This window comes from Paraburkholderia lebeckiae (genome assembly GCF_050436225.1).
GTDB lineage: Bacteria > Pseudomonadota > Gammaproteobacteria > Burkholderiales > Burkholderiaceae > Paraburkholderia > Paraburkholderia tuberum.
In genome coordinates, this window is the sequence record NZ_JBNDLU010000001.1 from 404,270 (window position 1) to 460,741 (window position 56,472).

The window sequence follows — 56,472 nt, forward strand, 5'->3', positions numbered from 1 at the left end:
AAGACCCGAAGGCGATGATGGCGGCGATCGCGGAGATCAACCGGCAGCAGAACGCGACGACGACGTTCGTCGAGCATCTGCCTCGCCAGGACCTGAGTCTGTACTGTTTCGCGCTCGCGCTGTTCTGTTCGGCGCTGCTGGTGCTGCTGCACCAGTTGCAGGTCAGGAGCTGGGCATGAAGCGCACGCTGATCCACACGCTGTTCGGCACCGTGGCGATCTGTTGCGCCGCGTGGGCCGCGTATGGCTTCGTTCGTCTGCAGCACGCGGAGCGCGTCGATCAGGCCATTCTCGCGACGAACGCCGCTGCGCGCGACCAGCCTGCCGGCGACGACGCGCGCGAGGTTCAACTGGCCCGCGCGATAGCGCTGTCAAAAGCGGGCGCGTATGACGCGGCGGCGCGGCTCTATAACGGTCTGATCCCCGCAGGCAGCCCGCCTGACGAAGTCGGCCGCGCGGCGCTGTTCGATCTCGGCAACCTGTACCTGCGCGAAGGCAGCGGCGACACGGCGCAGACGGTCAGGTCTCTCGCGATGATCGGTGAGGCCAAGGCGCGCTACCGGCTCGCGCTGCGCGCGGCGCCCGACGATTGGGACGCGCGCTACAACCTCGAGCGCGCGCTGTGGCTCGCGCCGGAAACGCCGTCGGCGCTCGCCGGGCCCGATGTGAAAGAGCAGCACAACGTCAAGCTGCGTGACCCGCAGAGCCAGGACTTGCCATGAGCGGCGTCTCGCGCGAGCGCGGCTTCGCAAGATGGCGTCACGCGTTGACGCCGCTCGCGCTCGTCGCATTGATCGCGGCGGTTGCGATGCCGGACGTCACTTTGCCGCGCAACACGTTTAACTACATCGTGACGTTCGATATCACGCAAAGCATGGACGTCGAGGACGTGGTGCTCGACGGCGCTCCGGTCAGCCGGCTCGGATTCGCGCGGGCCGCGATGCGCGACGCGCTCGGGCGCTTGCCGTGCGGCTCGAAGGTCGGCTGGAGCGTATTCACGGGGCAGCGGGTGTTGCTGCTGATGGCGCCGGTCGAAGTCTGTGGCAACTACGACGCGCTGCTGGGGTCGCTCGACCGCATCGACGGGCGCATGCGCTGGACCGACTGGAGCCGCATTGCCGAGGGCGGTGTGTATTCGGCCGTGCGGGTCGCGCAGGAGGTCGGCGGCGGCGCGGCCATCGCGTTCGTCACCGATGGTCAGGAGGCGCCGCCGGTATCGGCGGCGCGCCCGCTGATGGAGGGCATCAATGCCGCGCTGATCAGGGGCTGGCTGATCGGCGTCGGCGGCGACCAGCCCGCGGCCATTCCGAAGACCGACGCCAACGGTAACCGGATCGGCTACTGGCAGGCCGACGACGTGATCCAGGTGCCGCCGACGCCAGGCTCCGGTGTCGAGGCGCAAACGCACGAGGAGTTGTCCGAATTGCGCGGCGAGTACCTTGCGTCGGTGGCGGGGCAGACTGGCCTCGACTACCGGCGCCTGCTGAACGTGACGTCGTTCGGCGATGCGCTGCTCGATGCGCGCTTCGCTCGCCGCGAACCGGTGCCGACCGATCTGCGCTGGTGTCCAGCGCTGCTCGCGTTGCTGCTGCTCGTCGCGCGCTTCATACCGGATGCCGTTCTCGCATGGCCGCGCGCCTGGCGAAAGCGCATTCGAACGATGGTATTGCTCATCGCGCCGGCATTCAATGGCCGGCCGACACGAGTCGACTGACTCACGCGAGCGCGAACGTTGATGCTGCAACGATTGAAGGCGCAGGTATCCAATCGAGCCGCGTAGTTGCTTGCGAAACCTCGCAAGAGTTGCCGGGATCGACTGACTCACGAGGCTTGCGCCAGAAGCTTTTGCCGGTCTTCGAGGCCGGAGAGCGTTGCCAGGAATCATTCTCAATCGTTCCACTTCGACATCGACTCCAGCGCTGAGTCGCGAAGGCGCATGCGCTCGCCACACACGCGAGATACCTCACACATTGACCTACCGGTACGCCAATGACTGACTACAATGTCTGAATGCAAGCGACGCTGCAAGGCGCTCGGTTCGACGGGAGCGCTGTGTCATGTGACGTTTCAATTCCTTCACTGGAGGCATGTGATGACGTGCCAAAACGAGAGGATTGTCGGAGCGCTGCTCGTCTTGATGAGCGGCTACGCGTTTGCGGGCGGCCCCTTCGGCGATGTGCCGCAACCGATGATGGTCGCCAACATCGTCGCGTCGCCCGTCGAAATCGTGCCGCCGATTCCCGAGCCTCGGCGCTACTTCGAGCAGCAGCGCTATGCGATGGAGTATCGCGGGGATCAGGGCAAGCCGTTCTACGCGCAAATGGAGAATTACTATAGCGTGGACGTGACGCGCGATGTCCAGCTCGGCACTGCGAAGGCATTGATGTCGTCCGGACCGGAGTTTGCACCGGTGTCCGAACCGGGCGGAAAGGCTGTCGCGAAAAATGCTTCGAATCCTCTGCATCTCGGTCCATCTACCGCGCCGCAATTGTCCATCGTTCAGATGAACAGTTCGGTGTTGTCGATTGGCGCGTCACCGCAGCGACGCTTGTCCTTGACGATCGACAACTGGGTGTTCTCCGGCACCGCGCGCGTCGCGATTCTGCATTCTCACGATACGGGCGCGACGCTGATCGTCAAACGTCGCTACTGAGTAATGTCGGACGGCCGCCGCGCATGTCACGTCGACGAGTCACGTCGACGAAAAGCGCTCGCGATACATCTGCGGCGCCACGCGCAGCTGGCGCACGAAGCTGCAGCGCATCGTTTCCTCGCTGCCGAATCCACATCGCGCCGCAATCCGTTTGATCGACCAGGATGTCTCGCTGAGCAAGCGCTGTGCCGCTTCGATGCGTAGCTGCTCGACCGCGCGGGCCGGGGTGCGGCCCGTTTGCGCCTTGTAGTGGCGCATGAAGCTGCGCTCGCTCATATGAAGCCGTCGCGCGAGCGCGGGGACCGACAGGTCGGATGCGAGATGCGACGTCATCCATGCATGCAATTCGCCGAAACGGTCGTCGGCATGTTGCAGCGACAGCATCGCGCTGAACTGCGACTGACCCCCCGGCCGCTTCAGAAACACGACGAGCTCGCGCGCGACATCGAGCGCCAATGCGCGTCCGTGATCTTCTTCGAGCATGGCCAGCGCGAGGTCGATGCCGGCGGTGACGCCCGCCGATGTCCAGATAGCCCCGTCGCGAATAAAGATTGGATCGGCTTCGACGCGCAGTTGCGGATACGCCTGCGCGAGTTCGTCGCAACGCCCCCAATGCGTGGCGACGCGGCGGCCGTCGAGCAGTCCCGCCTCGGCAAGCAGGAACGCGCCCGAGCAGACCGAGGCGACGCGTCTGCAATCCGGCGCATGGCGCTGCGTCCAGCGGATCAGACGCTGATCGGCCGATGCCTGACGAATCCCCCAGCCGCCCGGAACGATCAGCGTATCGACCGGCGCTTTCACCGAGCGTAGCGAACCGGCGAGCACCGCGAGTCCCGACGACGAGGTGACGGGCCCGGCTTCGGCTGCCACGACGCGAGGTGAGTAGAGTTCGTCGAGCCCACGCTGCGCGACGAGTTCATTGGCGGACGCAAATACCTGCAGCGGACCGGTGACGTCGAGCAGTTGCATGTTGGGGAAGGCGAGCAGCACGATGGAGGGGGGAGCGCTGAACATATCGTGTGTAAGAGGGGCTGTAAGAGAGAGCGCACGTGGCAGAAAAACAGGGGTAAATGGCAGTCTTTGCCAAAGACTACGCGCATAGAATCAATCCGTCCACCTGGAAGACGCGGCGGATCGCGCGTTTCGACTTCTCCCTAGATAAGGTATCCCTATGAGCCTGCAAATCGGTTTTCTGGTGTTTCCGAAAGTACAGCAACTCGATCTGACTGGCCCGCACGACGTGCTTGCATCGTTGCCGGGCGCCACGATGCATCTGATCTGGAAGACACGGGAGCCCGTGGTGTCGAGTAACGGGCTCGTGCTGACGCCGGGCACGACCTACGAAACCTGCCCGCCGCTCGATGTGCTCTGTGTGCCAGGCGGAAGCGGCGTGACTGACCTGTTGCAAGACGAGCAAACGATCGACTTCGTTTGCCGACAGGCCGCGAGCGCGCGCTACGTGACGTCGGTCTGCACCGGCGCGTTGCTGCTTGGCGCGGCCGGCTTGCTGCGCGGGCGGCGCGCGACGACTCACTGGGCGTTTCACTCGCTGCTTGAACCGCTCGGCGCGATACCCACGCATGCGCGTGTGGTCCGCGATGGCAATCTGATTACCGGCGGTGGCGTGACGGCGGGCATCGATTTCGGGTTGACCGTCGCGGCCGAACTGGCGGGCGTAGAAGAGGCGCAGGCGATCCAGCTCGAACTCGAATACGCGCCAGCCCCGCCGTTCGATGCGGGCGATCCGGCGTTGGCGCCGCAAGCGGTGGTGGAGCTGGTCCGGCGACGGTCGGCCGCAGGCCTGGCCACGCGGCGCCGGGTGGTGATGGAGATCGCGGAGAGAAGCTAAGTCTTGCATCCGGGTACGGCCATTCCATTAAACTGTGTGGCTCTACCCGTTTCCGCCAGTCGGATTGATGCGATGAAGTACGGCGAATTTTCCCTGGGGCACTCCCCATGCGCGTAGGCAAGCCCGTCAAGGCACTGCCGCAGCCGTCATGCGACTACTGCGGCAACCGTGCGTTGCTCGCGCGTTACGGCGACGAGTCCTACCCATATCGCAGCGATCAAGGGCCGCTGTGGATCTGCACCGCATGTCAGGCGTGGATCGGCGTTTATTCGCGCAGCAAGCACAACCTGCCGCTGGGCCGCCTTGCCGACGCGACCTTGCGCGAGTCGAAGAGCAAGCTGCACGATGCGCTCGAACCGCTCGTTGCCGGGAAGGTGCGCCGCGATGGCGTCAACGCGTTCGAAGCCCGCGCGAAAGCGATCCGGTGGGTCGCGACCGAGCTTGGCTTCGATCCGGTTCCGGCGAGCATTCACGCGTTCACGCCCGAGCAGTGCGAACAGGCGCTGCGTTATGTCGAGGCCTTTGTCGAGGCTCGGCGTGCGAGATAGCGTGATATCCCCAAGCGATTAGCAGCCTTTCATTCCACCAATACCAACCCGCCATACCGCCTTCCCCGCGCCTCTTCACCCCCACCAAATTGGCAGTTCTCGTGCGATGCGGCTCGGCGGTCGGATCGCACCTGCGTCGGGGTGCAAATCTCCGGTTGCGTCCGTCGCTATCGTGAACTACAAATCTAAGGTTACGCGCTGGCTCGATTTTTGGCGGGCCGGGCTTCCGTTCAGAACCGTTCGAACGACAGGGAGAGTGCCGTCATGGGAATGCGCCCCGATCCTACCTTTCATGCATCGCCGAAGCTCGCGATGGATGCGCCGGCGGAAGAATACGCGTACACGGTACTGCTAAGTCCGGACTCCTCGCAGCCCGACGCGCTGGCCGTGATCGACGTGAAGCCCGGTTCGCCGACTTATAGCCAGGTGGTCCACACGGTGCCCGTACCGAACAAGGGCGACGAATTCCATCACTTCGGCTGGAACGCGTGTTCGTCCGCGTTGTCGCCGTTGACGGGCCACGCGTTTCTGGAACGTCGCTATCTGATCATTCCGGGCATGCGCTCGTCGCGCATCTATATCGTCGATACGAAGCCGCATCCGACCCAGGCGAAGATTCACAAGATCATCGAGCCGGAGGAAATTTTCCGCAAGACCGGCTATTCGCGTCCGCACACCGTGCATTGCGGACCGGAGGGCATCTACGTGAGCACGCTCGGCGGTGGTGGCAAGGACGGCACCGACGGGCCGCCCGGAATCTTCATCATGGACTGCCAAACATTCGAGGTGCTGGGCCGCTGGGAAATCGAGCGCGGCGCGCAGGAAAAGCATTACGACTTCTGGTGGAATCTGCCGCGCGACTACATGGTGTCGACCGAATGGGCGCTGCCGCCGCAATTCGAAAACGGCATCGTGCCCGAAGACCTGCTCGCGAACAAATACGGCCACTGCGTTCACTTCTGGGATCTCCGCGCGAGGCGCAACGTGCAGACGCTCGATCTCGGCGCGAATCATCAGATGGCGCTCGAAGTGCGGCCCGCGCACGATCCGAGCCGCGAGTACGGCTTTATCGGCGTCGTGGTCGATACGACGAATCTGGAAGGGTCGATCTGGACCTGGTGGCGCGAAGGCGGCCACTTCCACATCGAAAAGACCGCGACCATTCCACCGGAGCCCGCGCATGCCGACGAATTGCCTCCGCTGCTGCAAGGTTTCGGCGCGGTGCCGCCGCTCGTCACCGACATCGATCTTTCGATCGACGATAAATTCCTCTATGTCTCCTGCTGGGGCACCGGCGAGATGCGCCAGTACGACGTCAGCGAACCGCGCAAGCCGAAATTGACGGGCTCGGTGCGCATCGGTGGAATCGAACATTGCACGCCGCATCCGAACGGCAAGACTTTCGCCGGCGGTCCGCAGATGGTCGAGATCAGTCGCGACGGCAAGCGCATCTACTGGACCAACTCGCTCTATTCGACGTGGGACGACCAGTTCTACCCGGATGGTGTGCCCGGCGTGCAAGTGATGGCGCATGCCGAGCCCAATGGCGGTCTCGAGCTCGCCGAAGATTACTTCGTCGAGTTTCCCGCCGGCTACCGCGCGCACCAAATTCGCCTCGAGGGCGGCGACTGCTCGACCGATTCATTCTGCTATCCCTCGGTGGGCGTTTGAGCGGCGCGATGTCGCCGCAAGCGGCACTGTGGCTGGCCGTCCTCGCGAGCGGTGTGTATCACGGACTCAATCCGGCGATGGGTTGGCCGCTCGCGGTGTCGAACGCGCTGATGCAGCGGCGCTCGCAAGCGCTGGTCATAGCGCTTCTTTATCTCGCAGCGGGGCACGCGCTCGCCATATTGCTGATGATGCTGCCGTTCGCGATGCTGGCCAGCGTGCTCGCGTGGCAGCGTCAGATGCAGATCGGCGCGAGCGTGCTGGTGATCGGCTTCGGTCTGGTGTTGCTGATGCGCCGGCGCCATCCGCGCGTACTGGCGAGAATTCCGCCGTCGCGGCTCGCGCTCTGGTCGTTCGCGGTGGCGATCGCGCACGGCGCCGGCTTGATGCTGGTGCCGATCTACCTCGGTCTGTGCCGCGCCGACGCTGTGGACAGCGCGCACAAAGCCGCCCAAACGCTGATCGAAACGAGTCTGCGCATGGCGCTGTCGGTCTCCGCCGTGCATGCGGCGGCGATGACGATGGCCGGCGGCGTGCTCGCATGGCTCGTTTATCGCTACCTCGGGCTCAGGTTCGTGTCGCGCAGCTGGTTCAATCTCGATGCGGTATGGGCGTCGAGTCTGATTCTGGTGGGGGGCGTGTCGCTGGCGTTGAATGCGGCGGCAGTGGGTGTTTCCAGTTGATTTCGACGAGGCCGATGAGGCCTATGAAGCCCCCGGGCACAGCATATGCTGCGTAGCTTCGGGCAGGGACGCCATTCCGTGCGGGTCCTGATTTTTCCTCTCGTCATCTACACCCGGAGAAGATCATGCCGCTGAAGAAAGGGACATCGAAAGAGACCGTATCGCACAACATCAAGACCGAGTCGAAGCATGGCAAGCCGCACAAGCAGGCTGTTGCAATCGCGTTGAATCAGGCGGGCAAGTCAGGCGCGAAGATTCCGAAGAAGAGTGAAAAATAAGCTGCTTCAGCACGCGCGGTCGTACCCATGACCGACAGGCCGCAGAAAAAGCGCGCGCATGGCGAGTCGCAATCGGAGCCAGCGGATGTTGAACCCGATCAGCATCCGGCGAAGCTCGGCGATTGCCGCCGTTGCGCGCTCTGGCGCAACGCGACTCAGGCCGTGGCAGGCGAAGGGGAGCGGCACGCGTCGATCGTGCTGGTCGGCGAGCAACCCGGCGACATGGAAGATCTGCAGGGCAAGCCCTTCGTCGGGCCGGCCGGCGCATTGCTCGACAGAGCGCTCGAAGAAGCGGGCGTCAAGCGTAACGACGTCTACGTGACGAACGCCGTCAAGCATTTCAAGTGGATCGCGCGCGGCAAGCGTCGCTTGCACAAAACGCCCGCTCAGCGTGAAGTGGATGCTTGCGGCTACTGGCTGGAGCAGGAACTCGACATGCCGCATGTGCGCGTGGTCGTGGCACTGGGCGCGACCGCGTTGAAAGCGGTTGTTCACGACTCGCACGCGCGTTTGCAGGACGCGTTCGACAAAACGTTCGAGCGCGGCGAGCAACGCGTGGTCGCGACGTACCATCCGTCGTTTGCGCTGCGCGCGCCGGACCCTGAAACGCGTCGCGAGGTGTACGAGCGAATCGTCGCAGCGTTGCGCACCGCACAGAAGCTGGCCCACGGCGGCAAGCGCTCAGGATGACGCGGGCGCGTGCGTCGCTCGTCATACGAGGCCTTTCATCAATCGTTGTGCGTCGAACGGCGCCCGAGCTTTTACATCGTTGTCGAAGTAGCAGTAGACGTCTCGCGCGGCTCTGCGAGGCGGCCTGAGTTGCGGCGCGATCAATCGCGCGTCGGCCGGTTGCGAGCCGCCGCGCCATGCATCGATTCGCTCGGCCCATCGTTGCAGAGCGTCGTCCCCATACGAACCCGAGTATTTGGCTTCGCTGCCGTGCAGGCGAATATAGACAAAGTCCGCCGTCAGATCTTCGGCGACGGGCCACGGTTCGGTGGAATCTGAAACGACGAGCGCGACGCCGTAATACCGAAGCAAGGTCACGAACGCCGGATCGACAAAGCTCGCGTGGCGCACTTCGACCGCGTGACGCAACTTCCGCTTGCGATCGATGTCGACGTAAGGCGTCTTGACACGCGCGTCATGTTGCTTCGCCAGCGCCGATGCGCTCGTGATGTCGGACGGCAACACGCGCAGAAAGCGCTCCATTGCGTCGGGCTCGAATCGGAACGACGGCGGAAATTGCCATAGGATCGGACCAAGCTTTTCGTTCAACGCGAGTAGCCCCTGCGCGAAGAAGTTCGCGATGCCGACACGTGCGCTTTCATCGCGAAACCGCAGCATATGAGTCAGATAGCGCGCGCCTTTGATGCCAAACACGAAGCCGTCAGGCGTTTGCGCGTACCAACGCTGCCAGCTATCGAGCGATTGAAGGCTGTAATGCGTGCCGTTGATTTCGATCGTGCCGAACAGCGCCGACGCGTACTGTAATTCCGCGGCATGCTTGAGATCCTCTGGGTAAAAGCTGCCGCGCCAACCTTGGTAGCGCCAGCCGGAAATGCCGATACGCACATCGCCGGTCTTCTTCATTCGCGCGTCGGGTCCGGCGGAATGGGATTCTTGTCCTGCGCCGACTGCCCGCCAGAGCCAGGCGAATGTTTTGAAGTGCTTTCCATAATGCTCTCCTGTGGAGTCCGGTTCCGACTCGACGGATCGCAGCGTCATTGAATACGCGCGATTTCCTTCGCGACCGCGGCCGGGCTGTCGAAATTGTGATCGGGCAGACGGTCGACCAGATCGACGATGTCGGTATTCGCGTGATTTTTGCGCGCCTGCGCGACCAGCTTTTCGCGTGTGGTCGGGTAATTCACACCACTGAGTGCTTTTTCGACGTCAGCGGGATTCGGCTGACCTGGGTGGCGGTGATCCTGGGAATGGGCGGGGTGCTGTGACATGGTTCCTCCTTCAATGAGTACATCACGACTGTGCGCCTACCGGTAGGTGTCGCATATGTCGTGCCTCGGCGCGCGGGCTCGTGTTGCGTTTCCAGCGGCGCACGCCGCGCGAATGAAAAAGAACCCTGCGATGAGGAACGCGGCTTGCGCGCAGCCGGCAAAGTAGCGCCGCTGACACAGGACCTTTCGAGGAGCAGGCCATCATGAGCACGATGCTCGCATATCGCATTCACCGCTTCGGCGGTCCCGAGGTGTTGAAGGCTGAAAAGATCGAGATCCCCGAGCCTGGCGCGGGCCAGGTGCTGGTGCGCGTGCGCGCGGCCAGCGTCAATCCGGTGGACCTGAAGACGCGCTCGGGCCAGTACCCGTTGATTCGCGAAGAGAAGCTGCCCTATACGCTGGGGCGCGATTTTTCCGGAGTGGTCGAACGGGTCGGCGAGGGCGTCGGGCAATGGCGCGCGGGCGAGCAGGTGTATGGCTTCGTTGGCCAGGGACAGGGTGCGTACGCGGAATTCGTCGTCGTGCCCGCGAACGCGCTAGCGCATGCGCCGGAAAAACTGGACGTGGGGTCCGCGGGCGCCGTGCCGCTCGCCGCGTTGACCGCATGGCAGGGCCTGTTCGATCACGGCTGCCTCGAAGCCGGCGGCCGCGTGTTGATCCATGCGGGCGCGGGTGGCGTTGGACATTTCGCCGTGCAGTTCGCCAAGCAGAAGGGCGCGCAAGTGTACGCTACGGCGTCCGGCGATGGCATCGAGTTCGTGCGCTCGCTCGGTGCGGATCGCGTGATCGACTATCACGCGCAGCGCTTCGAAGACGTCGCGCGGGACATCGACCTCGTGTTCGATCTGATCGGCGGCGATACGCAGCGCCGCTCGTGGTCGGCCGTCGCGACCGGTGGCGCGCTGGTCTCGACGCTCAATGAGCCTTCGCAGACCGAGGCGTCGAACCATGGCGCACGGGCCACGCGTTATACCGCGCGACCCGACGGCCGGCAATTGACGGAGATCGCGTCGTTGCTCGACAAGGGCAGCGTGCGCGTCGTGGTCGCCGAACGGTTTGCGTTCGATGCGACGGCCAAGGCGTTGGAACGGCTCGCGAAAGGCCACGTGCGCGGCAAGATCGTGGTGGAGGTGGCGACCGCCAAATAGCAAACCGCGCCATTCCACACTAATCCGCTCGCCCCTATATAAATCAAGGGGTCTAGCCCAATTTCATGCCGCACAGTCTACAATATTCCGGCGCTATCCGGCTTTCGCCGATAGGCTGAAATGGCACTCACTGACAGGCAGGCAAGAGCACTGCAACCCGGCGACAAACCGGTTTTTGAAGGCAAGATAACGGGGTTGATGCTCACGCCCGGCAAGACGGGCAGCAAGTGGACGCTACGCTTTACGAGTCCGATAACGGGCAAGCGCCGCGACGCGGGCCTCGGCGTCTATCCCGAAACGTCACGATTGCCGACGCGAGAGAGAAGGCGCTCGCCATGCGCAAACTGATTGACGCGGGCAAAGACCCCATTGCGGAACGCGACCGCGACCAGCAGGCCGCCAGCATCACGGCGGTGGCACTGACTTTCGAAAAGGCCGCGCGCAAGGTTTACGAAGAACTCAAACCCGGCTGGCGAAACGCGAAGCATGCGGACGATTGGATCAGATCGCTTGAGGCTTACGTGTTTCCGCTGCTTGGCCAGAAGAAGCTCGACGCCGTGACGGCCGCCGACTGTGCCGACGTGCTACGCCCGATCTGGCTAGGGAAGGCAGAGACCGTCAGCCGTACCCGCCACGCATGCACGCCGTCATGTAATGGGCCTGGGCGCACGGCCATATCGCGTCGAACCCGGTTGCAGTGGTCGATCACATTCTCACTCCCGAAGCAGAACGCAAAAAAGGAACACCAGCCCCGCGATGCCGTGGCGCGACGTGCCCGCCTTCGTGAAAACGCATGTTGCCAGATTCAAGCAGGGCGAAGCCACCCGCGCCGCCCTGCTTTTCCTGATATTGACGGCGGCGCGCAACGGCGAAGTGCGCGGCGCGGTGTGGGATGAATTCGACCTCGAAGCGGGTATCTGGACCGTTCCCGCCGTACGGATGAAAGCGAAGGAAACGCACCGCGTCGCGCTGTCGGTTCCAGCGCGACAACTCGTCAAGACGCTGAAGGAACAGAAACTACACGAGACGCTTGTATTTCCGTCGCCGCGTGGAAAGGTTCTCAGTGATATGGTGCTCACGTCATTTCTGCGCCGCGTTGAAGCCAGGAGCGACACGCCGGGACGCGTGGCGACCGCGCACGATTTCCGCAGCAGCTTCCGCGATTGGGCCAACGAACAGGACTATGCGCGCGATCTCGCAGAGCGGGCGCTGGCGCATACCGTGTCGAACAAGGTTGAAGCAGCCTATCACCGCACCGACCTGTTAGAACAGCGCCGCGCGATGATGGAAGCGTGGGCGAAGCATGTCTGCGGTAGGTCAGATTGATTACGAATGCATGACTCGTATTCGCCCCAAAGAAATTACTGTCAACAGGCGTGCGACTTTTACCAATTCTTTTTCTTATTTGAAATGACCTTGCAATGAGAGTCGGCTATTCCCGCCGACTCTTCCGCGCTTAGGTACGTCCAAGTCGTCATTTCCGGATTGAATGCAACTGTCAATTTCCCGTCATCGGTTTGATAGAAATAACTACCACCTTTGGCGGGATAGCGAATTCCATGAACAGTTATTGACGCTCCGGGGTCGCGAGTATCTATTGTGACCACGCCATATCTCCCAAAATGGCAAATATAAGAATGATTTAATATTGCTCTGATATGATTGCTGGAATCAGCAAACAACGGATATGTCGCAAAGAGAAGCGACGCAAGCAAAATAGATTTCAGTAATTTTTTCATCATATTAAATACAATATATCCCGGCTAAAATAATGTTCACTGAAGGCGGCGTGATAAACGTCACTCATTACCAACACTCAGTCTAATCGAATATGGGTCGGGGCGATATTTTTCCAGCCCTGGCGTTGTCCCGTGATAATGCACCGCACTTCCGCTTCCATAATGAGGTCCTGTTAATGCGTTTATCCATGCCAGATTACTTGGTGATGAGTAAAGTGGGTTTGCATAATTTAGATTTGTCCCCACAGAAGAGCCTCCTCCGTTGGCTCGATCACGCAAGTAAGAATCAACAAAATCATTAACTCTCTGACTTATGTCACTATCAGGGATTTGCTCAACTGAGGATCGACCATGTTGATTTCTCGCGATAGGTCCATTGACATCGGAAAATTGATTGTACTGATTGACAATCTGCGAAACAGTACTTCCAAAGTGATGATATGGCCCGAAGCGACCTGACGCCACACGATTCAAGATCGTGTCAATGATCCCCTTAGCTTGCATTTCGCCAGCCCACTGTACCCATTCAGTCTGTAGCGTTTTTTTCAAATCAAGTACATCTTTCGGTGTCAAGGTCAGAGTTTGGGAATTAGTCTGAGAATTAGCAAAATTCCCCACCAGCCCAATCGGGTGGATGTGCCAAACGTCGGGGCTGGGGGGAAAACTCTTGACGGCCTTCACCTTGTCCCACCATTGCAGCTTCTTGATCCGCTCCATCTCGGTGGTCCAGGTGGGCTTTCCGAGTTCCCCCATCAGCGGCATCAATTTTTCCCACTTGCCCATGTCGCCGCCCCATTCGCTTTCGTAGCGAAAGATCACATGCGAGACGGCCTCGGCCAGCCACGGCACGGTTAGCGCCTTCCTCAGGTCAGCCGGAACCACGTTCCCCTTGCCGCTACCCTGTCGCTTTGCCGCCTTCTCCAGCTTGGCGATGAGCTGCCCCGCGTTCACCGTCGCGGCAACGGTACTGAATTCCTTCTCATCGTCGCCTTCGATCAGCCGCTTCACTTCAAACAGGGTGCGCCGGTACATGTCGAGCAGCGGCACGCTGGTCGTATCGACCGTATCGAATCCCGGCCATGCCCACGGGCTTTCCCAGAGCGTATCCGGGTGGCTCTTCTCGCACACCCATCGCGTCATCGTTCTGCCCTCGTCGTCACCCGCCGTAATTGACCACCATTGCGTACCTTGATCGTCAGTCGCCCGGTCGATTTCGCGCCCCTGGTCAAGCTGGGCGCGCGAAAGTACCTGCTGGTAGCCGACAGCCGGACCCTGGGCATCGGCAAGCTGCAACGGGAATGTTGCCCAGGTCGGGACCGTTGCACCGGCAACCTTAGCCGCATACTTGGTGCGCTCAACCCAGAGCGGTTCGCCGACGGGCGTCCCGCTGGCGGGATGGGTTTGCCCATGTCCATGACCGTGGGCATGCGCACCTGATTGCGCCGCAAGCCGCGTCGGCTGAACCTTCGCCCATAGTCCCCTGCCCGGATCGCCCTGTTTGCCCGTCGCGAGAGCAAGCGTAAGCCCCGCCAGCCCGGCATTACTTTGCGGATCGGATGGTTTGACAAGCTTCGCCCCCTGCTGGATCAGCAGAAGCGGTTTATCCGACAGTTTCTTCGCCCGCTCCTGGCTCTTGCCAATAAAGTCCCTGATCTGCGCCCCGGTAAAGACCTCGACGTGAAGCAGCGGATACATCCGTTTGGGCGGCAGCATGCTCGTTTGGGTGGAATTCTGGTATTCGCCCAGATAGCCCACCACGTCGCCCGCCTTGATCGGAAACGGCTTGTCGAGCACGACCACCGTATCAAGCGGCTTCGGATCGATAACCGCGTCAAGTTCATCAAGCTTTACCCAGCCTGTCACGGCGCGCGGATCGGGTGTCCCGCCAGCGATAGCGGCCACGGGCGTACTCTTGACGATCTTCGCAATCTGCGCCCAGCCATTCGCGACGTTGCCCACAATGGTCAGTTCACCGCCGTGAGGCAGCAGGCCAATCACCGTCCCGTTGGCGCGGTCGCAGATACGCACGCCGCTCTGGGGCGCACCGGCATTCTGGGAAGCGTCTGCGGGGCTGGCTGGCGGCACGGTATATCGCACCTGGTCCGGATACTGTGACAGCGCATCAACGCTTTCCGGGATCGGTCCTGATGCCGCGCCGCCAAGCAACGCGCCCCCGCCCAGCGTGGCCTCATTCAGCAGGCCCGAAGGTGAACCAAGGTTCAGCGGCGCATTGAGTTGCCGGGGCTGGCCCTGGTGGTCGTTCGCTTTGCCACCCACACGAAAATGCCTGTCGCCCTGCCAGAAAGGCAGCGGGTGAATCGGCGGCGCGGATGGGTTGCCGCCCTCCGTCTGCGCGTCCTGATAACCCTTCCAGTCAAGCTGGTGCATGTAAAGGCTGTAGAACTCCAGCACTTCATCGGCGGGCGGCTGGTAGCCCTGTGGGCTGCTGGCGGTCGTTGCGGACGCACCCGAAGCAGGAGTTGCCGCCGATGATGATGCGCCGGATGCTCCCGATGTGTTCGGCGCGGGTGGCAGCACGAGCTTGTGGCGAATCAGCACGAAGCCTGTCGAGTAGAGCGCGTATTGCGGCGGCGTGGTGGGATACGTCAGTTCGGGATAAGTGGAATCCAGCCGATAAGCCACCACCTCGCCATCGGCAATAGCCCTGACGCCATCGCCCTGCTTGAGCTTGCCGCCCGTGCCCGCATCGAAGTGGATGCCGCCGTGGTACATGCCATTTAGTCCGAGCGGATAGAACCCGCCATCCGAACCGGCCAGGGCGCTGAGCCAGGTTTGCGGATCGGCGTCATTGCCGCTGATGGGCACGAAAGGAAAGCTCCAGTTTAGGGGTTGCCATTGCGGCGGTGGTGGGGTGGCTGGTGCTGCCGGTGCTGACGGATGATGGGCGTGACCGTGATGTGTCGTCATGGACAGGCTGGCCTCCTTGCTGGTTTCATGGGAGACGCGGCCCGGTACATTGGGACTGCAAAGATGGTGAAAGGCCGCGATGCGGAACTAATTTCGTCCCTGAACGCTTTTACCCTGCGAGCCGCCCCGATTCAATCCAGCAAAGTCTGAAAATTTGTCATTTATTGTCAGGGCGCAATGTCGCTGGCGGACCATCCGCCTGGCCCGTCGTTTGGGTCGTCCCCATTGCCCCTACGGCTGGCGGACGCGCATGCGAACCTGTCCGCGACGTTCGCATAAATGCCCGCAAAGTTCGCATTTTGTCCTGGGACATTCGCACATGGTCCGCACCCTCAAGCGGCATGAACGGGAAGGCGTCGGCCTCGGGCGGATGCGAATCCCCTTGCGTAGTGCGGACACTTTTTCGGACCCTTGGCTACGGTCATTTCGCGGGTCTTCGCGCCCGCGTCGCGAATGCTCGCAGGAAGGACCCGCGCCGCCGATCTACGGCTTTTCCAGCCGCTGGCGGCACTCGCGCAGCGACGTTATTCACGCGCCGCCGTCTGCGTCAGTGCTGCGCGTATGTCGGCGAGCGCATCCTCGAACAGACCAAAAATGCAAACTTGGGCAACGGTTGAGAGACCGGAGAACTGTTCCGCGACTTCTTCCAGACTCAGCAGCGCCGCTGCCTCGGGAACGGGATACACCGTATAGCACGCCTGGACGGTTCCGCAAGAATCGTCTTTTCCCTACCGCTTGCTCATTAGGGCCTCCCTCGTCGCGCACCGGACATAGCCGGATTCTAGCGGAGTGTGGCGAACGCGCGACGGCCCTCAAACGGCAGGAGAAATCGCCGGGGTAGCCGTGAAACGTTGCCCGATGATGGGCTAATTGATGGCCAGAAAAAGCAAAACCCCGCAAGCCTTTGAATTTGCGGGGTTTTGCTTTAAAAAATGGTGGAGGTGGCGCTAGTCCGGATTCGTGTCGTCGCTCGCGCTGCGCAGCGGCGCGCGGCTCTGATCGTTATTCAGATGCACGAACTTTCTCAACAGTCTCAATAGCTCTCGCGCATCCTCGTCTCCCATCCCGTCGAGCAGGCCGTGATTGAGCGCGTTGACGCCGGGGATCAATTCATCGAGCAACTGCTCTCCAGCCGGCGTCAGCAATAGACGACGCTGGCGGCGCGGCAGAACTTCGCGCACGATCCAGCCTTTCGCTTCGAGCCGTACCGCGATATCGGCGGTGGTCGACGTGTCGAGGCCGACTCGCTGCGCGAGCGTGACCTGATCGAGTCCGGGCAATTCCTGCAGCATCCTGAGCACCGCATACTGAACGGGCGTCACCTCGCGTCCGATCAGATCATGAAACATGGACACGGAAATCTGATGCGCGCGTCGGATCAAATGGCCGGGCTGATCGTACAGATCGATGCTGATCGCGGAAGTGCTGGTATCGGTTGAAGTGACCATATTAGTTCTGAAGACCTCGCGCCTTTTCGTTGCGAATGGAAATGGCGAACCGGCGTTCGTGTTACCTGATTGAAAGTTCGTCTAGGGGAAAACCTTCATTTAATCATTAAAGATTCATTGAGTACACTGAATCTCAATGAGTAGACTGAATGTAGTGCACGAATAATCCAGGGAGTGAGACTGACATGTTTCCCAAGAATGCGTGGTACGTCGCATGTATGCCCGATGAAGTCGCGGATAAGCCGCTCGGCCGGCAGATCTGCGGCGAGCCGATGGTTTTCTATCGCAACGCGGAAGGCGCCGTGGTGGCGCTCGAAGACTTCTGTCCGCATCGCGGCGCGCCGCTATCGCTCGGTTTCGTGCGCGATGGCACGCTCGTGTGCGGCTATCACGGCCTCGAAATGGGCTGTCAGGGCAAGGCGACCGGCATGCCGGGGCAACGCGTCAACGGCTTTCCATCGATTCGCAGCTATCCAGTGATCGAGCGCTATGGCTTCGTCTGGGTGTGGCCCGGCGATGCGGCGCAGGCCGATGCCGCCAGGCTGCATCATCTGGAGTGGGCCGAGAGTGCCGAATGGGCGTACGGCGGCGGTCTTTATCACATCCGTTGTGATTACCGGCTGATGATCGACAACCTGATGGATCTGACGCACGAGACCTATGTGCACGCGAACAGCATCGGGCAAAGGGAGATCGACGAAGCCGCGCCGAAAACCGTGGCCGAAGGCGATACCGTGCGCACGAGCCGTTTCATGGAAGACGTCGCGGCCCCGCCGTTCTGGAAGATGGCGTTGCGCGGCAATGGTCTCGCCGACGACGTGCCCGTCGACCGTTGGCAGATCTGCCACTTCACGCCGCCGAGTCACGTGCTGATCGAGGTGGGCGTCGCGCATACCGGGCATGGCGGCTATCACGCGCCGGCCGACAAGAAAGCGTCGTCGATCGTAGTGGATTTCATCACACCGGAAACGGAGACGTCGATCTGGTATTTCTGGGGCATGGCGCGCAATTTCCGTCCCGACGATCCGGCGCTGACCGCGAGCATCCGCGAAGGGCAGGGCAAGATCTTCAGTGAAGATCTGGAGATGCTCGAACGTCAGCAGCAGAACCTGTTGCGCTGGCCCGAGCGCAATCTGCTGAAGCTCAATATCGATGCGGGCGGCGTGATGTCGCGTCGCGTGATCGATCGGCTCGTCGCGCAGGAACGCGCGGAGACGGGCGCGCCGCAGGCTGAAGTGACGCGCGTCATTCCCGTGCGGACGGCGACATGAATCATCCCGTGCTGAATGTGGTGGTCGCGCGCCGGCGCGACGAAGCGCCCGGTATCGCGAGCTTCGAACTCGCGAGCGAAAACGCTCAGGCGTTGCCCGCGTTCGACGCCGGCTCGCACGTCGATGTGCATTTGCCAAACGGGCTCGTGCGTCAGTACTCGTTGTGCAACGACCCGCGCGAAACGCATCGCTATCTGATCGCAGTGCTGCGCGACGAAGGGGGACGCGGCGGATCGAAAGCGGTGCACGATCTGGTCCGCGAAGGCGATCGCCTGCAGATCGGCGCGCCGCGCAATCATTTCGCGCTCGCTGACGATGCGGCTCATCATCTGCTGCTCGCGGGCGGGATCGGCGTCACGCCGATTCTTTGCATGGCCGAGCGGCTTGCCGCCACGGGCGCTTCGTTCGACATGCACTACTGCACGCGCTCGAAGGAACGCACGGCGTTCGTCGAGCGTCTTGCACAAGCCGGCTTCGCGAAGTCGGTCCAGCTTCATCACGATGACCATCCGGGCGGCTCGACGTTCGATATCGAGCAGACGCTCAGCGATGCGCCGGCCGGCACCCACCTGTATGTCTGCGGTCCGCGCGGCTTCATGGACTTCGTGCTCGAGATCGCGCGTGCGAAGGGCTGGCCGGAAACCAGGCTGCACTACGAGTTCTTCGGCGCGGCCGCGAATCAGGCGGCGACGGGCGGCAGCTTCCAGGTGCGCATCGCGAGCAGCGGCGCGACGATCGACGTGCCGCCCGAATGCACGGTCGTGCAGGCGCTGGCCGCGCATGGCGTCGAAGTGATCACGTCGTGCGAGCAGGGCGTGTGCGGTACCTGTCTGACGCGGGTGCTGTCCGGCGAGCCGGATCATCTGGATTCGTATCTGACCGACGAGGAACGCGCGGCAAACGACCAGTTCCTGCCGTGCTGCTCGCGCGCGAAATCGCCGCTGCTGGTGCTCGATCTGTGATTTTCTGCGGTGCGACGGGCCTGTTGCCCGTCGTACCGCTTATTCATTGCGCTTTTCCCTCAGAATCCGACGAACTTACCGTGCGCACATTCAACGCCGGATCGTGCGCAATCGCTTCTTCGGAGAACGGAATAATCGTCCAGCGTTGGGCCGCGTAATCGCGCGTCCCGTCGGCATAGTGCGGCGACGCCGGGTCATCCGATTCTGACGGTGCGAGCAGCGTGCGCGCGATCACCCGGGCGCCGGCGAACGACACTATCTGCAGATAGGTGTCGCCCATTGGTTTGACGTTCATCGAATAGCCGCTCGCATCGAAGGGATGCGCGGCACACGCCGAGGTGAAATAGCCGCCCGCGTCGCAACCCCCGAATAGCGCAATGCGCTCGTCGTTGCGTTGCACGTAGAGCGCCGCGCTGCGCGGTGCATCGATCGCGATGCCGGCGCGTTGCAGTGCCGCGAGCGCGTCATGCAGCGCGGCGGCGAGCTGCGCCGGATCGGCGGCCATGCCCGCGGGTGTGGTCAACGGCTTCGCGGGATCGAACGGTACCGCGTATAGCTGCGCGGGCGGTATCGTCAGCAGACGTCGCCACAGTTCGTCCCACAAGGTTGCCCCCACTGCGTCGGCCGCGGCCGTATCGTCCCATGCGGCGAGTACCTTGCACGCCGCGCGCTGCTGGTCGGCGTTCGGGTCGGCCGGCAGGGCCGCGAGCGTGTCGCTGCCGCACAGACGTTCGAGCACGGGTTGCTTGAACAGCAACGCCGACATCGAGCGGCTGTCGAGCGCAGCGTGACCGAGCGCATCGGCGGAAACGCCATGCGGATCGCTCTGCAATTGCGCCGCGATCACATGGCCCAGTCGCGTGCGCAACGTCTGCGGCGTCGCGGTCGCACCGATGATCTTCGCATAGCCGGTCATCGGTTCGGCCGGGTTGCTGAGCCAGTAACTGTCGTTGAAATTGCCGACATAGTCGCGCCGAAGCAGCGACGGCATCTGCGCGACCGGCAACGCATGATGCTGTACCGCGCCGGGCTCGTCGCGCCAGTCGCACTCGCTGCGCGAACCGTCGAGGACCGGCACGCCGGGCATGATCCGCGCCAGTGCCCGGCCGACCGGCGGCGTGCAACGCTGCGTGAGTTCGTCGGGCACGTCCGGGGTCGCGCCGATATCCGCGTACCAGACGCGCGGATCGTCGCGGCCGATCGCGAGCGTGTTGACCCACGGCATCGCCGCGTTCTTCTTCTGGATGGCGATGAAATCGTCGAGCGAGGCCGCCTGATTCCATGCGCGGAAGTTTTCGAACACGCGGAAGTTGTCGGTATTGATATCGCGCAGCGCGAACGCCTGCTGCGCATTCCACGCGAGCGCGGGCGACATCGTGCCGAGATTGACCAGCGGTCCGAAGCGCGAACGATACAGCGTGCGCGACACGGTATGCAGCGAACCGTCGGCGGCGCGTACCTCGATGTTCACGCGCGTCGGCGTCATCGCTTCGCTGTTGCCGTCGACCTGATACCGGGTTGGCGCGCCAGGTTCGAGCGTCAGCTTGAAGAGGCCGAAGCGCTTCGCGGTGGAGACGGTATGGGTCCAGGCGACGTTGTCGTTGAAGCCGATCATGATCAGCGGTACGCCGAGAAACGACACGCCGCTGACGTTCAACTTGCCAGGAAGAGTGAGTTGAGCCTGGTAGAAGCGATCGGGGCCGGTCCAGAACCAGTGCGGATTGCCGAGCAGCAGCGCGCTGCCGGTGTGCGTCGCGTCCGCGCCGAACGCGAGAGCGTTGCTGCCGATGCCCGCATGGCCGCCGAATTCGGCGAGCGGTGGGTCGACGGGGGCGTCGTCGTGCAACGCGCTTTGCGGCGGCACCGGCATCGCCTGGGGCGGTTGCGCGGTCGCGATCGCGTTGATGAAGCGCGCCTCGCCACCGGCCAGATTCGCCGTGATCTGACGCCGGTACAAGTCCGCGTTGCTGATCTTGCCGAGCCACGGCGCCGCGCGGCAGGCCGCATGCGCCCGCGGGAAATCGCCGTGCGCGAGATCGGCGACGTAGCGGTTATAGCCGGCGACGAAGCCGTCGATCAACGCGCGCATGTCGTCGGTCTGGCTTTTGCGGTAACGCGCGACGGTCGCATCGTCGACGATGAAACGGAAGAAGAAATCCGAATTGAGATTGTCGGGCTGGCCGAACGTCGCGCCGAGCGTGGGCCGCGCGTCGGCGCCGAAGAAGCGCGAGCGTTCGCCGCGATAGGTGACGAAGCTTTCGGCCATCGTGCACAGATTGTCTTGCGCCTGCGCGTAGCCGTATCCGTAGCCGAGGCTGCCCCAGTTGTCGGCGTTGATGTGCGGAATGCCGAGCGCGGTGCGGCGGATGTCGGCGCGATACGGGCCGGTGTGCGCGACGTTGTCCGCATCGGGACTCGCGCAGCTTTGCAGAGCGGCGGCGACGGGCAGGGCGATCAGCAGGGCGGCGAGGCGGCGGAGCAGAGAGACGTTCGAACGCATGGCCTTTTGTGGTTGGGCGGACGTTGAGCGGTGACGGGCGTGTCGCAATCGGGAGCTTAGCGGGGAATTGGCGGCGGGTCACGCTGGGGCTGCGAGCGGTTTCTCCGCCAAGCCAGCACCCTCGGCGAACGCGGCCTGATTTTTGCTGATCTGCTCGGGCGTCGCCTCGTTCGCAGGCGACGGCGCGTGTCGAACGATCATCACTCTCAGCGGAGTCGCCAGTGGCAGCAGCGGAAGTATCCGGAACGTCAGGCCGGCGCGTCAGGGACGGCAGCTTCACGTTGTTACCGGCGCTGGCTATCGGTTTCGCCAACTCCGCACACGCGAACACGATGGCGCCGCTGAACTACTTCCTGCACGCGGCTGGCCCGGCGGCTCGTCCGACGCTGTACCTCGGCTGGGTTTTCACCGCGATCGTGACGCTGGTCACGCTGATCGTCGCTGGCCTGTTGATCGGCGCGATGGTCCGCAAGCGTCCCCCGGCGCAACCGGATGCGCTGAGCGCCGAGCCCGGCGGCATCCGCTGGGTGTTCATTGGTACCGCGGTGTCGTCGGTCGTGCTGTTGGCGATGCTGGTCTATGCATTGATCACGCTCGAATCGGTGGCGTCGCCCGCGTCGTATCCGCAATTGACGATCACCGTGACCGCTTACGACTGGTGGTGGAAAGCCGATTACCGCGACGATCCGAACCCCGCCCGCAACTTCATCACGGCGAACGAGATTCATATTCCGGTCGGTGAGCCGGTGAAGATCGAACTCAAAAGCGCGGACGTCGTGCACGCATTCTGGGTACCGCAACTCGCGGGCAAGACGCAGACGATTCCAGGCCAAACCAACGAGCAGTGGCTGCAGGCGGACCGTCCCGGTATTTATCGCGGGCAGTGCTCGCAATTCTGCGGCGCGCAGCACGCGCATATGGCGTTCGAAGTGATCGCGCAAGACGCAGCGGCGTTCAACGCGTGGCGCGACGCGCAGGGACGCGCGGCCACCGTGCCCACGGGCGACGCGGCTGTCGCGGCCGGCCAGCATCTGTTCGAGGAGCGCTGCGCGGGTTGCCACACGATTCGCGGCACCAAGGCGACTGGCCTGCAGGCGCCCGATCTGACGCATCTCGGTTCGCGTCGCACGATCGCGGCAGGCGCGCTCAGCAACACGCCCGACCATCTGCTCGACTGGATCGAGCACGCCCAGCGGATCAAACCCGATGCATTGATGCCCAGTATCGCGCTGACCACCAGCGAGGCCGCCGCGTTGTCGGCGTATCTCGCGACGCTGCATTGAAGCGTATCGCACTCGAGGAGCCCGTTCAATGTCCGATCATCCCGCTTCCGCTTCGCTACCCGCACTGACCCGCACGCCGCGGCGCGGCCGTGTCGAGCCCGGCAGCGAGCAGGAAAAGCGGCTGCGCGAAATCTGGGAATCGCGGCCCGGCTGGCGCGGCTGGTTCTCGACGGTCGATCACAAGACCATCGGCTTGCGCTACCTGGTGACCGCGTTCATCTTTCTGCTGATGGGCGGCGTCGAAGCGCTGATCATGCGCGTTCAACTGGCGCGCCCCAACGCAACGGTGCTGACGCCCGAACAGTACAACCAACTGTTCACGATGCACGGACTGACGATGATCTTTCTGTACGCGCTGCCCGTTCTGTCCGGCTTCTCGAACTATCTATGGCCGCTCGTGCTCGGCGCGCGCGACATGGCCTTTCCGCGCCTGAACGCGCTGTCGTATTGGGTGTTCCTGTTCGCCGGCATCTTCCTGTATGCGAGTTTTCCGACGGGCCAGGCGCCCGACGCCGGCTGGTTCAACTACGTGCCGCTGTCCGGCCTCGAGTACAGCAACGGCCCGAATATCGACGTTTACGCGCTGGGAATGGTGCTGCTAGGCATTTCGACGACGGTCGGCGCGATGAACTTCGTCGTCACGCTGCTGAGGATGCGCGCGCCGGGCATGTCGCTCGATCGCGTGCCGGTGCTCGTGTGGGGCACGCTGACCGCGTCGGGCGGCAATCTGTTGGCGGTGCCGTCGGTGAGCCTCGCGTTTCTGATGCTGTGGATGGACCGCCGCATCGGCACGCATTTCTTCGACGTGCTCAATAGCGGGCGGCCGCTGCTCTGGCAGCACCTGTTCTGGATTTTCGCGCACCCGTGGGTCTACGTGGTTGTGTTGCCGGCCATGGGCATCGTGTCGGATGCGTTGCCGGTCTTTTGCCGCCGGCCGCTGGTCGGTTACGGGCCGGTCGCGTTGGCGACGGTCGCGACGATGGTGATCGGCTTTGCCGTGTGGATTCACCATATGTTCGCGACCGGTATCCCCGCGCTCGCGCTGTCGTTCTTCGGCTCGGCCAGCATGATCATCGCGGTGCCGAGCGCGGTCGCGACGTTCGCCTGGGTCGCGACGATCTGGACCGGTCGCCCCGTGTATCGCGTGCCGTTCCTGTTTTTCGCGGGCTTCGTGCTGCTGTTCGTGATCGGCGGCGTCTCGGGCGTGATGACGGCCGCGGTGCCGTTCGACTGGCAACTCACCGACACGTACTTCGTCGTCGCGCATCTGCACTACGTGCTGCTTGGCATCAACGTATTTCCGGTGATCGGCGGGATCTACTTCTGGTTTCCAAAATTCACCGGCAGGATGACGAATGAGCGTCTCGGCAAGCTCGCGTTCTGGGTGCTGTTCATCGGCTTCAACGTCGCGTTCTTTCCGATGCATATCGCGGGACTGCTCGGCATGCCGCGCCGCATGTACACGTATCCCGCCGACATGGGCTGGAACACGGTGAACCTCGTCACGTCGCTCGGTTCGTTCCTGTTCGCGGCCGGCGTGCTGCTGTTTCTGATCGATATCGTGGTGAGCCTGAAGCGCGGCAAGCTCGCCGGCAACAATCCGTGGGATGCGCCGACGCTCGAATGGTCGATCAGCTCGCCGCCGCCGCCGTACAACTTCGCGGTGGTGCCGACGCTCGCGAGCCGGCATCCGCTGTGGGAAGGCCGGATCGAGGAGCCGGGCGACGCGGTTCAAACACGCTCGCAACTCGACGACGGCTATCTGCTCGCGCAAGGTCGCGAAGCGTTGGGCACGACCGCGCTCGAGGCGAGTCCCGACGTGATCCTGAAGATGCCCGAAGATTCGTACGCGCCGTTCTGGCTCGCGGTCTTTGCCGCGCTACTGTTCGCGGGGCTCGCCTTGACCGCCTGGGTGTTCGTGGGGGCGATGCTGGCCGGCTGCGCGGTCTCGATCATCACGTGGCTGTGGCCCGAGCGCGCGCTGATCCAGCGCGAGCCGGTCGCGGTCGAGGATGCGGGGGGCTGAGATGAGCGATGCACTGGATCTCAATCGCTCGTCGAGCGAACCGGACGAGACCGCGCGTGCGTTGCCGGTTGGCAGCGCGGGCGAGCGATCGAGCGGCTGGTGGGGCTGCTTCACGCTGATCACGACCGAAGGCGCGCTGTTCGGCTATCTGATCTTCTCGTATCTGTATCTGGCCTCGCAAAGCCAGCAGCATTGGCCGCCGGAAGGATTGCCGAAGCTCGGGCTCGGCAGCGCGAATACGGTCATTCTGCTATCGAGCAGCGTGTTCGTCTGGTTCTGCGAGCGCTGCGTGCGTCGGCGCCGGCTGCGGCTCGGTGTCGCGTCGATGGCGGTGGGCATCTTGCTGGGCTGCATCTTCGTGGGCATCCAGTTGCGCGAATGGCACAACCACCCGTATGGGCTGACCTCGCATCTCTATGGTTCGCTGTACTTCACGATTACCGGCTTTCACATGGCGCACGTACTGGTCGGGATCGTCGTGCTGACGCTGCTGGCGATCTGGACCGCACTCGGTTATTTCGACGACAAGCGCTGCGCGGCGCTGTCGATCGGTGGGTTGTATTGGCACTTCGTCGATGTCGTCTGGCTATTCATTTTCAGCACGCTGTATCTGACGCCGTATCTGTTCCGGGAGTGGTCATGACGACTGCGCCCAGAGACTCGCACATTTCGATGCCCTACGTGCTGATCGGTCTGCTCGCGGCGCCGTTCGCGTGGCTGTTGCAGATGATGCTCGCGGAAGCGCTCGCGGCGCAGGCCTGCTATCCGTACAGCCATCCGCTCGGCGCGCCGCTCGTGTCGTGGATGCGTCCGGCGCTCGTCGCGCTCGGCGCCGTGTGTCTGATCGCGGGCGCGTTCGGCACGTGGGTCGCGTGGCGCAATCTGCGCCGCGTCGCGCCACTGAAGTTCGGTGCGCTGAACGGCGAGCGCCGCACGCGTGCCGAACTCGACTGGTTTCTGACGCACGTCGCGGTGATGTGCAGCACGCTGTTTCTGTTCGCATTGATCGCAACGGATGCCGCGGTCGCGATCGTGTCGCCGTGCAGGTGGTGGTGATGAAGCGCGACGTTCTCAACGCGGTCAGGTTCGCCATCGCGGCCGCATGCGCGCTGACGATAGCTGCGACGGCAAACGCCGCCAGCGCCTCCACCGACGCCGCGCAGATCGCGCGCGGCGCGTATCTCGCCAAAGCCGCCGATTGCGCCGGTTGCCACACCGCCGCGCCGCGCGTGCCGCATCCGGGTGCGGCGCCTGAAGCAACGCCGCCGTTTGCCGGCGGCCTCGGCATGGGGTCTCCGTTCGGCACGATCTACACGTCGAACATCACGCCGGATCCGCAATACGGCATCGGCCGTTATAGCTATGACGACTTCGCACGCGCGTTGCGCGAGGGCATCGCGCCCGGAGGCAAGCGGCTTTATCCGGCGATGCCGTACCCGTCGTTCGCGAAGATCACCGACGACGACATGCACGCGCTCTACGCATACTTCATGCACGGTGTGCAGCCGATCGCGGTGCCTGCGCCGCAAACGCGCTTGCCGTTTCCATTCAATCAGCGCTGGGTATTGATGTTCTGGGACTGGGCGTTCGCGCCGAAAAGCCAGTTCAAAGCCGATGCGAAACGCGATGCGCAATGGAATCGCGGCGCGTATCTGGTGCAATCGCTCGGCCATTGCGGCGCCTGTCACACGCCGCGCGGACCGGCTTACGAAGAACGCGGCTATGACGAGTCGGCATCGGCCTATCTGACGGGAGGCACCAACGATCACTGGTTCGCGCCGAACCTGAGCGCCGACCCGGGCTCGGGGCTCGGCCGCAGTTCCGCGACCGACATCGTCGACTTCCTTCGAAACGGCCACGGCGGCGGACTCGTCCCGTTCGGCAGCATGGTGCAGGTCGTCGAAGACAGCACGCAGTACCTGAACGACGACGATCTTGCGGCGATCGCCGCGTATCTGAAGAGCCTGCCGCCGCGCGCGCCAAGCGGCTATTTCAACGCCCGCTCCGCCGCCGCGCGGCAAACGGTACAGGCGCTGAAAACCGGGGATGTGGAAAGACCCGGCGCGGGCATTTACGCATCATATTGCGCGCGCTGTCATCAGATGGATGGGGCGGGGGTGCCGCAAAAGTATCCGCGCCTCGCGGGCAACCCCGCGGTGTTGTCGGCGTCGAGCGCGTCATTGGTGCGGTTGCTGGTCGAAGGCGGGGGCAGTCCGCATACCGAGTCGGGACCGGAGCCGCGCAAGATGCCGTCTTTCGCCGGCAAGCTGACGGACACCGAAATGGCCCGCGTGCTCACGTTTGTTCGGACCACATGGGGAAATTCGGCCGGACCGGTCACGCGAAACGATGTGTCGAGCGTGCGCGGCGCATTGCGCAAGTAACTGCCAACGCGCCTCGTCATTCGGTGTTCTCGTTGCCGTCGCAGTGACCATTGGCGGCGCTGAACAGCGTCTTCAGCTTCGCATTGACCGCGATCAACTCCCCTACTGGCGCCGCCGCGAGTTGCTGATCGAAGAGCGTGAGAACCTGACCGAGTAGGGCGTAGGCGTCAGGATCGACCACAAAGATGCCCGTTTCGAGTCCCGCCTGCCGGCAGCGCAAAATCACGCCCTCCGCGTCGCGAAACAGCTCGGGTACGGCCGAACCATAGCCGCGCTGATTCAGCAGCATCGCCATGTAAATGGCCTGCGCCATGCTGCCGACGTGATATTGATTGGCGACGCCGCTGCGTAATGCCTCGAGCGTCATGTGATAGTCGAGCGAAATTTCGCCTGCTTTGGCAGGTACGATCGGGCGCAGCATAGCCTTCGGGTGCGTGCGCGGCGACTTCCCGGGTGCAGCGCGAGTCGGGCTCGCTTTTCTGGTCATAAGCTCACTGAGGCGGCCGGCTCGCGCCGGCCGCTACACCATCACGGAACCTGACAACGTCCATTACGGAAAACGGCTGCGCCGCGCGCGTCGCGGCGCCGTTCCCGTTAGCCCATATGCAGACCGCCGTTCAGCGAGAAATCCGCCCCGGTCGCAAAGCCCGCTTGATCCGACGCGATCCACGCGACGATCGACGCAATCTCGTCGGGCGTGCCGAGACGCCGTACCGGAATCGTCGCGACGATTTTTTCCAGTACTTCCGGACGGATGGCCTTGACCATGTCGGTGCCGATGTAGCCCGGCGACACGGTGTTGACCGTCACGCCCTTGGTCGCCACTTCCTGCGCGAGTGACATCGTAAAGCCATGAATGCCGGCCTTTGCTGTCGAATAATTGGTCTGGCCGAACTGGCCCTTCTGGCCGTTGACCGACGAGATGTTGATGATGCGCCCAAAGCCTCGCTCGACCATGCCCTCGATGACCTGTTTGGTCACGTTGAACAGGCTCGTGAGATTGGTGTCGATCACCGCTTGCCAGTCTTCGAACGTCATCTTGCGGAACACGCCGTCGCGCGTGATGCCCGCGTTGTTGACGAGCACGTCGACTTCACCGACTTCTTTCCTGACCTTCTCGAACGCTTTCGCGGTGGATTCCCAATCCCCGACGTTTCCTTCCGATGCGACGAAGTTATAGCCGAGCGCTTTCTGATCTTCCAGCCATCGGGCTTTGCGCGCCGAGTTCGGGCCGCAGCCCGCGATGACGGTGTAGTTCTCTTTGTGCAAGCGCTGGCAAATGGCGGTTCCGATACCGCCCATGCCGCCGGTTACGTATGCAACACGGTTTGCCATAAGTCCTCCTTCTTGTTTGAGGTGAGTTGAGCAAGTCTGATTGGAGGATGGACCTATTATTGGCAGCGGCCAACGGCCGGGACGATGGGCATTTTCACCTACGGGTTAACTGCCAAATCACGGGGTGGAATCGTTGCTTGACGGGGCAATGAATTACGTCGATTGCGGGTTGCATGCTTTGCGGACTCCGGGGTCGCTCGATACTGCCGGCCGCCCTTCCGTCCTTGCCTGCGCGCCGTCTTCCTCTTACCCTTAGCGTTAGCCTTAAGTACCTGCCCCGGACACCGTGCGGCAGACTGCCTGCACGGTCGTCGATCCGGGGCGCGAAGCCGTCCCTCGCTGCTGCGTCCATTCGTGTGATCATCAAAGGCACATCAGGATGACTGACTATCTTGCTGACATCGATCCCGACAGGTTGAACATCCTTGGGATCTTCGGGCTGTTGATTGGCGGCCTCGCACTGTTTCTTCTCGGTCTGGAGTTCTTGACCGGCGGCCTGAAGGCGATCGCGGGATCGAAACTGCAGTCGCTGATCGGCGTGCTGACGGCAAGCCGTTTTCGCGGCGTGGTGGCGGGCGCCGTCGTGACCGCGCTGCTGAATTCGTCGACCATCACGACCGTGCTGATGGTCGGTTTCGTGTCCGCCGGCCTGATGACGTTGACCCAGGCGGTGCCGATGATCATGGGCGCGAACATCGGCTCGACCATCACCGCGCAGATCATCGCCTTCGACGTTTCGCGTCTGACGCCGTACATGCTGTCGATCGGCTTCGTGCTGCACGCGTTTGCCCCGCGCGAACTGCTGCGGCAGATCGGCCGCGTCGTAATGGGGCTAGGACTGCTGTTCATGGGCATCCAGCTGATGGGAGAGTCCACGCATCCGCTGCGCACCTATCAGCCGTTCATCGACGCGATGCAGGACATGCGCAATCCGTTCGTCGGCGTCATCGTGGGGGCGGTCTTCACTGCGATCGTGCAAAGCTCGGCGGCGACGCTCGCGGTCGTGATTGCGTTGAGCGGCCAGGGCTTGATGCCGCTCGAAGCCGGCATCACGCTGATTCTCGGCGCGAATGTCGGGACCTGCGGCACGGCATTGCTCGCCTCGATCGGCAAGCCACCGGAAGCGTTGCAGGTCGGCGTCGTGCATCTGATCTTCAATGTGCTCGGCGTCGTGATCGCGCTCTTCCTGATTCCGCAGATGGCGGAGGTCGTGCGCTGGATATCGCCGTCGCATCCGGAACTGCAAGGGCTTGCACGACTCGCGGCCGAGGCGCCGCGTCAGGTAGCCAATGTGCATACGCTGTTCAGCGTGGCGAACACGCTGCTGCTGATCTGGTTTGCCGGTCCGATCGCGCGGCTCGCGCAACTGGTCGTGCCGAAGCGCGCGAAGGCCGCCAAACCCGCGGGTGATCCGCAGTATCTCGACGAGACGTCGCTGGCGGTGCCGGCGCTTGCACTGCAACGCGTGCGTATCGAGCTGACCCGGCTCGGCGCGCAGGTGCTCGACGTTGTGCAACGCGGCTCGCAGATGGTGTCGACCGGCACGATGGAAGAGATCAATCAGATGCTCGAGCAGGACAAGGAAAGCGACCGGCTGGCCTTCGAGATTCTTCAATATATCGGCCGCCTGTCGCAGCGGCAGCACTCGGAGGAAGAAGGTCAGCAGGTGGTCGGCTACACGCAGGTCACGAGTCATCTGGAGAGCATCAGCGGCATTGTCGGCACGACGCTGATGACGGTCGGACAACAACGAATGACGCAGCAGGTCGATCTGCTGCGTCTGCGCGATGCGGCGACCACGCAGTTTTCCGAGGCGGTAATCCGCAATCTCGAGCAGGCGATCCGCACGATCGAGACGCGCGATCCGGAAGAGGTCGCGAACGTCATCGACGCGAAGGCCGGCATCGACAAGCTCGCCGCGACCGCGCGTCAGGTCGTGCTCGCAAAGCTTCAGCTGGCGGACAAGGCGGACGTGGTCACGTTCCGCATCGCCATGGATCTCATCGAGCAGGGCCGGCAGATCGCGCAGTTTGCGCGGGCCATTGCGAAAAATGTGGCAGCGCTTCAAGAGCTGCAATAACGCGCGACGCATGATTGGAGATCGAGAATATATTCGCGCAAAGTGATCGCCAGCACACGGACGTTGGGCTTGCACGAGCTCTAAACTTGTGGCGTGTCATCCTCGTGACACGCTTTCAAAGAGAGTGGGATTGCCCGCCTTTGCTGTGCGGGCTTTTTTCGCCTCGTGCGTGTTGTGGTATCAGTAGTCAAGGCGCGGCGGTGAAGTCGATCGTGCGACGACCCACAGTAGCTCGCACAATAAGCAACGCCTGAAGCGATTTAACACACGCCGCATCCATAATTTGATAGCCTTTATCGCAGCAGAGCATTGAACTCAAGGAGGGCTTCACCATGATAAGGTGGCTTGCTAACTGGGCTTCACAACATGCTCCTACTCCCGAGAAACAGGCCGAGCGCGCGCTGAACAACTTGCGCATGGAACTGTTTCAGGCCGAACAGCTCGTGCTCGACGCACAGCTGCGTGCCGATTACTATCGGGCTCGCCTGACCTTCCTCGAAGAAGTCACGAGAAAGGGAATCGAACAGGTATCGGACGAACGCAAGGCTCCTCTGGAGTCTCCCCAGCCGTTGCGGCCGGGACTCAAGCTCACCGCGGCGCAGTAGCCGCGCGTATTCCATCGCAATGTGTTCCGTCACCCGCGTTTCGATACGTGGGCGGACGGCAATCGTGCTGTCGCCGGCGCGTGCAAGGCGCGGTCTCGACAGTCGATTGTGCGAGCATTGATTGCCGAGCGGAGAAGTTTCCGGTTGCCCGGTGTTTCGTGCTTCGACCGGGCAACCTGGACTGAGTGTTTGATTTTTACTGCGTGATTTTTACTGCGCGACTTCCGCTGCGCTTCGGTTACTGCGAAACGCCTGCTTCGTCCTGCTTAACTTGCCAGATCGGGCGGCAGCTTGCCGCCGTTTGCCGCGAGCGCCTGCATCACCTGCTTGTGCAGCCAGATGTTCATGCTTGCGGAGTCGTTCATGTCCCCGCTGTACTTCAATTCCTGCGCAAGTTGCTTGCGGTGTTCGAGACTGCTGTCGACGCCGAGTGCCTTCATCGTGTCGACAATCGACGTACGCCAGTTCAACGTCTGTCCGCTTTCGCTGACGAGTTGATCCATCACGGCGGCCACGTCGACGTCGGTCAGCGGCGCGGGCGCGGCGGGAGCGCTGGGCGTCGCGGCTTGCGCGGCGGCCGGGTCGGGGGTGGGTTCCGTCGCGGGGGGAGGTTGGTCCGGCTTCGCTTTGCCGAACAGCTTGTGCACGATGTCACCAAAAATACTCATTTCCGAAATCTCCGCGGTTGAATGACGAATGCGAGTGGGGGCGCTCGCAGGACATACCCCCACTATGCTACGCGAACTACCACGGTGAAAAACGTAATATTTTGTCAACCCGTCGATTGCTCGTATGGGTCCGCGCGCAATGATCCTGACACGACTCGGCCCGCGTCACGTCAACATATGACGCCGTGCGTGGCGCGATCCGAGCCCCAGGTCAGCCTTCACATCGGCGCCACCGCGCCGTCCTTTTCGACCACGACGCGTTGCGCAACATAAGTCCCCTGCGACGCGGGCGTAGTGACAACGAACACCTTCTTGCCCGGCGTAAGGTCGCTGCGCTTCGCGGGCGTTAACGTGACGATGGGCACGTTGGGCGGCACCGTCACCACATTGCTGCCGCCCTTGTACGACAGCTTCAGAGCTCGGACCTGTCCGCGTTCAATGCTGCCGGCGGCAAGCTGATCCTGTGGCACGGCTGGGCTGACCAGCACATCTCGCCGCTGTTCACGATGCAGTACTACGAAGCGATGCAGAACACGATGGGGACGTCGACCGTCGACCAGTTCGCGCGTCTGTATCTCGTGCCGGGCGTCGGTCACTCGGCGGTGGCGAAGGCAACCCGAATATCGACCTCGTGTCGAAGATCGCCAACTGGGTCGAAGAAGCCAAGGTGCCGACTTCCGTGATGACGTATCAGACCGATTCGCCGAACAACGTGACGGCCTCGCGTCCGGTCTATCCGTACCCGGCGCTGGGTGTCGCGGCACCCAGCGCCGGGTAGCGCACAACGGTAATTGAGTACCAGCCGGTCTCGCGAGGCCGGCTCCTTTTTCACGGGGGCAAATCCGCTACCAGCGCGGCACATCTACGCTGATCGGAAAAGCTCGGCGTCTCACTGCCGTTCTATGCGAGTTCATTCCCGCTTCATCTGTTCTGTTTATCAGGGTGTGCACCAGCAGGCGTTCGAAAAGCCCGCTTCGGAGGGCCGTGACTCTGGTTTGAACGCTTGTCCAGCGGGGCTTTGCGCGAATCGGACGGGCTTCGCCGATGCTATGCGGAACGCTGAGGATGCGGATACTCGCATCGACCCTGTGGTTAACCCGCGCTTTGGCCCGCGAAGGACGAAACGTACCTTCACGCCAGCTATTCGAGTAAGCCGTGGAGGGGCACATCGCCACGATGGTTACGGAGTCGACGTACTTTGCGAAGCTACCCGCTTCGAGCGCGCGATGAGACCAATGAAGGAGACAGGAGAGTGTTGATGACGATTACTACCAGCGGTAACAGGATTGATATCAAGAAGTTCATCGACGAACGGTCGATTTCGCCCTACCAGTGGCTATTGGTCGTGCTGTGTTTTCTGATCGTGACCGCCGACGGCATGGACGTCGCGATCATGGGTTTCGTCGCGCCTTCCATCATTCATGACTGGGCGATTTCGCGCCCCGAATTCGGGCTCGTGATGAGCGCGGCGCCGATCGGTCTCGTGATTGGCGCATTGTTCGCGGGTCCGGCATCGGACCGCATCGGCCGCAAGTGGGTGCTGATTGCGTCGGTGTTTCTGTTCGGTGTGTTCACGATCGCGACTGCGTTCACGCAATCGCCGTTTTCGATGGCAGCATTGCGCCTGCTCAGCGGTGTCGGCCTCGGCGCCGCGATGCCGAACTCGACGACGCTGCTGTCCGAATACGCACCGCAACGCAAGCGCGCGCTGCTGATCACCGTGATGTTCACGGGGTTCAATCTCGGCTCGGCATTGATCGGCTTCGCGGCCGGCTGGCTGATCCCGGTTCACGGCTGGCGCGCGGTGCTGATTTTCGGCGGCGCACTGCCGCTCGTGCTGATCCCGTTCCAGATCTGGCTGCTGCCTGAGTCGGCCCGTCTGCTCGCGGTGCGCGGCGCGCCTGCGCAGCGCATCGGCAAAGTGCTCGGCCGGGTGTGCGGCGCGCACTTCGCGGGCAATGAAGTGTTCGTGTCGAACGAACCGCCGCTGCCGACGCGCAAGCCGATCGGCGTGCTGTTCTCGCAAGGCTATGGCTCGATGACGATCGCGCTGTGGGTCACGTATTTCATGGGCCTGCTCGTGATCTATCTGCTGACCGGCTGGCTGCCGACGCTGATGAAGGATGCGGGTCTGTCCGTCACGACCGCGGCCAACGTCACGGCGATGTTCCAGATCGGCGGCACGATCGGCGCGATCCTCGTCGGCTGGATCATGGACAAGGCGCGTCCGGCGCCCGTGATCAGCGCCGCGTATATCGGCGGCGCACTGTGCGTGCTCGGGCTCGGCTACATCGGTGCGCTGTCTTCGTCGCTCGCATTGCTGGTGTTTGCCGCGGGCTTCTGCATCAGCGGCGCGCAAACCGGTCTGAACGCATTTGCACCCGGCCGCTACCCGACCGTTGCGCGTGCGACTGGTGTGAGCTGGATGCTCGGCATGGGCCGCTTCGGCAGTATCTTCGGCTCGGCGATCGGCGGCGCGCTGCTCGGCTTCGGCTGGCAGTTCGGCGCGATCCTGGCGATGCTCGCGATACCCGCCACGCTCGCCGCTATCGCCATCCTGGTGAGCCAGCGGGTGGACGGCGCCGAAACGGTGGCGCAGCCGAATATCGCGCATTGAGGCGTGAGGCAACGCGGCGCGCGTGCGTTTCGCGGGCGCCGCTGGATAAATTCAACTACTGAGGAATCACGGTGATCATCGACATTCACGGACACTACACCACCGCGCCGAAAGCGTTGGAGACGTGGCGTAACCGCCAGATCGCAGGCATCAAGAGTCCTTCCGGGATGCCGCAGGTGTCGGAATTGCAGATCAGCGACGACGAGCTGCGCGAGTCGATCGAAAACAACCAGTTGAAACTGATGCGCGAGCGCGGCCTCGATCTGACGATCTTCAGTCCGCGTGCGAGCTTCATGGCACACCACATCGGCGACTTCGAAATCTCGAGCACGTGGGCCGCGATCTGCAACGAACTGTGCTATCGCGTGAGCCGGCTGTTTCCCGAGAACTTCGTGCCGGCCGCGATGCTGCCGCAAAGTCCGGGTGTCGATCCGGCCACCTGTATTCCTGAACTCGTCAAATGCGTCGAGCAGTACGGCAATGTCGCGATCAACCTGAATCCCGATCCGTCGGGCGGCCACTGGACCAGCCCGCCGTTGTCGGACCGTTCCTGGTACCCGATCTACGAGAGGATGGTCGAGTACGACATTCCCGCGATGATTCACGTGAGCACGAGCTGCAACGCGTGCTTCCACACCACCGGGTCGCACTACCTGAATGCGGATACCACCGCGTTCATGCAATGCCTGACCTCGGACCTGTTTCGCGATTTCCCGACGCTGCGTTTCGCGATTCCGCACGGCGGCGGTGCGGTGCCGTATCACTGGGGTCGTTTCCGCGGCCTCGCGCAGGAACTGAAAAAGCCCTTGCTGAAAGACCATCTGCTGAACAACGTGTTCTTCGACACCTGTGTCTATCATCAGCCGGGTATCGACCTGCTCACGCGCGTGATTCCCGTGGACAACATCCTGTTCGCGAGCGAAATGATCGGCGCGGTGCGCGGCGTCGATCCGGAAACCGGTCACTATTTCGACGACACGAAGCGCTACGTTGAAGCCGCGGATATGAATCCGGAGCAGCGCTACAAGATCTACGAAGGTAACGCGCGGCGCGTCTATCCGCGTCTCGACGCCTTGCTGAAAACGAAGGGGCTGTGATCATGTATGAAATCGGAGTCGTCTATCGCAACATCCAGCGCGCGGATGCGGACGTGGCAGCGAAACTCGGCGCGCTCGGTTCGGCCACCGTGCATGAAGCCATGGGCCGCACGGGCCTGCTCCAACCGTATATGCGCCCGATCTATACCGGCGCGCGCGCGAGCGGCACGGCCGTCACGGTGCTGCTGCAACCGGGCGATAACTGGATGCTGCACGTCGCGGCCGAACAGATCCGGCCGGGCGACGTCGTCGTCGCGGGTGTCACCGCAGAGAGCACCGACGGTTACTTCGGCGATCTGCTGGCCACGAGCTTCAAGGCGCGCGGCGCGCATGCGTTGATCATCGACGCCGGCGTGCGCGACGTCAGCGTGCTGACCGAAATGAACTTCCCGGTCTGGAGCAAGGCGATCTCCGCGAAAGGCACGGTCAAGGCGACGCTCGGCTCGGTGAACATTCCGGTCGTGTGCGCGGGCGCACTGGTCACACCGGGCGACGTCGTCGTTGCCGATGAGGACGGCGTGGTCGTGGTGCCGGCGGCCGCCGCGCAAGCCGTGCTCGACAAGGCTGCGGCGCGCGAGGCCAATGAAGCCGGGAAGCGCGCGAAACTCGCCGCTGGGGTGCTCGGCCTCGACATGTACAACATGCGCGGGGTGCTCGAGCAGGCCGGACTGCGTTACAAGGACTGACAGGTGTGGTCGCAATGATCAACGATCAAGCCATGCGCGCGCCGATCACCGGCATTTCGTCGATGGCCACGCGCCAGGTGCTGGCCGAACTCGCCGCGTTCTACGAGCGGCGCACGGGGCAGGGCGTCGCCATCGAATCGGTCGGCGGCGTCGAAGCGGCGCGCCGGGTCGAGGATGGCGAAGTCTTCGACATCGTCGTGCTTGCCGCCGACGCGATCGAGCGGCTCGTGATGACGGGTTGTGTCGAGGCGGCGAGCCGCGTCGCGCTCGCGCGCTCGGGCATCGCGGTCGCGGTCGCGGCCGGAAAAACGCACCCGGACATCGCGTCCGAAGCAGCGCTGCGCGACGCGATTCTTGGTGCGCGTAGCATCGGTTACTCGACGGGGCCGAGCGGCACGCATCTGCTGAAGCTGTTCGAATGCTGGGGCATTGCCGGGCAGATCGCTTCGCGTATCGTGAAAGCGCCGCCGGGTGTGCCGGTCGGCACGCTCGTCGCGCGCGGAGAAGTCGCACTCGGCTTTCAGCAGATGAGCGAATTGATTCACGTGGCGGGCATCGACGTGCTCGGCGAGCTTCCGGCCGCCATCCAGTCCACCACGACCTTTACCGCCGCGATCTGCACGGTGGCGCGCCAGCGTGAAGCAGCGCAGGCGTTGTTGGCGTTTCTGGCCTCGCGCGAGGCCGACGGCGCAAAGCTGCAAAACGGCATGTCGCCGGCTTGATGGGATGGGGGCGGCGCTCGCCGCCGCTCGTGTCCTTCCCTTTTCCGCCTCCATCTCTTTGCGCGAGCGCATGTTCGCCTTCGAAACGCTGAAAGTGCTGACCGGCACGCCCGCTCGGATGGCGGAGGCAAAACGCTACGAATGAAAGCGGATTCAAGCCAGCAGCTTGCCCCACTCGTAATCGATACTGTCCGGCGTGAAGGGCAGCACGCCCGCGCCGGGCGTAAATGTAAGTTCGCCGAAATAAACGAGGTCGTCCGGCGCATACAGGTCGACGCGCACATAGTCGAAGTCTTCGCACAGACGGGCCGCGACATCGAGCACGGCCTGTAGATGCGGCGGGCGCGGAGCGGGCAACGCGCTGCGCTTGTAGTCGCCGATTGCGATATCGAGGTGATTCCAGTCGGCGTCGTACACGTCGCCGTGCGTCGCGTTGCCGAATCGATCCGAGATCACGAGGATATAGATGACCGGCCCGCCAGGACGGCCGCCAAAGCAGTGCATTTTGAAATCCGCCGGAATCTGGCCGCGCCGATCGAGCAGCAGTTGCTCGAAGAAAACGCGCGGCTCGATCGTCCGATAGTGCCGCTCACGCCCAACGTAATAGAATTCGGTGCGCAACCATTGGTCGGCGAGCTTCTTCAGCTTCTCGAACGAGGTCTCTGATTTGTTTCTCACCACTTCGACGTAGCTGCTGCCATGATTGGCTTTCATTACGAAAGCATCCGGCAGTGCGTCGAACACTTCGGGCGTGAATGCATCAGGCACTGCGATCATCGGTATCAAATGCTTGTCGCCGATTTTCCGGGCAATATATTCCCGCACCAGAAGCTTGTCGGTCAGGTCGATATAGCGCGGATCAGGATGAAGATTGCGCTGCAGGATCTTCTCATTGAACGTCACCGGACGAATCAGGTTCGGATAGCGGCCAATGCACTTGTGATGTAACAGGCTTAGGAAAAGGGCGTCCGGCAATAGCGTTTTCGCCGCTTCCTTGATTTTTCTCGCGGTAGATGTCGATTGCCCGTGCGCCGCATGCGCACCGGTGTGCGATCCCGGCTGCCCGCGGGGCGCGGCCAGAGCACTGTCAGCGGACTGTAGGGAGGCCATGTTTTCCGGCGCGACGGCCGCGTCCTGCGCGGCCAGTTCGGCGGATTTGATGATCGTCATGTTCTAATCCCTTTGCGGTCGAGTCGACGAGTCGTCCTCGAGGTAACGGGAATTGAAATCAAAGCGTCAGCGGCGCTTGCCGCAACATCTCGGTCGCGGCACTCCAGCTTTCCTCCGGCGTCAGCCAACGTTCCTCCGAATCCACATGCTGTTGCGCGCGGAATTGCGTCGGCGACATGCCATAGCGCTCCTTGAATAGCCGCCCAAGCCGATTGCCGTCGCCCATTCCGCAGCGGCGCGCAATCTTGTCGACCGGCAAGTCGGTGTTCTTCAGCATCGAGCGAACGATCTCGAAGCGTGTGCGCAGCAGATATTCGAGCGGCGTCATGCCGAACTCGCATTTGAAGCGGCGCTGGAAATTGCGCTTGCTCATCGCCACCGATTCGGCCGCCTGCGCAACCGAAATGGCCTTGCTGTAGTTTTCCTTGATCCAGCGCGCCGATTCGCGAATCTTCTCCGTCGTCGTCGTGATGTTGCCGTCGTCGAGCTCGGAGCGGCTTTTCTCGGCGTAGCCGTTTTGCAGAATGCGGCCGATCTTGCGGGCAGTGTCGGTATTGATGTCGCGTTCGATCTGCGCGAGCGCGAGATCGGTCGGCGTCACATTGCTTTGCGTGCGCGCGGCGTCACCGCTATCGTCGAACAGAAAAATCGGCACGATCGATTGCAGCGGATCGTTGCAGACGACCGCGAGATTCGCACCCTGTTGCATGCCGAAAGATGCAATCGATCCTTGCAGCGAGATCCACGACAGAAAGCGGTCGTTGGATTCCGCGACTTCGGTGACGTCGCGGCAGGCCACGAAGAACGCGTGGAAATCAGCGAGGCAGTAGCGTTCGAGGCCTTGCGTCCAGATCGATATGCCGGAGGAACTGGTCACCAGACCACCGCCGTCGGATACCACGGTAAATCGGTATGGCGCCTCTTCGCCAGCCGTTCTCTTGAACTCATTGGCAAGCCGGAACGCGTCGCCGATCGCGCCGGTACTTGCCATCGAACAATCCTGAAAGACGAATAGACCAATGTGCTTCATCACGCGAGCTTCTCCAGTCAGGAAAATCTACGCATTGAGATTAGCGCATCGATTTGGACGAGACGAGCTTGGCCGGCATGCGTGGGTGTTTTGGCGTAATCGTCAGGATTGAAGAAATTCTTACCTCGCTATTCGCGGAAATGCGTGCTACTAATTAACGTTGCACGGAATTTTTTTCCCCATCAATTAGCGCGATTCTTGCGAGCGAAATGCTGGGGCATCGGCGGAATGCGCCGAGCGGCTTGAATTCGGCGCGATTTGCGGGATGACAACCGCATTCTTTGCACTTGCGCGGTGAAATTGGCGTTCTGTCGCGATGTACGATGCCTGTCGTATAACTCTGTTACAGCAATTGCAGATCGCAACAAGCCTTTCTGGCTTCTGTTTCATTTGTAAAGGGCTCCGCATTATCGGCCAATAGCACCCTACTTTGGGCCGCCGGCGAATGCCTCGATCGTTTGCGCACTATGCTTCACCGCAACATCGAGAGAGAAATTGTCAATCGCGGATTACGTGAATGGCGGTCTTCGCATTCCCTGATTCGTGAGAAGAACAATCGGCAATGCCGCGGTGGATGAGCAATAGGTGTGTAGCCTTCCGTGGTTCGAGAGGTCCCGAACGCGGCTCCCCGACCTAACCCGACACAGCACGTCGCTTGCCGTGCTGCCAGCCAATCGAGGGTCTGTCCGGCCGGCGGCATAAAGAGCGACGTGGCGACGCAAAGCGATTGCCGATCGTTTTGTCTCATCAACCTGCAAGGATCAGACCGGTGGATTACTATCCGCAAAACTCGCTCTATCCCGCTGTTGATACCGAGCGTAGACAACTCAGTGCCAGCGGGATGCTCACGCTAATGCGCGACCACATCTGGGAGATCGTGGTGACGACGGTCGTCGTCACCACGCTCGCGGTCGCGTATCTTCTGATTGCCACGCCTATCTATTCCGCTGACGTAATCGTTCGCGTGGACCCACCCGAGCCAAATGCCCTCGGGCTCGCGTTGCAGAACCAGGAACTGTTGCCGCCGCCGACGCCGTCGTCGATAACCGAAATGGCGGTCATGGAAAGCCGTTCAGTTTTGCAGCCGGTGATGGACCAGTTCCGTTTCGACATTTCGGTGAAGCCGCACAAGCTTCCGGTTCTCGGCGATATCGCCGAAAAATTCGCTACACCGGGACAGCCCGCGGCGCCGTGGCTCGGGCTGAAATCGTTTGCATGGGGCGGCGAGCGTGTGCAGATCGCCGCGCTCGACGTGCCGCGCGAACTCGAGGAAGAGAAGCTGACCTTGACCGCGCTCGACAATGGCGCCTTCGAATTGCACGGCCCGTCCGGGGAGTTGCTGGCGAGAGGCACGGTCGGCATGCCGCTCAAGCAGAACGGCGTGTCGATGCTCGTGAAGGAACTCGCTGCGCGGCCGGGCACGAAGTTCGAGGTGATCCGCTGGAATGAGCTCGATGCCATCAAGCGCTTCACCGGTCTCGTCAAGATTGGCGACAAGGTGAAAGACTCTGGGCTGCTGCAAATCCAGTACCGCGACAAGAGTCCGGACAAGGCCGCGGCCGTCGCCAATGCATTGGGAGAGCAATACCTCGCATACGCGGTGGCGAGCCGGCAAGCGAACGACACGCAGACGCTCGCGTTTATTAACGGCGAACTCCCGCGTCTACTCGGCGATCTGCGAAAAGCCGAGGAAGCGCTGAAGAACTTCCGCTCGAAATCGCAATCGATGCAGCCGACCAACGAGGCGCAAGCCTATTTGCAGGGCGGCCTCGATCTCGACAAGCAGATCGCGGCGCTGCAATTGCAGCGCACGCAAATGCTCGAGCGCTATACGGAACAGAGCCGCTGGGTGCAGAACGTCGACGAGCAACTGGCGCAATTGAAAGATGCGAAAGCGAAATTCTCCGACCATTTCAACGGCATGCCCGCGTCGGAACGCGCGAGCGTCGATCTGATCCGCGCGCAGAAGGTCGCGGAAACGGTGTATCTCGGCATGGTGCAGAAGGCCGAGCAATTGCAGGTGCGCCGCGCCAGCACGACGGGCGGCGCGCATATTCTCGATCGCGCGATCAGACCGCATATGCCGGTCATGCCACAGCCGATTCTCGTGCTCGGCGGCGGATTGGTGCTCGGTATCGTGTCCGGCGTCGTGTTGGTCTTCATGCGCCGCCACGTGATGATCGGCGTGACCGACCCGCGCTATGTCGAGCGCCAGATGAGCGTGCCGGTGTTTGGCGAGATTCTGTTCAGCCATCAGCAACTGCTGCTCGACCGCGATGCGACCGCGGGGCGCAAATCGCTGCCGGCAGCAGCCGGGCGCGCCCATCCGCCGATGCAGAAGAGTCTGCACGAGATTCAGTTCGATTCCGGCGTCCAGAACAGGATTCTCGCCGCGCGCTTTCCGCACGACACATCGGTCGAAGCGCTGCGCAGCGTACGGACCGCCGTCACGCGCGATCTCGCGCATGCACGCAACAACATCGTGATGATCATCGGGCCCACGCCATCGGCCGGCAAGAGCTTCGTCGCCGCGAATCTGGCGATCCTGCACGCTGAAATCGGCTCACGGGTGGTGCTGATCGATGCCGACATGCGACGCGGTCATCTCGCCTCGCTATTCAACGAGAGCAATCGTGGAGGCCTTTCCGAAGTACTGTCCGAACGCCTGCCGCTCCGCAATGCGCTGCGCTCGACCCGCATCGACGGATTGACGTTCCTGTCATGCGGCGTGCGCCCGGAGAACCCCGCCGCGCTGCTGATGAGGCCGCGCCTGAAGGATGTACTCGAGCGGCTGTCGAGCCAGTTCGATCTGGTGATCATCGATACGCCGCCTTTCCTCGCGGTCACCGACGCCTCGATCGTCGCGAACGAGGCGGGCGCGTCTCTGCTCGTGCTGCGCTCGGGCATGCAAAGCGAGGAGGAGATCGCCGACACGATCAGAAAGATGGAACGCGCGGAAGGGCGCATCGCGGGCGCGGTGTTCAACGGCATTCCGCTGCGTCGAAGCACGAAGAACTATGGCTACGAAACGAACTATGCCAGCGATTTCGGCGAAAACGACGTCGGACAGCAAGCGCCGGGAGGCGCCTGAGCGTATGGAGACCCCAACGCGGTAAAGCGCGTTCGCGATGGCGTAAAACGGAGAACCAGATGGCCTTTGCAATCAACGGAAAGTTTACTTCTCAGTCCATCACGGGGGTTCAACGCGTTGCGTATGAGCTGACGCGGGCCATGCAGATGCGCGCCGTGCCCGGTGATGAACCGGAAGTGTTCGTGCCGCAAAACGCGGTCGAGCCGGGGGCGCTGCTCAAACCGCAACGGCGCTTTCCGTGGCTGCGCGGCACGCTGTGGGAGCAGATCACGCTGCCAATCGCCGCACGCGGCATCACGCTGCTGAGTCTGTGCAATACGAACCCGCTGTTCAAGCACAGTCAGGTCGTGATGGTTCACGACATGGCCGTCTTCGACGTGCCGCAGGGCTTTTCGAGGAAATTCCGGCTCTGGTATCGCATCTGTTTCGGGCTCTTGCCGCGCACGCATCCGATCGTTCTGACGGTCTCGACGTTTTCGAAAATGCGTATCTGCCATCACCTGAAAATCGACGAATCGCGTGTGAAAGTGGTGGCGCCCGGCGCGGATCATTTCGACCGGATCGTTGCCGACCCATCGGTGCTGCAACGGCTCGAATTGAACAAGGACGCCTATTGCGTGATCGTCGGCAGTCTCGATCCGCGCAAGAATCTGCGCGGCGTGCTCGATGCGATCGTGCGGCTCGGGCATCTGCGTGACGTCAAATTCGTCATCGTGGGAAAACAGTATCCGCGCATCTTCAGCGGTGCAGGCGTCGAGCATCCTGTGCATTCGCGGCAGGTCGTGTGGGCAGGTTTCGTGTCGGACGCGGAGCTGAAGGCACTGTACGAGAGCGCTGGCTGCCTCGTGTTTCCGTCGTTGTACGAAGGTTTCGGCCTGCCGCCTCTGGAAGCGATGTATTGCGGCTGTCCGGTGATCGCGTCGGCGCGCACGTCGATACCGGAAGCGTGCGGCGATGCCGCAATGTACTGCGACGCGACTTCCGCGGATGACATCGCCGCAAAGATCGCGCAGATGATGAGCGACGCCGATCTTCGCCAACGTTATCGCAGCGCGGGGCTGCTGCATGCGCGCGAGTTTCGCTGGGAGCGCGCGGCGCAAACGGTGCTCGAAATCCTCGATGTCAAGACTGGCGAGCGGCTGCCCGAACTGACGCCGCGCGCGTCCGCGAGCTAGCGATGGGTGGGCACGAACATGGATCGCATGAAGACCCGTGCTGGCAGAAGACGTGCATTGCGCACACTCGCCGCGTTGGCGGCGGGTGCGGCCGCGCCGTTGTCGAATATCAGGCCCGCTGTCGCATTGGTACGGGACGCACCGACCGCCAACGCGCGCGCTCGCATGATCACCGATCTGATCGGCACGAACGGCTGGGCCGGATCGGCCGCCGACATCGAGATGTGGCGAGCGATGGGCATCAGCTGGGGGCGCGACACGGTCGGCCCCGGTCAGCCTCAGGGGCCCGGCGAGGCGATGCGCATCGACAAAACGGGCTCGGCGTTCCAAAGCGATCTGCCGTCGGTGTTGTTGCGAAACGAGCGCAATGGAATCGGTTCGCTGCTGCTGCTCGGCTATACGCCGAGATGGAATGCGAGTGTGCCGGGTGACAGCAATTCGGCACCGGTCGATGTGGACGCGTGGAAGCGGTATGTCGACGCGGTGGTCCGCAAGTATTCAGCGCCGCCTTATAACCTGCGCTATTTCCAGATCTGGAACGAGGCGGCCGGCAAGTTGTCCGGCGGCTTGCCGCAGTCCGTGTTCTGGCATGGCCCGGAGTTCAGCAAGGACGAAAAACGCTCGAAACCGTATGAACGCGCGATGCAGGATTACGTGGAGCGGATTCATATTCCGGCGGCCCGCATCATTCGCAGTTATCGCGCGTATGTGGTGTATGGCGGCTGGCCGGACCAGGGCGGCCTCGATAACTTCCACCGCTGGCTCGAATATCGCAGTCCGGTCTTGAAAGAGCGCATGCTCGATTGGGTCGACTACATCGACACGCACTACTTGCCGGTTGCCGATATGGAATCGCTGTACCAGCGATACGTGAAGAGCGGTCCCGCGCGCGGCATCTGGCAAACGGAGATCGGCAACGAGTACATGAAAGACCCGCACTATTTGCCGCGTTATTTCTTCGACTTCGCGGTGTGGGCGCTCGGCAGGAATTGGGACGACCCGAACAAGTACCTGTCGATGATCTATCACTGGGACGGCTATGAACCTTTTCGTCTCACGCATCCCGGTCCGCCTGAACGAACCTACAACGTTTCCGGTCGAAGCTTGGTCGTGTTGCGTCAAACAGCGGGCGGGCATCTGGCGAGTTTTTCGAAGCCGCTGCAATGCGGTCCGGGGGTTGCTGCGAACGCCTTGCTTTCCGGCGGCGACCTCGTGATGCAGGTGAGCAGCAGCGCCGGCTGGCAGAACATTTCCATCGGCGGGCTGCAGGCGCTGCGCTCACGCGCGGTACAGGCCGATTTCATCGATGCACTGAGCGGCGAGGCGAGCACATCGGGCAATTTGGCATTGAGTTGGGACAACGATTTGATGAACGTGCGATTCAAGGTACCCGACCGGGTGAATGGCGCCGGTAATAATCCGCCCAAACATCTGGCTTATCTCGTGGTACGTGGTGTGACGCAGGCAGTGGCATAGCGATATTTCGCGAGCGTGACGACCGCCGGGAGCCGGCGGATCGAACTTGACGGGTAGCGTTGACACATGATGAAACAGGTCACCATTGCGATTTGCAATTACAACTACGAGCGCTATCTGGCCGCAGCGATCGACTCGGCGCTCGCGCAGGATTATCCGGCGACCAAGGTCATGGTCGTCGATGATGGCTCGACCGACGGTTCGCGCGCGATTATCGAAAGCTATGGCGATCGCGTAGTGACGTTGTGCAAGAAAAACGGCGGGCAAGTATCCGCCTACAACTTTGCAATCGCGTCGCTCACCACCGAGTATGTGATCTTTCTCGATTCCGATGACGTGCTGTACCCATCCGCGGTTACCGAAGTCATGCGCTTTTTCGAGGGCGGCGAGTGGGCCAAGGTGCAATTCCGGCTCGACGTAATGGACAACGAAGGCGCATTGACGGGTGCCTACGTGCCGAATAGCGAGCCGCCACACGACTGCGGCAGGCTGCTGCGCGGCGGGTGGCTCTATCCGTCCCCGCCTGCGTCTGGCAACGCTTACCGGGTGAGCGCGCTCAGGCAGATCTTCCCGGTTCCCGAAGAGGGCGTGAATCGCTATGGCGCGGACTTTTATGCGATCTATGGCGTCGCGCTGGCTGGACCGATCGCGACCATGTCGAAGTCGTTAGGCGGCTACCGGGTGCATAACGCGGGCAGTGAAACGGTGTCGTTCGCGAACTCGGAAGAACTGACCAAAGCGCCGCGCGCGTTCAATATGCGCTGGGCCATTCTGCGCAATATTGCAAAAGACCGGCTAGACATAGAACTACCGGCGACATTTCTCGACTTCTCACACGAGAAGGCGACATTCTGCTCTTCCGTTTATCGCGCGACCCTCTTCAGGCGTTGGCATTGGATGATCCGCGATTCGCGCAACTATCTGCACACGATCATTGCAAATCCGTTCTGGAGCCTGAAAAAGAAGCTCGCCACGCTCGTACTGTCGAGCCTGTGTCTCCTGCCTTACTCGCCGCTGTCGGATTTCGCGGTGCGTTATATCGCGAATCCGCTTGCGCGCCGTCGCGTCGCAGGACGCTGAGGCGAAGGAGGACGGCATGGATAGACGAACGAGCGCCAACCTGATCGTATTTGTTTACGCCGGCTATTTCATGAGGTACATCTACCTCATGATCGTCGTGCCGTTCTATGGCCGGGTGCTCGGCGTGGCCGAATACGGCCGGGTACTCGCGTCGATGTCGCTGATGAACGTGATATGGATGCTCGTCGGCTTCGGCTTTACCTTCGTCGGCATGCGCGAGGTGGCGAAAGCGCAGTCGACCCAGGAATGCAATGCGATCTATTCGCTGCAGGTCAGCGCGCGGCTGACACTCGCCGTGATCGGCGCGGGCATCGGCATCATCGCGACGTTCTGTTCACCGTTATTGTCGGAGCGGCCGCTGATCGGCCTGCTCGCGACCTTGCTAGGTATCGTGTCGGCATGCAATCTCGGCTGGCTGTTTCAGGGGCGGCAACAGATTCGCACGCCGATCATGATCGAGGTGTTCGGCTTCGCGCTGAGTCTCGTGCTGGTGCTGACTCTCGTCAAAGGACCGAACGATGCCGTATGGGTGGTGGCGAGTCTGCTGATTGCGGGTATCGCGTCCTTGATCATTGCCTACGGTTTGACGACGTGGCAACTCGGCTGGCCGCGACTGGCGTTTGCCGGCGTCCTGCCGCTCGTGCGCAGGTCGACGATGCTGTTCTGCTATTCGTCCGGCTCCGTCGTGCTGACGGCATCGTCGACGTATTTGCTGACCTTGTTTTCGACGCCCGCGGAGGTTGGCTATTTCGGCGCGGCCGAGCGTTTCGCGGCGATCGGACTCGGCCTGATGGCCCCCGCGGCGCAAGTCTTTATTCCGACGATATCCCGGCAACTCGCGCAGGGCGACAAGGCGGGCGCGCATGTCACGACGCGGCGCGGCGCCATCTTGCTGCTCGGCTATGGCGTGCTCGTGCTGTGCGGCGCGTTGACGCTGTCGCCTTTCGTGTTGCCGCTGATTCTCGGCGCCGCGTTCGAGCCGAGTGTGCACGTATTGCAGGTATTTGCATGGATGTTCCCGTTCGCGGCTTTCAATGATTTCGTCGCGCTCTATGTATTCGTGCCGCGCAGGAAAGACCGGGTGCTCGCGATTGCCGGCGTCGCCTCGGCGCTGGTCAATCTCGCAGCGGCGCTCGTTCTCGCGCCGCGTTTTGGCGCGATTGGCATGGCCTCTGCTCGGGTGATCGGCGAAGCGGCGCTGTCGGTGACGCTGCTCAGCGTGTTGATTCGCCTCGAGCTGGTCGGGCTGTTGCCCGGCGCCGAGCGGGCGCTCGAGCGGGTGCGGGTGGCGTGCGGGCTTCGTACGCAGGCGGGCGGCGCAAAGGACGATTGAAGTGGCGCGTGGGTGCGTGGGAGTTTGGGTGGATTGTCACAGGAGGTCGAAGTGAAAGTCGCTATTGTTCACGATTGGCTGGTAGTGTCCGGCGGCGCCGAGAAAGTATTGAAGAACATCATCGAGTGCTTCCCGGATGCGGACGTCTTTTCGATTGTCGATTTTCTCGAAGACCGCGATTGCGTGAAGGGGAAGTCCGTCAACACGTCATTCATCCAGAAGATGCCGTTTGCGCGAAGACGATACCGCGCCTATCTACCATTGATGCCGATTGCGATCGAGCAGGTGGATCTGTCAGGCTACGATCTCGTCATTTCGAGCTCGCACGCGGTCGCGAAAGGCGTGTTGACCGGGCCGAACCAGGTGCATATCAGCTACATTCATTCGCCGATCCGCTATGCGTGGGATCTGCAACATCAGTACCTGCGTGAATCCCATCTCGACACAGGGCTGCGCTCCGCGTTGGCGCGCGTGCTGCTTCATTACATTCGAGGCTGGGATTCGCGCTCCGCGAACGGCGTCGATCATCTCGTCGCGAATTCTCAGTTCATTGCGCGGCGTATCAGAAAGGCCTATCAGCGCGAAGCGACCGTGATCTATCCGCCGGTCGATCTGGTGAACATGCCTATTGGTACGGAGAAAGAGGATTTCTACGTGACGGCGTCGCGGATGGTGCCTTATAAGCGTATCGATCTGATCGTTCAGGCCTTTTCGCAATCGCCTGAACGCAAGCTGGTCGTGATCGGCGACGGTCCCGAGATGAAGAGGATCAAATCGGTGGCGGGCGACAACGTCCAGATTCTCGGGCATCAGCCGTCCGATGTGCTGGTCGATCATTTGCGGCGCGCGCGCGCGTTCGTGTTCGCGGCGGAAGAAGACTTCGGCATTTCGGTGGTCGAAGCGCAGGCATGCGGCACGCCGGTGATCGCCTTCGGCCGCGGCGGCGTGCTTGAATCGGTGGTGGGATTGCCGCTCGAGCGACCCACCGGGGTCTTCTTCGGTGAGCAAAGCACCGCGTCGTTGCTCGAAGCCGTTACCCGGTTCGAGAGCAATGCAACCCTATTCGACGCACGCGTGTGCCGCAAGAATGCCGAGCGGTTTTCGTCGGAGAACTTCAAGAAGGCCCTGATGGGCTTCGTCGACGCGCGGCTCCCGTATGCCTGCGTCGAACAGTTTCTTCCCTATGCGCCGAGTCAGTCGCTGCCGGCCGAAGAACGTCATCTTGCCGACGTTACGCCCTGAGTCGGGCGCTGGGGCACGGGCGGTGCAGCTCGCGTGCCCACGATGCCCGCCTTGCGCGCTCCGCGCGGGCCGGGCCTGAATGCGGTGGCCGCCAGCGGACGCGCGGCTAGCAGCAGCGAGATCACCAGAGAAAGAATCAATACATTCGACGGCGAGACCAGCCGATGCTCGGTTGCCGACATCACCAGCAGGCAAACCGACGAAATCTCGACGAAGCGGAACGCCGCGAACTGGCGGCCGCCCTCGACCAACGCGGCATACGCCGCCCCCTGCTTGCTCCACTCGACCAGTCTCCAGAAGAACGCGAGGATCAGCGTCAAGCCCACTACGCCGAGCTCGGCGAGGATATTCAGATACGAGTTGTGAGCGTGTGAGTCGCTGTGCTCGATCACCACGTCGGACGGCACCGCGAACAGATGGAAGTACGAGGTGAGGCTACCGATGTGGTCGTCGAAGGAGCCGAAGCCGAGACCGACGAGCGGGCTTTGCACGAAATACGCGAGCGCTCGCGGCCACAACCACTCGTAGCGAATGTTGAGGTTGTTGACCTTGGCGTCATTGGCGTGAATCGCGAACGTATAGCCCATGTAGTCGACGTTCGGCTGGGTATGGTAGATCGCGATGGCGACCGACGCGAGCAGCAGCACCGCTATCAGCGTGCCGAGAATCCAGCGCTTGCGGCCAAAGTACAGATAGGGCAGAACGGCCGCCGCGCCAAGCAGCGAGCCGCGGCTGTAGGTCGAAAACAGCATCAGCACATTGCAGGCGAGCAGCGCGATCAGCAGCTTGCTGCGTTTTTGCAGGTAGCACGCTATGCCGAGACAGAACAGCATCGCCAGGAAGCCGCCGGCTGCGTTGCGCGCAATGAAGTAGCTGCCGAAACTGTCGGCCGGATTAACGAACATGCTGAGCAGCCCGTTCGTGGCGATGTAGTAGGCGTACATCGGCAGATTGACGATGACGGCGAAAATGAACAACGCACGCAGTACCTTATTCAGATCCCAGCGGTGTGCATACACGAAACCGGCAAAAATGGGCGTATAGGAAATGAAAAAATTGCCGTCGCGCCTATAAAAGTCGAAGTCGAGGAACGACTGCGAATCATAGAGCAGCGTCGAGACCGTCGCGAGCACCGTGAAAGCGGTAAGCGGCGCGACGAACGCGGGATAACTCCGGCCGTAAAAGCGCCATGCCAGCAATAGCAACGGGACAAAGCCGATCGCACTGATGGGCACGAAATTCGTGACTGTCAGGAAAAGTGCGAGTAGCGAAATATAGGCCATTGCAACTCCAGAAAAACGAATGGCGCGCCGGTTGGGGTTGTGCCCATGCGCTGGATGATGGCGAGATTGGGAACAGCGGAAAACTCACAGTGCGGCCCGCGCGGGGGTCACACCGCCGTTTATCTTTGACATGAATGCCACGGGACGTTCATTAAACGGTAGCACGTGTCGCTGTTTATTTCCAATCGTGCGCCCTGCAATAGAAGTGCAAGCTCGTTAGCGAGCTTGTTAAATCCAGTCCGCGAGCACCGCCAAAACTTCCGCGCTTCGCGCCAGATGGGCTGCGTCGCAATGCGGTCTCACTATGATGAATTCATCGGGGCACGATGTCGACCAGATCCGATGCACGTCGTTTGCCGCATTCGATCTTTCGTTTCGTTTCAATCGTTTCCCGGTCGTCGTTGTCGAGCAGACCACTGCGATTCGGCCAGTCCGTTTCCGTACTTCCCGATCGAGCCGGATTCGCCGTAGGCGCATGCACTTTCACTGCGAACTGAACTACTGGTCTGGTCCGTTTGACACGCACGCCCTGTCATAAATCACATCAGACGGTATTTGCGTGGATCGCGGCACACCGCGTTATGCGGTGTCCTCGAGGGAGACGCGTTCCCGAGCCGGTTTCAATGCGAAGGAGTTAGCGATGGTCAAGGTTACCGCGGCAGCAGCCGCAGCGGATGTCGAAACGATACGACAGGATTCTGCCGAGGCGGAGTTTCCGACGCTCGTGCAGGTGATTCTCGCCGGTGGTTCCGGCACCCGGCTGTGGCCGGTGTCGCGCGAACAGTTTCCAAAGCAACTGATCGACGTGATCGGCAATCAGACTTTGCTGCAAGCAACCATGGGGCGCATGGCGGGTTTTGATGGCGCATGGAACGTCGCGGCCGATCCCGTGATCGTCTGCGGAACCGAGCATTATTTCGCCACTTACGAGCAGGCGCGCGAGATCGGCGTGAACGCGCGGATCGTGGTCGAGCCCGCGCGTCGCGATACGGCGCCGGCATTGACGCTTGCCGCGCTGACGGCATGCCCGGAAGACGAAGACGCGATTCTGGTCGCAATGCCCGCCGACCATGCGATCGCGAATCTCGAAGCGCTTCATCACGCGCTGGACATCGCCGCGAGGCATGCGCGCGACGGCGCGATCGTCACGCTAGGCGTACCGCCCGAACGGCCCGACACGGGCTTCGGTTATATCCGGCTCGGCGACGCATTGCCAGACGGCGCGCGCCGCATCGAGCGCTTCGTCGAGAAGCCCGCGACGGAGCTCGCGGCGCAGTACGTCGCGTCGGGCAATTACTGGTGGAATAGCGGCATCTTCGTGGTGCGAGCGTCGGTTTGGCTCTCCATCATCGAGCAGTTTCAGCCGGACATGCACGCGGCCTGCGTTCAGGCATACCGCGACGCGAAGAAGACTGAAGAATGCATCATGCCGGACGCCGAGGGGTTTCTGGATTCGCCGTCCGACTCGATCGACTATGCGGTGATGGAGCAGCTTGGCAAACCGGAGTCGGCGTTTTCCGGCGTGGTGGTGCCGCTCGAAGCAGGTTGGTCCGATCTCGGCTCGTGGGATGCCGTATGGCAAGCGATGGAGAAGGACGACTGCGGTAACGCGGCCAGCGGCCGCGTGCTGTTCGAAGGGGCCACCGCGACCTACGCACGCTCGCAAGGAGGCAGGCTTCTCGCCTGCGTCGGCACCAACAACATGATCGTGATCGAGACCGACGACGCGGTGCTCGTCGCGGATCGCTCGCATGTGCAGGACATCAAGGGACTCGTGTCGCGGATCAGGGCCGAGAAGTCGCCGGAGGCCGATGCGCACAGAAAAGTGCGTCGCCCGTGGGGCTTTTACGACTCGATCGATCATGGCGAGCGCTTTCAGGTGAAGCGCATCGTCGTGATGCCCGGCGGCCGTCTGTCGTTGCAGATGCATCATCATCGCGCCGAGCACTGGGTCGTGGTGTGTGGAACCGCACTCGTCACGCGCGGGGAAGAGCAGTTTCTTCTTGGCGAAAACGAATCGACCTATATCCCGTTGGGTGTTCGCCATCGGCTCGAGAATCCGGGCCGCGTGCCGCTGCAGATCATCGAGGTGCAGTCGGGTACTTATCTCGGCGAAGACGACATCGTTCGTTTCGACGACAAGTACGGGCGTTGTGGCTGAAGCGACGGAGTCGACCTGCTACGTCCTATGAGGGGGCTGTGATGCGATTGCTGACTGGTCTGCTGGCGAGAGCGTTCGACGTCGCGATGATCGTGGCTGGGGCATATGCGGCCTCCCAGATCCGCTTCGACGGCGGCTCGCAACGGAGCTTTTATTTCGCCTTCGTCGCTTTTGCCGCGGCGTTTGCTCTCGCGGTCTTTCCGGCGCTCGGCGTCTACCAATCGTGGCGTGGCCGCTCGAAAAGAGTGCTGGCGAGCCAGGTGGCGCTCGGCTGGCTCGTCGTGCAGGCCTGCGCGATGGTGCTGATGTTCTCGCTGCACCGGATCGATTTCGTGTCGCGACTCTGGTTCGTGTACTGGACGGGCATTTCGGGCGCAGCAATGATGACCGGCCGGCTGGTCACGCATGCGTTGCTTGGGCGCATGCGTCATGCGGGGATGAACTTGCAGCAGGTCGCGGTGGCGGCGTGCGGCGATCATTGCGACGAGATCATCCGTAAGATCGAGACGTCGCCCGCGGCCGGCTTTCGCGCGAATGCCCTGTATAACCTGCACCCCGGCTGCTGCATTCCGCCGCGCTCGTCGGTGCAGGTCTTCGAAGAACAGGGCGCGTTCGCTCGCTACGTGCGCGAACAGCAGATCGGCGAAGTGTGGCTGGCGCTGCCGCTCACCGAGGAGCGCGCGATTCTCAAGCTGGTGGCGGAGTTTCGCAACGACCTGATCAATGTGCGCTTCATGCCCGACGTGCGCTCGCTTGCGCTGTTCGAAGGCGGCATGACCGAGTTGCTCGGCTTGCCGACGATCAATCTTGCCGCTTCGCCGCTGCCGCCGAAAGCCTTGGTGCAGAAAGACCTGTTCGATCGTCTGTTCGCGCTCGCCGCGTTGATTGCGATCTCGCCGATACTACTGGGCTGCGCGATTGCCGTCAAACTGAGTTCGCGCGGGCCGGTGTTCTTCAAGCAGCGTCGCAAAGGCGCCGACGGCCGCGTATTTACGATCTACAAGTTCCGCACGATGCGCCTTCACGAGCAGAAGCCGGGCATTCTCGAACAGGCCACGCGCGACGATCCACGCATCACGACGATCGGCGCGTTCCTGCGCCGCACGAGTCTCGACGAACTACCGCAGTTCTTTAACGTGCTGCGCGGCGATATGTCGGTGGTGGGGCCGCGCCCGCATGCGCTCGAACACGACGATCTCTATCAGAACATCGTGTCGGGCTATATCCACCGTTATCGGATCAAACCCGGCATTACCGGCTGGGCGCAGATCAACGGCTATCGCGGCGAAACCGATCGCCTGGAAAAGATGGAGGGCCGCGTCGCACACGATCTGTACTACCTGCGCAACTGGTCGTTCTGGCTCGACATGAAGATCATTCTGGCCACGATTTTCAAGGGGCTTCATCATCCAAACGCGTATTGAGCATGATGCTATCCGGAGTTGAAAACGTAGTGAGACGAGCTGCGAAGCGGGTCTCGCTTTACCGCTTTCACCACGGTCACGAATTGCAGGCGAGAAAAATATTGGAGCGACTCGAAAGCAGGTATGGCAAGACCGATCCGAACAAACTGCGGCTCGCGGACACCTATGCGCGAGACGTGTTCGGCGACCCGGTCTACGCACCCTGGCTGCGCGTTTATACCGCGTTTTGCGGCACTTTCAAGGAAGGCTGGATTCCGGACAACTACTACGGCATCGTCGTCGTGCCGCATATGCAAGGCTGGTACGGCAAGATTTCGAGCCTCAAGCCGATTTCACGGCTGATCTTCGACGGCGACGAATTGCCGGACGTCGCGTACTTTGCCAATGGGCTGTTCTTTACCGACAAAGGCGTCGTGGTGCCCGAGCGCGATCTGACAGACGTCGTGTTCGAGCATACCGAACGCGTCGTATTCAAGCTCGACGGTTCCGGACAGGGCAACGGTGTCTACTTCTTCGACCGTCCCAACTTCGACCCCGCGGTCATCAGATCGCTCGGCAATGGCGTGATTCAGACGTTCATCAAGCAGCACAGTCTGTTCGCTACGTTTGCTGCGAAGCCGGTGGCGACATTGCGCTTCACGACCGTGGTGGACGAGACCGGTCGCATTTCCATTCGGGCCTGCTACTTGCGACTCGGCAGAGCGGACGATACGCATGTGCTGAGCGATCGCGAGGTATGCGTGCCGGTCGAACTCGAAACGGGCGCACTGTGCGACGAGGGGTATATGAGCGACTGGGCCGCGGTGGACGCGCATCCTGACTCGGGCGCGCGCTTCGCGGGCGTGAAGATTCCATGTTTCGAGAAATGCATGGCCACCGTGCTACGCCTGCACAGGAAGATTCCGTTTGCGCGCTGCATCGGCTGGGATCTCACGGTCGACGCGAACGGCCAGGTCAAGGTGATGGAGTGGAACGGCAAGCACAACGACGTCAAATTCAGCGAGGCGACGCAAGGCCCGTGCTTCGCGGATCTGCATTGGGAACGGCTGAGGGCTGAACCTGAGTTTGCACGGCTGCCACTGGGCTGATCGGGCAGGCCAGGAAAACGTAGTAGGAGACGCGACGTGAGCGAACAGTTATGGTGCGTCCATATCGAAGGACTGAACGACTTCATTGCCGTCGATTCGGAGGAATCGGCGCGGTACGAGGCGTCAGAGATCAATGCGTATATCGATCGCGCCGACAGAAGCTCGCGCGCCGCCCGCTTGCGCGCGGTGGTGGTCGAATGGCCGTATGGCGCCGACGCTCACGCAAGAGCGCTCGATGACGACTGGCACGATCTGCAACATATGCCACACAGACAGCAGGCCGTCGCGCGGTCCGGCGGCGCGTTGTCGAATCTCGCGCGACGCGTTAGAGAACTGCTGAGCGTCGCGCGCACGGGGAAGGACGACGCATGAAGCGCAGCTATGGGCACGCCGCGCTCTGTGGACCGGCAGAGGCACGTCTTCTATCCGGGGCCACCAAGCAACACCTGACAGTCAACGCCCGGCTATGGGCGAAGGATGAAAGCGATAACCCCGGTGATCGCTGTATCCACACAATTCATTAGTCAACTATCACCCGGCTTCTGATAGCCCGCGACCATCGTCACGCTTTGCGGCTTCGCGAGCTGGGCGACGTAGACGGTGATGATCGGCTCGATCGACATGTTCGCGACCATCAGAAGCAGACCCGTGGCAAGCATCGCGATGGCTGGCCGCTTGTCGTCGACCGATGCCCACGCGCCCTGCTTCGACGCGCTGTCCGTGCGCTTGCGCACCGGCTTTTCGCGGATCAGGAACGCCGTCGCGAGAAAGGCCACGAAGATCGCCGCGTGATCCTTGACGCCGAGTTGCTCGACGTAGAGCGGCAGGAACGGCAGCAGCAGCGTCATCGCGACGATGGTCGTGAACGAGCCGAACACGCATACGCCAAGATTTGCGCTGCCAGTGCGCGGTGGCTTCGTCGGCCGTCGTGGCCTGCGCTTGCGGCGGCAGCGGTTCCGCCGATGGGACGTCGAGCTTGCGATTCATCTTTGGGAGTTTCCAGGTTGACTAGAAGCCGGTCGAGCTATCGAAAGCATCGTAACGGCGTGCGGTGCCATCAGGCAGTCAACCCGTCATCCTGGTATCGCTAATACCTCCTCCATAACTAATGGCCCGCGCGCGACGTACTGTGCGACGTCTGCGGCGCGGCCGCCGTCGATGCCGCCGCATCCGATACCCCGACCGCACCGCCCGGCAGATCGGCCCGCTTCGTCGAACTCACCGCATCCGGATAGAGCTGCATCAGCACGCGCAGCACGCCATTGGTCCAGCCGAAACCGTCCTGTAACGGATACTCGCCGCCGCCCGCGGACTTGTCGCTCGCGTCGCCGCCGAAGCGGGTGTTTATTCCCCATTTCTTTAAAAGCGCTAGCGACTAGCGCTCTGGACGGGGTCGCCGGGTGTGCCGATCTGCTTCCAGCGAAATCGCGCATTCGGATGAAGCAGCCGAACGGTGTGTGAGCCTTGCATTACTCAATAGGGACAGTTCTTTGTCCGCCAGATCGTAGTCCCTAGCGGACATTTCTTGCGCTTGATTTTTGATGGCCTAGGATTAACCTCACGTTTTGCTAATAGTTTCCAAGAGGTGGCTAAATGAATAACGCACGCAACGTTATCGACGCTTCTCGGCTCGTTGCAGCTTTGATCCTCGCCGGCATGGCGGCCTCGGGCGCACAAGCGCAAAGTTCGAACGCGGCACCGGCCGCGGCATCTGCGCCGGGTCTTGCAATAGCCGCTCAGGCGTCGTCAAACGCACTGAACCCATTCCCTCATGGCACGCACCC

55 protein-coding genes and 3 pseudogenes (2 of these 58 only partly in view) are annotated in these 56,472 nt (G+C 62.1%); 41 read left to right on the plus strand and 17 right to left on the minus strand.

The window, feature by feature from the left end; all coding sequences use genetic code 11:
- The 4 genes from OKW45_RS01865 to OKW45_RS01880 form a co-directional block, all read left to right on the plus strand.
- Positions 1–179 carry the final stretch of a vWA domain-containing protein gene (locus OKW45_RS01865; RefSeq protein WP_429465550.1) on the plus strand. It extends 808 nt beyond the left edge of the window, so the window shows 179 of its 987 coding nt (coding positions 809–987); its start codon lies off the left edge, out of view; its stop codon occupies positions 177–179.
- On the plus strand, positions 176–721 hold the full coding sequence (locus tag OKW45_RS01870; RefSeq protein WP_018424622.1) for a hypothetical protein: 546 nt from the start codon (positions 176–178) through the stop codon (positions 719–721). The genes OKW45_RS01865 and OKW45_RS01870 overlap by 4 nt, the downstream gene beginning before the upstream one ends.
- The gene (locus OKW45_RS01875; protein WP_429465552.1) at positions 718–1,713 is read left to right on the plus strand and encodes a vWA domain-containing protein; all 996 of its coding nucleotides are present in this window, start codon (positions 718–720) and stop codon (positions 1,711–1,713) included. The genes OKW45_RS01870 and OKW45_RS01875 overlap by 4 nt, the downstream gene beginning before the upstream one ends.
- Positions 1,714–2,091: 378 nt before the next feature.
- A complete protein-coding gene (locus OKW45_RS01880; RefSeq protein WP_429465554.1) occupies positions 2,092–2,652 on the plus strand; it encodes a hypothetical protein in 561 nt (186 codons plus the stop codon).
- Positions 2,653–2,691: 39 nt separating this feature from the next.
- Here OKW45_RS01880 and OKW45_RS01885 read toward each other — a convergent pair whose 3' ends face one another.
- Complete coding sequence (locus OKW45_RS01885) at positions 2,692–3,666, minus strand: GlxA family transcriptional regulator (RefSeq protein WP_429465556.1); 975 nt, start codon at positions 3,664–3,666, stop codon at positions 2,692–2,694.
- A gap of 157 nt (positions 3,667–3,823) precedes the next feature.
- Here OKW45_RS01885 and OKW45_RS01890 point away from each other — a divergent pair, with 157 nt between their 5' ends.
- The 6 genes from OKW45_RS01890 to OKW45_RS01915 all read left to right on the plus strand — a co-directional run bounded on the left by OKW45_RS01890 (position 3,824) and on the right by OKW45_RS01915 (position 8,368).
- The gene (locus OKW45_RS01890) at positions 3,824–4,501 is read left to right on the plus strand and encodes a DJ-1/PfpI family protein (protein ID WP_429465558.1); all 678 of its coding nucleotides are present in this window, start codon (positions 3,824–3,826) and stop codon (positions 4,499–4,501) included.
- 107 nt (positions 4,502–4,608) lie between these two features.
- Positions 4,609–5,049 (plus strand): zinc-finger-containing protein, encoded by a 441-nt coding sequence (locus tag OKW45_RS01895; protein WP_018424627.1) that lies wholly within the window; start codon positions 4,609–4,611, stop codon positions 5,047–5,049.
- A gap of 264 nt (positions 5,050–5,313) precedes the next feature.
- Positions 5,314–6,720, plus strand: coding sequence for a selenium-binding protein SBP56-related protein (locus OKW45_RS01900; RefSeq protein ID WP_429465560.1), 1,407 nt, complete (start codon positions 5,314–5,316; stop codon positions 6,718–6,720).
- Between the two features lie 8 nt (positions 6,721–6,728).
- Entirely contained in the window at positions 6,729–7,400 is a 672-nt protein-coding gene (locus OKW45_RS01905; RefSeq protein ID WP_035471833.1) for a hypothetical protein, read from the plus strand.
- A gap of 125 nt (positions 7,401–7,525) precedes the next feature.
- Positions 7,526–7,678 (plus strand): DUF6496 domain-containing protein, encoded by a 153-nt coding sequence (locus tag OKW45_RS01910; protein ID WP_429465562.1) that lies wholly within the window; start codon positions 7,526–7,528, stop codon positions 7,676–7,678.
- Between the two features lie 27 nt (positions 7,679–7,705).
- Entirely contained in the window at positions 7,706–8,368 is a 663-nt protein-coding gene (locus OKW45_RS01915) for a UdgX family uracil-DNA binding protein (protein ID WP_429465564.1), read from the plus strand.
- A 21-nt stretch (positions 8,369–8,389) separates the two neighbouring features.
- On the opposite strand, the gene OKW45_RS01920 is transcribed toward OKW45_RS01915, so the two are convergent.
- Entirely contained in the window at positions 8,390–9,271 is an 882-nt protein-coding gene (locus tag OKW45_RS01920; protein ID WP_429465566.1) for a DUF72 domain-containing protein, read from the minus strand.
- Between the two features lie 131 nt (positions 9,272–9,402).
- The gene (locus OKW45_RS01925) at positions 9,403–9,636 is read right to left on the minus strand and encodes a DUF2795 domain-containing protein (RefSeq protein ID WP_026226555.1); all 234 of its coding nucleotides are present in this window, start codon (positions 9,634–9,636) and stop codon (positions 9,403–9,405) included.
- Between the two features lie 203 nt (positions 9,637–9,839).
- Between OKW45_RS01925 and OKW45_RS01930 the strand changes: the two genes are divergently transcribed.
- The 4 genes from OKW45_RS01930 to OKW45_RS01945 all read left to right on the plus strand — a co-directional run bounded on the left by OKW45_RS01930 (position 9,840) and on the right by OKW45_RS01945 (position 12,110).
- Positions 9,840–10,784: an NADP-dependent oxidoreductase gene (locus OKW45_RS01930; protein ID WP_429465568.1), complete on the plus strand. Its 945-nt coding sequence runs from the start codon at positions 9,840–9,842 to the stop codon at positions 10,782–10,784.
- A 120-nt stretch (positions 10,785–10,904) separates the two neighbouring features.
- A complete protein-coding gene (locus OKW45_RS01935) occupies positions 10,905–11,132 on the plus strand; it encodes an Arm DNA-binding domain-containing protein (RefSeq protein ID WP_429465570.1) in 228 nt (75 codons plus the stop codon).
- Positions 11,120–11,680, plus strand: coding sequence for a phage integrase central domain-containing protein (locus tag OKW45_RS01940; protein WP_429465572.1), 561 nt, complete (start codon positions 11,120–11,122; stop codon positions 11,678–11,680). Before OKW45_RS01935 ends, OKW45_RS01940 begins: the two co-directional genes overlap by 13 nt.
- Positions 11,568–12,110, plus strand: a complete 543-nt coding sequence (locus OKW45_RS01945; protein ID WP_429469189.1) for a tyrosine-type recombinase/integrase — start codon at positions 11,568–11,570, stop codon at positions 12,108–12,110. The genes OKW45_RS01940 and OKW45_RS01945 overlap by 113 nt, the downstream gene beginning before the upstream one ends.
- Before the next feature lie 59 nt (positions 12,111–12,169).
- Here the strand turns inward: OKW45_RS01945 and OKW45_RS01950 are convergent, their stop codons facing one another.
- From OKW45_RS01950 to OKW45_RS01965, 4 genes are all read right to left on the minus strand, one after another.
- Positions 12,170–12,526: a hypothetical protein gene (locus OKW45_RS01950; RefSeq protein WP_429465574.1), complete on the minus strand. Its 357-nt coding sequence runs from the start codon at positions 12,524–12,526 to the stop codon at positions 12,170–12,172.
- A 57-nt stretch (positions 12,527–12,583) separates the two neighbouring features.
- A complete protein-coding gene (locus OKW45_RS01955) occupies positions 12,584–15,451 on the minus strand; it encodes a muramidase (protein WP_429465576.1) in 2,868 nt (955 codons plus the stop codon).
- A 524-nt stretch (positions 15,452–15,975) separates the two neighbouring features.
- On the minus strand, positions 15,976–16,137 hold the full coding sequence (locus tag OKW45_RS01960) for a hypothetical protein (protein WP_429465578.1): 162 nt from the start codon (positions 16,135–16,137) through the stop codon (positions 15,976–15,978).
- A 261-nt stretch (positions 16,138–16,398) separates the two neighbouring features.
- Positions 16,399–16,899: a MarR family winged helix-turn-helix transcriptional regulator gene (locus OKW45_RS01965; RefSeq protein ID WP_018424636.1), complete on the minus strand. Its 501-nt coding sequence runs from the start codon at positions 16,897–16,899 to the stop codon at positions 16,399–16,401.
- 185 nt (positions 16,900–17,084) lie between these two features.
- On the opposite strand from OKW45_RS01965, the gene OKW45_RS01970 reads away from it, so the two are divergent.
- Positions 17,085–18,170: a Rieske 2Fe-2S domain-containing protein gene (locus OKW45_RS01970; RefSeq protein WP_429465580.1), complete on the plus strand. Its 1,086-nt coding sequence runs from the start codon at positions 17,085–17,087 to the stop codon at positions 18,168–18,170.
- The gene (locus OKW45_RS01975) at positions 18,167–19,132 is read left to right on the plus strand and encodes a PDR/VanB family oxidoreductase (protein WP_429465582.1); all 966 of its coding nucleotides are present in this window, start codon (positions 18,167–18,169) and stop codon (positions 19,130–19,132) included. Before OKW45_RS01970 ends, OKW45_RS01975 begins: the two co-directional genes overlap by 4 nt.
- Before the next feature lie 43 nt (positions 19,133–19,175).
- Here the strand turns inward: OKW45_RS01975 and OKW45_RS01980 are convergent, their stop codons facing one another.
- Positions 19,176–21,632, minus strand: a complete 2,457-nt coding sequence (locus tag OKW45_RS01980; protein WP_429465584.1) for a penicillin acylase family protein — start codon at positions 21,630–21,632, stop codon at positions 19,176–19,178.
- A 332-nt stretch (positions 21,633–21,964) separates the two neighbouring features.
- On the opposite strand from OKW45_RS01980, the gene coxB reads away from it, so the two are divergent.
- Genes coxB through OKW45_RS02005 form a run of 5 tightly spaced genes read left to right on the plus strand, consistent with a single transcriptional unit; the run spans position 21,965 to position 27,325 of the window.
- Positions 21,965–22,915, plus strand: a complete 951-nt coding sequence (gene coxB, locus OKW45_RS01985) for a cytochrome c oxidase subunit II (protein WP_429469192.1) — start codon at positions 21,965–21,967, stop codon at positions 22,913–22,915.
- 28 nt (positions 22,916–22,943) lie between these two features.
- Complete coding sequence (gene ctaD, locus OKW45_RS01990) at positions 22,944–24,941, plus strand: cytochrome c oxidase subunit I (protein WP_429465586.1); 1,998 nt, start codon at positions 22,944–22,946, stop codon at positions 24,939–24,941.
- Between the two features lies 1 nt (position 24,942).
- Entirely contained in the window at positions 24,943–25,584 is a 642-nt protein-coding gene (locus OKW45_RS01995) for a cytochrome c oxidase subunit 3 (RefSeq protein WP_429465588.1), read from the plus strand.
- Positions 25,581–25,997 (plus strand): hypothetical protein, encoded by a 417-nt coding sequence (locus OKW45_RS02000; RefSeq protein ID WP_026226556.1) that lies wholly within the window; start codon positions 25,581–25,583, stop codon positions 25,995–25,997. Before OKW45_RS01995 ends, OKW45_RS02000 begins: the two co-directional genes overlap by 4 nt.
- Positions 25,997–27,325 carry a c-type cytochrome gene (locus tag OKW45_RS02005; RefSeq protein ID WP_429465590.1) on the plus strand — a complete coding sequence of 443 codons (1,329 nt, stop codon included), beginning with the start codon at positions 25,997–25,999 and terminating at the stop codon, positions 27,323–27,325. Before OKW45_RS02000 ends, OKW45_RS02005 begins: the two co-directional genes overlap by 1 nt.
- 16 nt (positions 27,326–27,341) lie before the next feature.
- On the opposite strand, the gene OKW45_RS02010 is transcribed toward OKW45_RS02005, so the two are convergent.
- Both OKW45_RS02010 and OKW45_RS02015 read right to left on the minus strand, forming a co-directional pair.
- Positions 27,342–27,746 carry a Fis family transcriptional regulator gene (locus OKW45_RS02010; protein ID WP_429465592.1) on the minus strand — a complete coding sequence of 135 codons (405 nt, stop codon included), beginning with the start codon at positions 27,744–27,746 and terminating at the stop codon, positions 27,342–27,344.
- 173 nt (positions 27,747–27,919) lie between these two features.
- Positions 27,920–28,660 (minus strand): 3-ketoacyl-ACP reductase, encoded by a 741-nt coding sequence (locus OKW45_RS02015; protein ID WP_018424647.1) that lies wholly within the window; start codon positions 28,658–28,660, stop codon positions 27,920–27,922.
- 379 nt (positions 28,661–29,039) lie between these two features.
- On the opposite strand from OKW45_RS02015, the gene OKW45_RS02020 reads away from it, so the two are divergent.
- Together OKW45_RS02020 and OKW45_RS02025 are read left to right on the plus strand one after the other, a co-directional pair.
- Positions 29,040–30,740 carry a Na/Pi cotransporter family protein gene (locus OKW45_RS02020; RefSeq protein WP_429465594.1) on the plus strand — a complete coding sequence of 567 codons (1,701 nt, stop codon included), beginning with the start codon at positions 29,040–29,042 and terminating at the stop codon, positions 30,738–30,740.
- Positions 30,741–31,072: 332 nt separating this feature from the next.
- Positions 31,073–31,345, plus strand: coding sequence for a hypothetical protein (locus tag OKW45_RS02025; RefSeq protein ID WP_084754487.1), 273 nt, complete (start codon positions 31,073–31,075; stop codon positions 31,343–31,345).
- 266 nt (positions 31,346–31,611) lie between these two features.
- On the opposite strand, the gene OKW45_RS02030 is transcribed toward OKW45_RS02025, so the two are convergent.
- Both OKW45_RS02030 and OKW45_RS02035 read right to left on the minus strand, forming a co-directional pair.
- The gene (locus OKW45_RS02030; RefSeq protein WP_090809158.1) at positions 31,612–32,013 is read right to left on the minus strand and encodes a DUF3597 domain-containing protein; all 402 of its coding nucleotides are present in this window, start codon (positions 32,011–32,013) and stop codon (positions 31,612–31,614) included.
- Positions 32,014–32,231: 218 nt separating this feature from the next.
- Positions 32,232–32,435 (minus strand): annotated as a pseudogene (locus OKW45_RS02035) (hypothetical protein); the annotation flags it as partial.
- A gap of 39 nt (positions 32,436–32,474) precedes the next feature.
- Here OKW45_RS02035 and OKW45_RS02040 point away from each other — a divergent pair.
- The 7 genes from OKW45_RS02040 to OKW45_RS02070 all read left to right on the plus strand — a co-directional run bounded on the left by OKW45_RS02040 (position 32,475) and on the right by OKW45_RS02070 (position 37,280).
- A complete protein-coding gene (locus OKW45_RS02040) occupies positions 32,475–32,696 on the plus strand; it encodes a tannase/feruloyl esterase family alpha/beta hydrolase (RefSeq protein ID WP_429469194.1) in 222 nt (73 codons plus the stop codon).
- Positions 32,645–32,791 (plus strand): hypothetical protein, encoded by a 147-nt coding sequence (locus OKW45_RS02045; RefSeq protein ID WP_429465596.1) that lies wholly within the window; start codon positions 32,645–32,647, stop codon positions 32,789–32,791. The genes OKW45_RS02040 and OKW45_RS02045 overlap by 52 nt, the downstream gene beginning before the upstream one ends.
- Before the next feature lie 480 nt (positions 32,792–33,271).
- A complete protein-coding gene (locus tag OKW45_RS02050) occupies positions 33,272–34,630 on the plus strand; it encodes an MFS transporter (RefSeq protein WP_429465598.1) in 1,359 nt (452 codons plus the stop codon).
- Between the two features lie 71 nt (positions 34,631–34,701).
- Positions 34,702–35,727: an amidohydrolase family protein gene (locus tag OKW45_RS02055; protein WP_429465600.1), complete on the plus strand. Its 1,026-nt coding sequence runs from the start codon at positions 34,702–34,704 to the stop codon at positions 35,725–35,727.
- Positions 35,728–35,729: 2 nt separating this feature from the next.
- The gene (gene ligK, locus OKW45_RS02060) at positions 35,730–36,413 is read left to right on the plus strand and encodes a 4-carboxy-4-hydroxy-2-oxoadipate aldolase/oxaloacetate decarboxylase (protein ID WP_429465602.1); all 684 of its coding nucleotides are present in this window, start codon (positions 35,730–35,732) and stop codon (positions 36,411–36,413) included.
- A gap of 14 nt (positions 36,414–36,427) precedes the next feature.
- A complete protein-coding gene (locus tag OKW45_RS02065) occupies positions 36,428–37,135 on the plus strand; it encodes a substrate-binding domain-containing protein (RefSeq protein ID WP_429465604.1) in 708 nt (235 codons plus the stop codon).
- Positions 37,136–37,139: 4 nt separating this feature from the next.
- The gene (locus OKW45_RS02070; protein ID WP_429465606.1) at positions 37,140–37,280 is read left to right on the plus strand and encodes a hypothetical protein; all 141 of its coding nucleotides are present in this window, start codon (positions 37,140–37,142) and stop codon (positions 37,278–37,280) included.
- 8 nt (positions 37,281–37,288) lie between these two features.
- Here OKW45_RS02070 and OKW45_RS02075 read toward each other — a convergent pair whose 3' ends face one another.
- Positions 37,289–38,305: an ATP-grasp fold amidoligase family protein gene (locus tag OKW45_RS02075; RefSeq protein ID WP_429465608.1), complete on the minus strand. Its 1,017-nt coding sequence runs from the start codon at positions 38,303–38,305 to the stop codon at positions 37,289–37,291.
- Between the two features lie 58 nt (positions 38,306–38,363).
- A complete protein-coding gene (locus OKW45_RS02080) occupies positions 38,364–39,296 on the minus strand; it encodes a helix-turn-helix domain-containing protein (RefSeq protein WP_184006650.1) in 933 nt (310 codons plus the stop codon).
- A gap of 808 nt (positions 39,297–40,104) precedes the next feature.
- Between OKW45_RS02080 and OKW45_RS02085 the strand changes: the two genes are divergently transcribed.
- The 6 genes from OKW45_RS02085 to OKW45_RS02110 all read left to right on the plus strand — a co-directional run bounded on the left by OKW45_RS02085 (position 40,105) and on the right by OKW45_RS02110 (position 48,732).
- Positions 40,105–42,426, plus strand: a complete 2,322-nt coding sequence (locus OKW45_RS02085) for a polysaccharide biosynthesis tyrosine autokinase (RefSeq protein ID WP_429465610.1) — start codon at positions 40,105–40,107, stop codon at positions 42,424–42,426.
- Between the two features lie 59 nt (positions 42,427–42,485).
- On the plus strand, positions 42,486–43,601 hold the full coding sequence (locus OKW45_RS02090; protein WP_026226562.1) for a glycosyltransferase family 4 protein: 1,116 nt from the start codon (positions 42,486–42,488) through the stop codon (positions 43,599–43,601).
- Positions 43,602–43,619: 18 nt separating this feature from the next.
- Entirely contained in the window at positions 43,620–45,077 is a 1,458-nt protein-coding gene (locus tag OKW45_RS02095; RefSeq protein WP_429465612.1) for a hypothetical protein, read from the plus strand.
- Positions 45,078–45,146: 69 nt separating this feature from the next.
- Complete coding sequence (locus tag OKW45_RS02100; RefSeq protein WP_429469197.1) at positions 45,147–46,157, plus strand: glycosyltransferase family A protein; 1,011 nt, start codon at positions 45,147–45,149, stop codon at positions 46,155–46,157.
- A gap of 16 nt (positions 46,158–46,173) precedes the next feature.
- Positions 46,174–47,490 (plus strand): lipopolysaccharide biosynthesis protein, encoded by a 1,317-nt coding sequence (locus OKW45_RS02105; protein WP_026226565.1) that lies wholly within the window; start codon positions 46,174–46,176, stop codon positions 47,488–47,490.
- A gap of 51 nt (positions 47,491–47,541) precedes the next feature.
- On the plus strand, positions 47,542–48,732 hold the full coding sequence (locus tag OKW45_RS02110) for a glycosyltransferase family 4 protein (RefSeq protein WP_429465614.1): 1,191 nt from the start codon (positions 47,542–47,544) through the stop codon (positions 48,730–48,732).
- Here the strand turns inward: OKW45_RS02110 and OKW45_RS02115 are convergent.
- On the minus strand, positions 48,708–50,015 hold the full coding sequence (locus OKW45_RS02115; RefSeq protein WP_018424665.1) for an O-antigen ligase family protein: 1,308 nt from the start codon (positions 50,013–50,015) through the stop codon (positions 48,708–48,710). The genes OKW45_RS02110 and OKW45_RS02115 overlap by 25 nt on opposite strands.
- Positions 50,016–50,655: 640 nt before the next feature.
- Between OKW45_RS02115 and OKW45_RS02120 the strand changes: the two genes are divergently transcribed.
- From OKW45_RS02120 to OKW45_RS02135, 4 genes are all read left to right on the plus strand, one after another.
- Positions 50,656–52,176 (plus strand): mannose-1-phosphate guanylyltransferase/mannose-6-phosphate isomerase, encoded by a 1,521-nt coding sequence (locus tag OKW45_RS02120; protein WP_429465616.1) that lies wholly within the window; start codon positions 50,656–50,658, stop codon positions 52,174–52,176.
- 41 nt (positions 52,177–52,217) lie between these two features.
- Positions 52,218–53,600, plus strand: coding sequence for an undecaprenyl-phosphate glucose phosphotransferase (locus OKW45_RS02125; RefSeq protein WP_429465618.1), 1,383 nt, complete (start codon positions 52,218–52,220; stop codon positions 53,598–53,600).
- Positions 53,601–53,701: 101 nt separating this feature from the next.
- Positions 53,702–54,688 (plus strand): sugar-transfer associated ATP-grasp domain-containing protein, encoded by a 987-nt coding sequence (locus tag OKW45_RS02130; RefSeq protein ID WP_018424669.1) that lies wholly within the window; start codon positions 53,702–53,704, stop codon positions 54,686–54,688.
- A gap of 36 nt (positions 54,689–54,724) precedes the next feature.
- Positions 54,725–55,060: a hypothetical protein gene (locus OKW45_RS02135; protein ID WP_429465620.1), complete on the plus strand. Its 336-nt coding sequence runs from the start codon at positions 54,725–54,727 to the stop codon at positions 55,058–55,060.
- Between the two features lie 161 nt (positions 55,061–55,221).
- Here the strand turns inward: OKW45_RS02135 and OKW45_RS02140 are convergent.
- Together OKW45_RS02140 and OKW45_RS02145 are read right to left on the minus strand one after the other, a co-directional pair.
- A pseudogene (locus OKW45_RS02140) lies at positions 55,222–55,675 on the minus strand (hypothetical protein); the annotation flags it as partial.
- Between the two features lie 118 nt (positions 55,676–55,793).
- Positions 55,794–56,054 (minus strand): annotated as a pseudogene (locus tag OKW45_RS02145) (trehalase family glycosidase); the annotation flags it as partial.
- Between the two features lie 227 nt (positions 56,055–56,281).
- Here OKW45_RS02145 and OKW45_RS02150 point away from each other — a divergent pair.
- Positions 56,282–56,472 carry the 5' portion of an outer membrane protein assembly factor BamB family protein gene (locus tag OKW45_RS02150; protein WP_429465622.1) on the plus strand. Its footprint extends 1,603 nt past the window's final position, so only the first 191 of its 1,794 coding nucleotides appear in the window; it begins with the start codon at positions 56,282–56,284; its stop codon lies beyond the right edge, outside the window.

Bases quoted from the DNA above. Each gene is read 5' to 3' on its own strand.
- OKW45_RS01870 (WP_018424622.1), top strand. From the start codon at position 176: ATGAAGCGCACGCTGATCCACACGCTGTTCGGCACCGTGGCGATCTGT.
- OKW45_RS01875 (WP_429465552.1), top strand. From the start codon at position 718: ATGAGCGGCGTCTCGCGCGAGCGCGGCTTCGCAAGATGGCGTCACGCG.
- OKW45_RS01880 (WP_429465554.1), top strand. From the start codon at position 2,092: ATGACGTGCCAAAACGAGAGGATTGTCGGAGCGCTGCTCGTCTTGATG.
- OKW45_RS01885 (WP_429465556.1), bottom strand. From the start codon at position 3,666: ATGTTCAGCGCTCCCCCCTCCATCGTGCTGCTCGCCTTCCCCAACATG.
- OKW45_RS01890 (WP_429465558.1), top strand. From the start codon at position 3,824: ATGAGCCTGCAAATCGGTTTTCTGGTGTTTCCGAAAGTACAGCAACTC.
- OKW45_RS01895 (WP_018424627.1), top strand. From the start codon at position 4,609: ATGCGCGTAGGCAAGCCCGTCAAGGCACTGCCGCAGCCGTCATGCGAC.
- OKW45_RS01900 (WP_429465560.1), top strand. From the start codon at position 5,314: ATGGGAATGCGCCCCGATCCTACCTTTCATGCATCGCCGAAGCTCGCG.
- OKW45_RS01905 (WP_035471833.1), top strand. From the start codon at position 6,729: ATGTCGCCGCAAGCGGCACTGTGGCTGGCCGTCCTCGCGAGCGGTGTG.
- OKW45_RS01910 (WP_429465562.1), top strand. From the start codon at position 7,526: ATGCCGCTGAAGAAAGGGACATCGAAAGAGACCGTATCGCACAACATC.
- OKW45_RS01915 (WP_429465564.1), top strand. From the start codon at position 7,706: ATGACCGACAGGCCGCAGAAAAAGCGCGCGCATGGCGAGTCGCAATCG.
- OKW45_RS01920 (WP_429465566.1), bottom strand. From the start codon at position 9,271: ATGAAGAAGACCGGCGATGTGCGTATCGGCATTTCCGGCTGGCGCTAC.
- OKW45_RS01925 (WP_026226555.1), bottom strand. From the start codon at position 9,636: ATGTCACAGCACCCCGCCCATTCCCAGGATCACCGCCACCCAGGTCAG.
- OKW45_RS01930 (WP_429465568.1), top strand. From the start codon at position 9,840: ATGAGCACGATGCTCGCATATCGCATTCACCGCTTCGGCGGTCCCGAG.
- OKW45_RS01935 (WP_429465570.1), top strand. From the start codon at position 10,905: ATGGCACTCACTGACAGGCAGGCAAGAGCACTGCAACCCGGCGACAAA.
- OKW45_RS01940 (WP_429465572.1), top strand. From the start codon at position 11,120: ATGCGCAAACTGATTGACGCGGGCAAAGACCCCATTGCGGAACGCGAC.
- OKW45_RS01950 (WP_429465574.1), bottom strand. From the start codon at position 12,526: ATGATGAAAAAATTACTGAAATCTATTTTGCTTGCGTCGCTTCTCTTT.
- OKW45_RS01955 (WP_429465576.1), bottom strand. From the start codon at position 15,451: ATGACGACACATCACGGTCACGCCCATCATCCGTCAGCACCGGCAGCA.
- OKW45_RS01965 (WP_018424636.1), bottom strand. From the start codon at position 16,899: ATGGTCACTTCAACCGATACCAGCACTTCCGCGATCAGCATCGATCTG.
- OKW45_RS01970 (WP_429465580.1), top strand. From the start codon at position 17,085: ATGTTTCCCAAGAATGCGTGGTACGTCGCATGTATGCCCGATGAAGTC.
- OKW45_RS01975 (WP_429465582.1), top strand. From the start codon at position 18,167: ATGAATCATCCCGTGCTGAATGTGGTGGTCGCGCGCCGGCGCGACGAA.
- OKW45_RS01980 (WP_429465584.1), bottom strand. From the start codon at position 21,632: ATGCGTTCGAACGTCTCTCTGCTCCGCCGCCTCGCCGCCCTGCTGATC.
- coxB (WP_429469192.1), top strand. From the start codon at position 21,965: ATGGCGCCGCTGAACTACTTCCTGCACGCGGCTGGCCCGGCGGCTCGT.
- ctaD (WP_429465586.1), top strand. From the start codon at position 22,944: ATGTCCGATCATCCCGCTTCCGCTTCGCTACCCGCACTGACCCGCACG.
- OKW45_RS01995 (WP_429465588.1), top strand. From the start codon at position 24,943: ATGAGCGATGCACTGGATCTCAATCGCTCGTCGAGCGAACCGGACGAG.
- OKW45_RS02000 (WP_026226556.1), top strand. From the start codon at position 25,581: ATGACGACTGCGCCCAGAGACTCGCACATTTCGATGCCCTACGTGCTG.
- OKW45_RS02005 (WP_429465590.1), top strand. From the start codon at position 25,997: ATGAAGCGCGACGTTCTCAACGCGGTCAGGTTCGCCATCGCGGCCGCA.
- OKW45_RS02010 (WP_429465592.1), bottom strand. From the start codon at position 27,746: ATGCTGCGCCCGATCGTACCTGCCAAAGCAGGCGAAATTTCGCTCGAC.
- OKW45_RS02015 (WP_018424647.1), bottom strand. From the start codon at position 28,660: ATGGCAAACCGTGTTGCATACGTAACCGGCGGCATGGGCGGTATCGGA.
- OKW45_RS02020 (WP_429465594.1), top strand. From the start codon at position 29,040: ATGACTGACTATCTTGCTGACATCGATCCCGACAGGTTGAACATCCTT.
- OKW45_RS02025 (WP_084754487.1), top strand. From the start codon at position 31,073: ATGATAAGGTGGCTTGCTAACTGGGCTTCACAACATGCTCCTACTCCC.
- OKW45_RS02030 (WP_090809158.1), bottom strand. From the start codon at position 32,013: ATGAGTATTTTTGGTGACATCGTGCACAAGCTGTTCGGCAAAGCGAAG.
- OKW45_RS02050 (WP_429465598.1), top strand. From the start codon at position 33,272: ATGACGATTACTACCAGCGGTAACAGGATTGATATCAAGAAGTTCATC.
- ligK (WP_429465602.1), top strand. From the start codon at position 35,730: ATGTATGAAATCGGAGTCGTCTATCGCAACATCCAGCGCGCGGATGCG.
- OKW45_RS02065 (WP_429465604.1), top strand. From the start codon at position 36,428: ATGATCAACGATCAAGCCATGCGCGCGCCGATCACCGGCATTTCGTCG.
- OKW45_RS02070 (WP_429465606.1), top strand. From the start codon at position 37,140: ATGGGGGCGGCGCTCGCCGCCGCTCGTGTCCTTCCCTTTTCCGCCTCC.
- OKW45_RS02075 (WP_429465608.1), bottom strand. From the start codon at position 38,305: ATGACGATCATCAAATCCGCCGAACTGGCCGCGCAGGACGCGGCCGTC.
- OKW45_RS02080 (WP_184006650.1), bottom strand. From the start codon at position 39,296: ATGGCAAGTACCGGCGCGATCGGCGACGCGTTCCGGCTTGCCAATGAG.
- OKW45_RS02090 (WP_026226562.1), top strand. From the start codon at position 42,486: ATGGCCTTTGCAATCAACGGAAAGTTTACTTCTCAGTCCATCACGGGG.
- OKW45_RS02095 (WP_429465612.1), top strand. From the start codon at position 43,620: ATGGATCGCATGAAGACCCGTGCTGGCAGAAGACGTGCATTGCGCACA.
- OKW45_RS02100 (WP_429469197.1), top strand. From the start codon at position 45,147: ATGAAACAGGTCACCATTGCGATTTGCAATTACAACTACGAGCGCTAT.
- OKW45_RS02105 (WP_026226565.1), top strand. From the start codon at position 46,174: ATGGATAGACGAACGAGCGCCAACCTGATCGTATTTGTTTACGCCGGC.
- OKW45_RS02115 (WP_018424665.1), bottom strand. From the start codon at position 50,015: ATGGCCTATATTTCGCTACTCGCACTTTTCCTGACAGTCACGAATTTC.
- OKW45_RS02120 (WP_429465616.1), top strand. From the start codon at position 50,656: ATGGTCAAGGTTACCGCGGCAGCAGCCGCAGCGGATGTCGAAACGATA.
- OKW45_RS02125 (WP_429465618.1), top strand. From the start codon at position 52,218: ATGCGATTGCTGACTGGTCTGCTGGCGAGAGCGTTCGACGTCGCGATG.